Source organism: Virgibacillus sp. W0430 (assembly GCF_051846935.1).
Lineage (GTDB): Bacteria > Bacillota > Bacilli > Bacillales > Amphibacillaceae > JBPYCR01.
Genome location: NZ_JBPYCS010000006.1, coordinates 1 through 57,671 on the forward strand (window position 1 = coordinate 1; position 57,671 = coordinate 57,671).

55 protein-coding genes and 2 riboswitches (1 of these 57 running past the window's edge) are annotated in these 57,671 nt (G+C 38.1%); of the genes, 24 read left to right on the forward strand and 31 right to left on the reverse strand.

Annotation, left to right across the window (positions count from 1 at the left end; genetic code table 11):
• The 20 genes from ACLIBH_RS04660 to ACLIBH_RS04755 all read right to left on the reverse strand — a co-directional run.
• Positions 1-350 (reverse strand): aldehyde dehydrogenase family protein (locus ACLIBH_RS04660; protein ID WP_439315536.1); only part of this gene is annotated, 350 nt, incomplete at its 3' end.
• Positions 351-482: 132 nt separating this feature from the next.
• Entirely contained in the window at positions 483-1,718 is a 1,236-nt protein-coding gene (locus tag ACLIBH_RS04665; RefSeq protein WP_439315537.1) for a CamS family sex pheromone protein, read from the reverse strand.
• Between the two features lie 14 nt (positions 1,719-1,732).
• On the reverse strand, positions 1,733-3,730 hold the full coding sequence (gene ligA, locus ACLIBH_RS04670; RefSeq protein ID WP_439315538.1) for an NAD-dependent DNA ligase LigA: 1,998 nt from the start codon (positions 3,728-3,730) through the stop codon (positions 1,733-1,735).
• A 14-nt stretch (positions 3,731-3,744) separates the two neighbouring features.
• A complete protein-coding gene (gene pcrA / locus ACLIBH_RS04675; protein WP_439315539.1) occupies positions 3,745-5,964 on the reverse strand; it encodes a DNA helicase PcrA in 2,220 nt (739 codons plus the stop codon).
• 13 nt (positions 5,965-5,977) lie between these two features.
• Positions 5,978-6,664: a heptaprenylglyceryl phosphate synthase gene (locus ACLIBH_RS04680; RefSeq protein WP_439315659.1), complete on the reverse strand. Its 687-nt coding sequence runs from the start codon at positions 6,662-6,664 to the stop codon at positions 5,978-5,980.
• 497 nt (positions 6,665-7,161) lie between these two features.
• On the reverse strand, positions 7,162-7,680 hold the full coding sequence (locus tag ACLIBH_RS04685) for a GNAT family N-acetyltransferase (RefSeq protein ID WP_439315540.1): 519 nt from the start codon (positions 7,678-7,680) through the stop codon (positions 7,162-7,164).
• A gap of 313 nt (positions 7,681-7,993) precedes the next feature.
• Complete coding sequence (locus ACLIBH_RS04690) at positions 7,994-8,290, reverse strand: YerC/YecD family TrpR-related protein (protein WP_439315541.1); 297 nt, start codon at positions 8,288-8,290, stop codon at positions 7,994-7,996.
• 19 nt (positions 8,291-8,309) lie between these two features.
• Positions 8,310-9,353: a DUF3048 domain-containing protein gene (locus tag ACLIBH_RS04695; RefSeq protein WP_439315542.1), complete on the reverse strand. Its 1,044-nt coding sequence runs from the start codon at positions 9,351-9,353 to the stop codon at positions 8,310-8,312.
• A gap of 239 nt (positions 9,354-9,592) precedes the next feature.
• Positions 9,593-11,335 carry an adenine deaminase C-terminal domain-containing protein gene (locus tag ACLIBH_RS04700; RefSeq protein ID WP_439315543.1) on the reverse strand — a complete coding sequence of 581 codons (1,743 nt, stop codon included), beginning with the start codon at positions 11,333-11,335 and terminating at the stop codon, positions 9,593-9,595.
• 182 nt (positions 11,336-11,517) lie between these two features.
• Positions 11,518-12,768 (reverse strand): phosphoribosylamine--glycine ligase, encoded by a 1,251-nt coding sequence (gene purD / locus ACLIBH_RS04705; RefSeq protein WP_439315544.1) that lies wholly within the window; start codon positions 12,766-12,768, stop codon positions 11,518-11,520.
• Positions 12,769-12,939: 171 nt separating this feature from the next.
• Positions 12,940-14,472: a bifunctional phosphoribosylaminoimidazolecarboxamide formyltransferase/IMP cyclohydrolase gene (gene purH, locus ACLIBH_RS04710; protein WP_439315660.1), complete on the reverse strand. Its 1,533-nt coding sequence runs from the start codon at positions 14,470-14,472 to the stop codon at positions 12,940-12,942.
• A 260-nt stretch (positions 14,473-14,732) separates the two neighbouring features.
• Entirely contained in the window at positions 14,733-15,302 is a 570-nt protein-coding gene (gene purN / locus ACLIBH_RS04715) for a phosphoribosylglycinamide formyltransferase (RefSeq protein ID WP_439315545.1), read from the reverse strand.
• Entirely contained in the window at positions 15,295-16,314 is a 1,020-nt protein-coding gene (purM, locus tag ACLIBH_RS04720) for a phosphoribosylformylglycinamidine cyclo-ligase (protein ID WP_439315546.1), read from the reverse strand. Before purM ends, purN begins: the two co-directional genes overlap by 8 nt.
• Before the next feature lie 204 nt (positions 16,315-16,518).
• Positions 16,519-17,856 carry an amidophosphoribosyltransferase gene (gene purF / locus ACLIBH_RS04725; RefSeq protein WP_439315547.1) on the reverse strand — a complete coding sequence of 446 codons (1,338 nt, stop codon included), beginning with the start codon at positions 17,854-17,856 and terminating at the stop codon, positions 16,519-16,521.
• 14 nt (positions 17,857-17,870) lie between these two features.
• Positions 17,871-20,090: a phosphoribosylformylglycinamidine synthase subunit PurL gene (gene purL, locus ACLIBH_RS04730; RefSeq protein WP_439315548.1), complete on the reverse strand. Its 2,220-nt coding sequence runs from the start codon at positions 20,088-20,090 to the stop codon at positions 17,871-17,873.
• 107 nt (positions 20,091-20,197) lie between these two features.
• Positions 20,198-21,496, reverse strand: coding sequence for an adenylosuccinate lyase (gene purB, locus ACLIBH_RS04735; RefSeq protein WP_439315549.1), 1,299 nt, complete (start codon positions 21,494-21,496; stop codon positions 20,198-20,200).
• Positions 21,493-22,623: a 5-(carboxyamino)imidazole ribonucleotide synthase gene (gene purK / locus ACLIBH_RS04740; RefSeq protein WP_439315550.1), complete on the reverse strand. Its 1,131-nt coding sequence runs from the start codon at positions 22,621-22,623 to the stop codon at positions 21,493-21,495. The genes purB and purK overlap by 4 nt, the downstream gene beginning before the upstream one ends.
• Complete coding sequence (purE, locus tag ACLIBH_RS04745) at positions 22,610-23,101, reverse strand: 5-(carboxyamino)imidazole ribonucleotide mutase (protein ID WP_439315551.1); 492 nt, start codon at positions 23,099-23,101, stop codon at positions 22,610-22,612. The genes purK and purE overlap by 14 nt, the downstream gene beginning before the upstream one ends.
• A gap of 217 nt (positions 23,102-23,318) precedes the next feature.
• Positions 23,319-23,418, reverse strand: a riboswitch (purine riboswitch).
• A gap of 150 nt (positions 23,419-23,568) precedes the next feature.
• Positions 23,569-24,276 (reverse strand): DUF2179 domain-containing protein, encoded by a 708-nt coding sequence (locus ACLIBH_RS04750; RefSeq protein ID WP_439315552.1) that lies wholly within the window; start codon positions 24,274-24,276, stop codon positions 23,569-23,571.
• 616 nt (positions 24,277-24,892) lie between these two features.
• The gene (locus tag ACLIBH_RS04755; RefSeq protein WP_439315553.1) at positions 24,893-25,603 is read right to left on the reverse strand and encodes an MOSC domain-containing protein; all 711 of its coding nucleotides are present in this window, start codon (positions 25,601-25,603) and stop codon (positions 24,893-24,895) included.
• A 116-nt stretch (positions 25,604-25,719) separates the two neighbouring features.
• On the opposite strand from ACLIBH_RS04755, the gene msrA reads away from it, so the two are divergent.
• Both msrA and ACLIBH_RS04765 read left to right on the forward strand, forming a co-directional pair.
• Positions 25,720-26,247, forward strand: a complete 528-nt coding sequence (gene msrA, locus ACLIBH_RS04760; RefSeq protein ID WP_439315554.1) for a peptide-methionine (S)-S-oxide reductase MsrA — start codon at positions 25,720-25,722, stop codon at positions 26,245-26,247.
• A 106-nt stretch (positions 26,248-26,353) separates the two neighbouring features.
• A complete protein-coding gene (locus ACLIBH_RS04765) occupies positions 26,354-27,517 on the forward strand; it encodes an MFS transporter (protein WP_439315555.1) in 1,164 nt (387 codons plus the stop codon).
• Between the two features lie 149 nt (positions 27,518-27,666).
• Here the strand turns inward: ACLIBH_RS04765 and ACLIBH_RS04770 are convergent, their stop codons facing one another.
• Positions 27,667-29,001: an NCS2 family permease gene (locus ACLIBH_RS04770; protein ID WP_439315556.1), complete on the reverse strand. Its 1,335-nt coding sequence runs from the start codon at positions 28,999-29,001 to the stop codon at positions 27,667-27,669.
• Positions 29,002-29,207: 206 nt separating this feature from the next.
• Positions 29,208-29,308: riboswitch (purine riboswitch) on the reverse strand.
• 177 nt (positions 29,309-29,485) lie between these two features.
• Positions 29,486-29,698 (reverse strand): helix-turn-helix domain-containing protein, encoded by a 213-nt coding sequence (locus ACLIBH_RS04775; RefSeq protein WP_439315557.1) that lies wholly within the window; start codon positions 29,696-29,698, stop codon positions 29,486-29,488.
• A gap of 773 nt (positions 29,699-30,471) precedes the next feature.
• On the opposite strand from ACLIBH_RS04775, the gene ACLIBH_RS04780 reads away from it, so the two are divergent.
• The 13 genes from ACLIBH_RS04780 (at position 30,472) to ACLIBH_RS04840 (ending at position 43,361) form a co-directional block, all read left to right on the forward strand.
• Positions 30,472-31,572, forward strand: a complete 1,101-nt coding sequence (locus tag ACLIBH_RS04780; protein WP_439315558.1) for a DNA cytosine methyltransferase — start codon at positions 30,472-30,474, stop codon at positions 31,570-31,572.
• An 81-nt stretch (positions 31,573-31,653) separates the two neighbouring features.
• On the forward strand, positions 31,654-31,839 hold the full coding sequence (locus ACLIBH_RS04785; protein ID WP_439315559.1) for a hypothetical protein: 186 nt from the start codon (positions 31,654-31,656) through the stop codon (positions 31,837-31,839).
• A 101-nt stretch (positions 31,840-31,940) separates the two neighbouring features.
• Positions 31,941-32,255: a YdcP family protein gene (locus ACLIBH_RS04790; protein ID WP_101813536.1), complete on the forward strand. Its 315-nt coding sequence runs from the start codon at positions 31,941-31,943 to the stop codon at positions 32,253-32,255.
• 13 nt (positions 32,256-32,268) lie between these two features.
• The gene (locus ACLIBH_RS04795) at positions 32,269-32,649 is read left to right on the forward strand and encodes a YdcP family protein (protein WP_439315560.1); all 381 of its coding nucleotides are present in this window, start codon (positions 32,269-32,271) and stop codon (positions 32,647-32,649) included.
• Complete coding sequence (locus ACLIBH_RS04800; protein ID WP_439315561.1) at positions 32,649-33,989, forward strand: FtsK/SpoIIIE domain-containing protein; 1,341 nt, start codon at positions 32,649-32,651, stop codon at positions 33,987-33,989. The genes ACLIBH_RS04795 and ACLIBH_RS04800 overlap by 1 nt, the downstream gene beginning before the upstream one ends.
• A gap of 227 nt (positions 33,990-34,216) precedes the next feature.
• Complete coding sequence (gene mobT / locus ACLIBH_RS04805) at positions 34,217-35,419, forward strand: MobT family relaxase (RefSeq protein WP_439315562.1); 1,203 nt, start codon at positions 34,217-34,219, stop codon at positions 35,417-35,419.
• Positions 35,420-35,444: 25 nt separating this feature from the next.
• On the forward strand, positions 35,445-35,666 hold the full coding sequence (locus ACLIBH_RS04810) for a hypothetical protein (protein WP_017473211.1): 222 nt from the start codon (positions 35,445-35,447) through the stop codon (positions 35,664-35,666).
• A 169-nt stretch (positions 35,667-35,835) separates the two neighbouring features.
• Positions 35,836-36,336: an antirestriction protein ArdA gene (locus ACLIBH_RS04815; protein ID WP_110393707.1), complete on the forward strand. Its 501-nt coding sequence runs from the start codon at positions 35,836-35,838 to the stop codon at positions 36,334-36,336.
• 61 nt (positions 36,337-36,397) lie between these two features.
• Positions 36,398-36,790: a conjugal transfer protein gene (locus ACLIBH_RS04820; protein WP_439315563.1), complete on the forward strand. Its 393-nt coding sequence runs from the start codon at positions 36,398-36,400 to the stop codon at positions 36,788-36,790.
• The gene (locus ACLIBH_RS04825) at positions 36,774-39,230 is read left to right on the forward strand and encodes an ATP-binding protein (RefSeq protein ID WP_439315564.1); all 2,457 of its coding nucleotides are present in this window, start codon (positions 36,774-36,776) and stop codon (positions 39,228-39,230) included. The genes ACLIBH_RS04820 and ACLIBH_RS04825 overlap by 17 nt, the downstream gene beginning before the upstream one ends.
• On the forward strand, positions 39,181-41,418 hold the full coding sequence (locus tag ACLIBH_RS04830) for a CD3337/EF1877 family mobilome membrane protein (RefSeq protein WP_439315565.1): 2,238 nt from the start codon (positions 39,181-39,183) through the stop codon (positions 41,416-41,418). Before ACLIBH_RS04825 ends, ACLIBH_RS04830 begins: the two co-directional genes overlap by 50 nt.
• A 5-nt stretch (positions 41,419-41,423) precedes the next feature.
• Positions 41,424-42,431, forward strand: a complete 1,008-nt coding sequence (locus ACLIBH_RS04835; RefSeq protein WP_439315566.1) for a bifunctional lytic transglycosylase/C40 family peptidase — start codon at positions 41,424-41,426, stop codon at positions 42,429-42,431.
• An 18-nt stretch (positions 42,432-42,449) separates the two neighbouring features.
• Positions 42,450-43,361 (forward strand): conjugal transfer protein, encoded by a 912-nt coding sequence (locus ACLIBH_RS04840; protein WP_439315567.1) that lies wholly within the window; start codon positions 42,450-42,452, stop codon positions 43,359-43,361.
• Positions 43,362-43,495: 134 nt separating this feature from the next.
• Here ACLIBH_RS04840 and ACLIBH_RS04845 read toward each other — a convergent pair whose 3' ends face one another.
• Positions 43,496-43,711 (reverse strand): helix-turn-helix domain-containing protein, encoded by a 216-nt coding sequence (locus tag ACLIBH_RS04845; RefSeq protein ID WP_439315661.1) that lies wholly within the window; start codon positions 43,709-43,711, stop codon positions 43,496-43,498.
• 260 nt (positions 43,712-43,971) lie between these two features.
• Here ACLIBH_RS04845 and ACLIBH_RS04850 point away from each other — a divergent pair, with 260 nt between their 5' ends.
• Positions 43,972-44,166 carry a hypothetical protein gene (locus ACLIBH_RS04850; protein WP_439315568.1) on the forward strand — a complete coding sequence of 65 codons (195 nt, stop codon included), beginning with the start codon at positions 43,972-43,974 and terminating at the stop codon, positions 44,164-44,166.
• Between the two features lie 105 nt (positions 44,167-44,271).
• The gene (locus ACLIBH_RS04855) at positions 44,272-44,766 is read left to right on the forward strand and encodes an MMPL family transporter (RefSeq protein WP_439315569.1); all 495 of its coding nucleotides are present in this window, start codon (positions 44,272-44,274) and stop codon (positions 44,764-44,766) included.
• A 144-nt stretch (positions 44,767-44,910) separates the two neighbouring features.
• Here the strand turns inward: ACLIBH_RS04855 and ACLIBH_RS04860 are convergent, their stop codons facing one another.
• Positions 44,911-45,474: a TetR/AcrR family transcriptional regulator gene (locus ACLIBH_RS04860; protein WP_439315570.1), complete on the reverse strand. Its 564-nt coding sequence runs from the start codon at positions 45,472-45,474 to the stop codon at positions 44,911-44,913.
• A 346-nt stretch (positions 45,475-45,820) separates the two neighbouring features.
• On the reverse strand, positions 45,821-47,983 hold the full coding sequence (locus ACLIBH_RS04865; protein ID WP_439315571.1) for an MMPL family transporter: 2,163 nt from the start codon (positions 47,981-47,983) through the stop codon (positions 45,821-45,823).
• 507 nt (positions 47,984-48,490) lie between these two features.
• Here ACLIBH_RS04865 and resB point away from each other — a divergent pair.
• From resB to ACLIBH_RS04900, 7 genes are all read left to right on the forward strand, one after another.
• On the forward strand, positions 48,491-50,143 hold the full coding sequence (gene resB / locus ACLIBH_RS04870; protein WP_439315572.1) for a cytochrome c biogenesis protein ResB: 1,653 nt from the start codon (positions 48,491-48,493) through the stop codon (positions 50,141-50,143).
• A gap of 21 nt (positions 50,144-50,164) precedes the next feature.
• Positions 50,165-51,361: a c-type cytochrome biogenesis protein CcsB gene (ccsB, locus tag ACLIBH_RS04875; RefSeq protein ID WP_439315573.1), complete on the forward strand. Its 1,197-nt coding sequence runs from the start codon at positions 50,165-50,167 to the stop codon at positions 51,359-51,361.
• A gap of 65 nt (positions 51,362-51,426) precedes the next feature.
• Positions 51,427-51,819, forward strand: coding sequence for a hypothetical protein (locus ACLIBH_RS04880; protein ID WP_439315574.1), 393 nt, complete (start codon positions 51,427-51,429; stop codon positions 51,817-51,819).
• Positions 51,820-52,066: 247 nt separating this feature from the next.
• Positions 52,067-52,504, forward strand: a complete 438-nt coding sequence (locus ACLIBH_RS04885; protein WP_439315575.1) for an RNA polymerase sigma factor — start codon at positions 52,067-52,069, stop codon at positions 52,502-52,504.
• Positions 52,488-52,742: a helix-turn-helix domain-containing protein gene (locus ACLIBH_RS04890; protein ID WP_439315576.1), complete on the forward strand. Its 255-nt coding sequence runs from the start codon at positions 52,488-52,490 to the stop codon at positions 52,740-52,742. The genes ACLIBH_RS04885 and ACLIBH_RS04890 overlap by 17 nt, the downstream gene beginning before the upstream one ends.
• Positions 52,743-53,259: 517 nt before the next feature.
• Complete coding sequence (locus ACLIBH_RS04895) at positions 53,260-53,445, forward strand: DUF3173 domain-containing protein (protein ID WP_018709270.1); 186 nt, start codon at positions 53,260-53,262, stop codon at positions 53,443-53,445.
• Positions 53,446-53,483: 38 nt separating this feature from the next.
• Positions 53,484-54,695, forward strand: coding sequence for a tyrosine-type recombinase/integrase (locus ACLIBH_RS04900; RefSeq protein ID WP_439315577.1), 1,212 nt, complete (start codon positions 53,484-53,486; stop codon positions 54,693-54,695).
• A gap of 56 nt (positions 54,696-54,751) precedes the next feature.
• Here the strand turns inward: ACLIBH_RS04900 and ACLIBH_RS04905 are convergent, their stop codons facing one another.
• The 6 genes from ACLIBH_RS04905 to ACLIBH_RS04930 form a co-directional block, all read right to left on the reverse strand.
• Positions 54,752-54,838: a GMP synthase (glutamine-hydrolyzing) gene (locus tag ACLIBH_RS04905; RefSeq protein WP_439315662.1), complete on the reverse strand. Its 87-nt coding sequence runs from the start codon at positions 54,836-54,838 to the stop codon at positions 54,752-54,754.
• A gap of 331 nt (positions 54,839-55,169) precedes the next feature.
• Positions 55,170-55,808, reverse strand: a complete 639-nt coding sequence (locus tag ACLIBH_RS04910) for a hypothetical protein (RefSeq protein WP_439315578.1) — start codon at positions 55,806-55,808, stop codon at positions 55,170-55,172.
• Between the two features lie 43 nt (positions 55,809-55,851).
• A complete protein-coding gene (locus ACLIBH_RS04915) occupies positions 55,852-56,157 on the reverse strand; it encodes a hypothetical protein (protein ID WP_439315579.1) in 306 nt (101 codons plus the stop codon).
• Between the two features lie 308 nt (positions 56,158-56,465).
• Entirely contained in the window at positions 56,466-56,888 is a 423-nt protein-coding gene (locus tag ACLIBH_RS04920; RefSeq protein WP_439315580.1) for a hypothetical protein, read from the reverse strand.
• Positions 56,881-57,060, reverse strand: a complete 180-nt coding sequence (locus ACLIBH_RS04925; RefSeq protein ID WP_439315581.1) for a hypothetical protein — start codon at positions 57,058-57,060, stop codon at positions 56,881-56,883. Before ACLIBH_RS04925 ends, ACLIBH_RS04920 begins: the two co-directional genes overlap by 8 nt.
• 331 nt (positions 57,061-57,391) lie before the next feature.
• A protein-coding gene (locus ACLIBH_RS04930; protein ID WP_439315582.1) for a hypothetical protein crosses the window boundary here: on the reverse strand, positions 57,392-57,671 show its 3' portion. It continues 83 nt past the right edge of the window; the window shows 280 of its 363 coding nt (coding positions 84-363); its start codon lies off the right edge, out of view; its stop codon occupies positions 57,392-57,394.

Consider the following 57,671-nt stretch of genomic DNA (forward strand, 5'->3'; position numbering starts at 1 on the left):
GCACTGAATTCATGCTTACGACGGCGAACAATCGCAGCCGCACGGAATAAAATATCTGCACGAACAGATGGATCCGTTTTTCGCCACCATTCAAACGTTTCATCCGCTACTTTCATTGCTTTTTCCGCCAAATCCTTATTCGATTTCGAAACATACCCGATAATTTCCTCTTTATTTGCCGGGTTTACAGAAACGAGCTTTTCCTCTGTCGTAATTCGCTCGCCACCTATAATAAGCGGATATTCCTTACCAAAATCAGCCTCCACCTTTTTCAAAGCGTCCAGCATCGCCTGCTTGTTTTCTTCAATCGTATAATCAGTAAATGGTTCATGTTTGTATGGTACGACCATGTATAAAACCTCCTATAAATTGTGAAACAGTTCTATTTTTCCATTACATTTCCATTTTAACGGATGTAAAAAAGCAGTTCAATTAATCGAGTTTATATCCTTTCTTCTCAAGTAATGCGCCCCGCCTTTTCTTTAATGGAATATATGCACCTCAATATCTTCTTCTCCTGCATTTCGGTACAGAAAGCTTTCCATTCGATCCGTTGATTTTATTTTAACTTCTAAATCATAGTAAGTCGGAAATCGTTCTTTTATTAATCCATATACATATTGGGTAAAGCCAATCACTTCACTTTTCCCATAAAACTCAAGTGGTATTTCCAACGTTAGTTTTTTTAATTCTTTGTCCACATAAAATCCTTCGCCGACGACACCAATAAAATTAGGGAAGTAATCAACAATTTCATCGCCAAAATTTTTGACAAGCTGATAATCGTCAAAATATTTATCGCTTCCTCTTTTCGAAGGGAATAAAACATATTCCTCGTCGATGCTCTCCCAATTGTCTATCGTTGTCCCTTTGTCAATGACTGTTTTAGCTACAAAATTTCCTGGTACGGGTGAGGATCGCTCTTCCTCGCGATACAGGGCAATCATAATTGGAACGTCCTTAAGCGTATCTATTTCTCTTACACGTTTTAGGATTGTTTGAGCAAGCTTTTTTCCTTCTTCTAGCATTTCCTTTTTAGAGATTTTCTCATAATAAGGACCTGTCTCTTCTGTTTGAAAACGGTAAACGGATTTTAGTGCTAAGCCAATCGAGACACCAACTAGTTTTACTGTATTATCATCTTGTCTTTCTAAATAATTTTGCTCTAATATATGAGATAAATACCTCGGATTCTCACGATGTTTTTTTACCTTTTCTTTATCGTCCAGCCCTTCTAAATCTTCCATTGCAGGATTTAGTCCTTGTTGTAATTCTTTTCTTATTTTATCTTCATTAACGGTCATGTTCGCCTTTTCTAATCTTGCTATTTTATCTTGAACCGCTTTCTCCAGCTGCTTTTCAGTAGGAGCGCGGCCGAGCCATTCATATACCATTTCTCTCGTCAAATATTGTCCTTCTTCAAAGTAATATTTGCTCGGATCAAAAACCTCTTTGGAGTGGTGTTGCAAGCCTTCTTCAAGTTCATCAATGTCTAGCCGATTAAACACTTGGTTTGTAATTACTCCGCGTGCTTCACTCGTTCGATAGGGAAGGACCATTTTGTAATTATCGCCCGCCAATCGATAGCTTGGAACGATTGATAGCTCTTGCTGAGTTTCTTCCTCACTCTTTTGCAATACTTCATCTTCTTTTCCTTTTGGTGCACAGCTCGACAATATGAGGAGTGCGCATATTAAGCCAACGAATAGTTTTTTCATGATTTTCCCACTCCTTAGGACTCGATCGCTTCTTTAAACTTTTGCTCATCCCAAATAGGAATGTTCAGTTCTTGTGCTTTTTTATATTTCGAACCAGCTGCCTCACCCGCTATGACGATGTCTGTATTCTTACTAACACTACTCGTTACAGAACCGCCATTCGCTTCTACAAGCTTTTTCGCTTCACTTCTGGTAAAGCTCTCCATTTTCCCAGTTAAGACGATCGTTTGATTTGAAAAAATTGCCGTCATTTGCGATTGTGTCGGCCCTAAATACGTCATGTTTACATCCATAGTAGATAAGTGCTGCAGCAATTCAATGACCTTTTCCTCTGAAAAAAATTGGACGATGGAATCAGCCATTTTTTCACCAATTTCATCAATAGCAATAAAATCTTCATACGTCGCTTCACACAGCTCATCCATTGTATGGAAGTGTGCTGCTAACGTCTGTGCTGCTTTTGCGCCGATATGTCGAATTCCTAAGCCAAACAATAATTTTTCAAGCGAATTCGATTTTGAAGCTTCGATTGCGTTTAATATGTTTTGAACCGATTTCTCACCCATTCGATCAAGCTTCAGTAATTCTTCTTTTTTTAACCGGTACAAATCTGCAATAGTTTTTATTAATTTTGCTTGAAACAGCTGCTCAATGACTTTTTCTCCAAGTCCATCAATATTCATCGCATCGCGAGAAACAAAGTGAATAAGGCCTTCTTTTAATTGAGCCGGACAGTTCGGATTTAAACAGCGAAGCGCTACTTCATCTTCTAAATGAGCGAGCTCACTATTGCATGATGGACATTGCTTGGGCATGGAAAATTCAACTTCATCACCGGTTCGTTTTTCCTCGATAACTCGTACAACCTTTGGAATAATGTCGCCTGCTTTCTTCAGCACGACAGTATCCCCAATCCGAATATCCATCTCTTTTATTAAATCTTCATTATGTAGAGATGCCCGTTGGACAGTTGACCCTGCAATTTGTACAGGATCTAGAATTGCTGTTGGCGTAACTACCCCCGTTCGACCTACACTAAGCTCAATAGTACGAAGCTTCGTAACAGCTTCTGTTGCAGGAAATTTATAAGCGATCGCCCAACGCGGATTTTTAGCGGTAAATCCGAGTTTTTCTTGCTGCTGTAAGTCGTCTACCTTAATAACAATCCCATCAATTTCATAAGACAAATTCGGCCGTTCGGTTGACCAATACGAAACATATTCAATCACTTCGTCTATCGTCGTACATCGCTTCCATTCCGGATTTATTTTAAAGCCAAGCGCTGCCAAATACTTCAGTCGTTCACTATGAGATGGAAGACTGTCTGCCTCCCATTTTCCGTACCCGAACAAAAAGATATCTAAATTACGCGAGGCTGCTACTTTTGGATCGAGCTGGCGCAAAGAACCAGCAGCTGCATTACGCGGATTGGCAAAAACCATTTCTCCTTTTTCCTCTCTCCCTTTATTCAAGGCAAGAAAAGAATGATGAGGCATAAACGCCTCACCACGAACTTCAATCGATCGTTTTTCTTGAATAGTTAGTGGTATGCTACGAATCGTACGTAAATTACTCGTAATGTCCTCTCCAACTCGCCCATCTCCGCGCGTAGATCCACGTACGAATGTGCCGTTTTCATACGTAAGTGCAATTGCTAGTCCATCTATTTTCAGTTCACAAATGTACACTACCGGTTCTGCCGCAAGCTGGGTCACCCGCCGGTCAAAGGCACGCAAATCTGCTTCATTAAATGCATTACCTAGACTTAGCATCGGTACATGGTGTTCAACTTTCTGAAATTTATCCAAAGGCTCGCCGCCTACGCGCTGAGTAGGAGAAGCAGTAGATACAAGCGCGGGAAATTTAGCCTCCAGCCTTTGCAGCTCTTGCATTTTTTGATCATACTCTGCATCGGGGACACTCGGTTGATCAAGCACATAGTATTCATGTCCGTATTTATTTAACAGCTGTACGAGCTCAGCAATTCTATTCTTCGCTTCTAATTTATCCACATGCCGTCACCATCCTAAACCTTCGTAATCGGGGCAAATTTTGCCAGTAATCGTTTAATACCCGTAGGAGCTGGAAAAGCTATGTCCAACTCGGTCGATTCTCCTTCATATTGTACGTTTACTACTGTACCGATTCCCCACTTTTTATGTTCTGCCTTATCTCCTGCTTGCCATTCAACACTTTCTGCCCCAGTCGTCGTTTCAATTCTTTTCGCTTTTCGCGGTGCAGAAGACACGTTATCCCTAGATTTCCCAAAAGAGCCGTACATAGTCGTTTTTACTTGCTCGATTCCTTCGATTAACTGTTCCGGTATTTCATGAATAAAGCGGCTAATTGGATTCATATTCGTTCTTCCAAAAAGCGTACGCATCTGGGCATGCGTGACATACAACTCTTTTTCAGCCCGTGTTATACCAACATAAGCTAACCGTCTTTCCTCTTCCATCTCTTCCTCATCCATCATCGAGCGACTGTGCGGAAAAACATTTTCTTCCATACCAATTAAGAAAACAACTGGAAATTCCAATCCTTTAGCGGCATGTAATGTCATCAAAGTAATTTTCTCTTTCGTATCTGGATCTTCTTCATCAACAGCATCAATATCTGCAATCAACGCTAGATCGGTTAAAAACGCAACAAGCGTCTTATCGGATTCACTCGTTTTTTCAAAATTCTTCGTAACGGTCATAAATTCCTCTAAGTTTTCGAGTCTGCTTTGCGCTTCAATCGTTTTTTCATTTTCCAACATTTGTTCATAGCCCGTACGTTCCAGTACCGCCTCAACCATATCCGTAGCCGTTAAAAACTCTTGTTGATTAGTTAAGGATTCAATTAATGCACCAAATTCTGATAAGGCGTTTGCAGCTCGCTTTGAAACACCTGTAAAATCAACTTCCTTCACCGCTTCAAAGAAGGAAATATCGTTCTCCGTGGCATAAACACGTAAACGTTCTACAGTTGTTTGACCAATCCCTCGCTTTGGCACGTTTACAACTCTTTCAAAGCTTAAATCATCATATGGATTTGTAATTAAGCGCAAATAAGCAACCATATCCTTTATTTCTTTTCGATCGTAAAACTTTGTCCCACCGACCATTTGATAGGATATATTTGATTTCACGAGCGCATCCTCTATTGCTCTGGATTGGGCATTTGTCCGATATAAAATCGCAATATCATTTGGTGCATACCGCTTCAAAGTTGTTAACTCTTGAACTTTATCCGTTATAAATAATGCTTCTTCGCGTTCCGTTGCACCTTGAAAATATCGAATTTTACTTCCAGATTCATTTTCAGTCCATAATTTTTTCGGCTTTCGACCCGTATTATGTCCGATTACTTTATTGGCTGCATCCAAAATCGACTTTGTTGAACGATAATTTTGCTCAAGAAAAACAGTTCGTGCATTCGGATAATCCTTTTCAAACGATAATATATTTGCAATATTCGCGCCGCGCCAACGGTATATTGATTGATCCGAATCTCCTACGACACATAAGTTTTTATACCTGCTTGCGAGCTGCTTAACTAAGTAATATTGTGCATGGTTTGTATCTTGGTACTCATCAACATGAATATATTGAAATCTGCGTTGGTAATATTCCAATGCTTCTGGAATTCGTTTAAATAAATGAATCGTTTCCATAATTAAATCATCAAAGTCTAATGCTTGGTTTTTACGGAGCATTTTTTGATACGCATGATAAATTTGTGCAACTTGGCGATCATAAAAATTACCGACTTTTTCTTCAAATTGCTTCGGCGTAATCAACTCGTTTTTAGCATTGCTAATTTGGCCAAGCATCGCTCGTGGATCAAAATTCTTCGGATCAATATTTAAATTTTTTAAGACTTGCTTCATTGCTGATAGCTGATCACTGCTATCAATAATCGTAAAGTTACGATCTAAGCCAATTCGGTCGATATCTCGACGTAAAATACGCACACACATTGAGTGAAATGTTGATACCCAAATAGAATCTCCGTCCGCACCGACAAGACGGCCGACGCGCTCTTTCATTTCACGTGCTGCTTTATTTGTAAACGTAATAGCCAAAATACTACGAGGCGATACGTCTTTTTCTTCTAATAAATAGGCAATTCGATGGGTTAGTACGCGCGTTTTTCCACTTCCTGCGCCTGCCATTATTAACAGGGGACCCTCTGTATGCTTTACGGCTTCTTGCTGTTCTTTATTTAATCCATTTAGTAGATCATCCTTCGTACGACTCATGTGTGCCACCACCTTATAATTTTTCCATATGTTGAATCGTAGTTACGGTATCGAGTGCTTTCTTTATATCCGTATAAATTATATTTCCTACGATAATAACATCTGCATGCTGCTTCATTTCACGTGCCTGTTCTGGCGTTTCAATTCCGCCACCATAAAAAAGCAATGTTTGATTAAGCTCACGCCTCACACGTTGTACGAGCTTTGGGTCACCGTACGTACCACTATATTCCATATAAAAAATAGGTAGCTGAAACATCCGTTCAGCCATATATGCATACGCAACTACATCCTGCTCATCTGGCATTGTGCAATTTGCTTTTTTATATGCCTTTGCCGCTTGATTTAAGATGCAATATCCTTCTACGCTAATCTCGTCCCAATTCATCAAATCTTTATATTGCTTTACCGCTTCGTGCTGAATATCCATCATCCATTTCTTTTCCGTACTATTCATTACCATTGGTATAAAATAATAGTCAAATCCGGGTGTAACAGCGTCCATTGTTGAAACTTCCAAAATACAATCCACAGAATACATGCGGATACTTGCTAATAAATCTAGTACACCATCTAATGTTACATTGTCCGTACCTCCAACAATGATCGCATCGGTTCCAGATTCACATATCCATTCTAAATGTTCATCAGAAATAGGCTTCGCAGGATCAAGTTTAAAAATATGCTTCCATTCTTTCATTATTTTTTTCAATCGATATGTCCTCCATTGTATATAATGCGTTTACTACTCTCAATTTTCAACACGAACTGCTTGCTAATACATTTTTTAACTACCGTCGTTGACATATACTTCGCTTTCTGTGGGCAACACCTCAACTAATTAGATAGTTTTTCAAACTTCCTAAATGGATTTTCGGCTGTTGCTTTTCCCACTAGAACTTTCTCTGAGGGAGTCTTCGTATATGGCAGCGGCTATGAATGTTATTAAAACCTTCAATAGGACTCCTCATAAAGTTTCCTGTATGTTGTGCTATATTATTTCTGGTTGATCCTTTTTCCTGCAACGAAAGATCTGTACCATTTTGTAACGCCACTTTCTCGTTTAATGCAAGTCTATTATATTATAGCAAAGTTAAGGTGATGAATTTAGTCAAATGAAAGGTGATTTATGAAAAAATAATCGAAGCTTTTTACAGTAACAGGGGATTAAAACTTCACTTTACCATTCGATCTCTTCTACTGTGACGGTTCGTGCGATTCATTACAAATTAAAACCATTCGAAGGTTCGTTAAATAATGACCATCCAACTCCTCTTTAAATTGTTGGATTACTTCAAATCCTTTTTTTAAGTAAAAGCTTTTTCCAATATTATTTTGTGCTTCCACATTTAAATATATTTCTTTAATATCTGCACCCAATATCTTTATTCCTTCGTCGAACAAGGCAGAGCCAGTCCCCCTCCCTTGATATGCCGCTAATATATAAATAGCAGATAATTCAACCTTTCCCCCAGCTCGCACAGGTGAAAAGTTAGCGTAGCCGATAATTCGTTCCTGTTCCTTTACTTCTGCTACAAGAAATAAAGAAAGTTCCATGCGTCTTATCATCATTGAATCGTTATAGGCGGATTGTAAGAATTTCTCCTGGATATGTACAGGTATGCTATTTTTATAAGTAGTCGCCCAACTTTCTTTTGCTACGCTTTGCACTGATTTAATATCGGATTTCCTCATTCGCCGAATCGTAATGCCCATAACCACACCTCCCGATAATTTAAAGCTTGCGTTTCAGTCCTAATCTCATTTGCCTTTATAGAAAATAGACTTCCAAGCAATGGAAGTCTATTTTCTTCGTTATTTTTCATATTCTCTATTCAAAGCATCGCACGCTTATAGAAACATACTCGTTCATTTCAATGCAATTTCCCCAAGTACAAGCTATGGATACACTTTATACGATTTAGTTGTAATACATAGGTGTAAACGGACATGGGCCAAATTACAAATTAATTCGATTCCTTTGCAATAGACGCTACATGTATAGCGTCGAGCTTTACTTTTCCAAAGCTCAATCTTCTTTGGCAATACGGTTCAATACTACATCGTAGCCACCGCTTCCGTAATCAATACACCGTCTCACTCGGGATATCGTTGCAGTTGACGCTTTTGTTTCTGTCTCAATTTTAGAGTATGTTTGTCCTTCCATTAACATTTTAGCTACTTGTAATCGCTGTGAAATGGAATGGATTTCATTCATCGTTGCAATATCATCAAAAAATTGATAACATTCTTCTCTCGTTTGCAAGGATAATACAGCATCAAACAACTGATCCAATTGCTTACCGCGTAACTTATCAATTTGCACGACAATCCCTCCTATTTTTCTACTCACTTAAGATTGATACAGACTCGTCAATTCCAGGATTAGAAGGAACGACATTAATCCATGTTTTACCAGGCACAAAACCAACAACGTGCCCCTCTTTTACCGGTACAATGCGTCCATCTTGATTTTCCCACTTTAACCGTTGTGCTTTCCCTTGTTGTAATAAATAGGCATCGCCACCAGATTCCATATCAATTGCCCTGCGCCCTGCACTATCTATTACCTCATGGTAAGCTTCGACAATAAACACATTATCTAATTCAATCGGTTCTTCTGTATGTAACTCAATCGTTTTTTCTTCTCCATTATACCTCGTATACGTTTCATTTGCTGGATTATACTCATATTGAACATTAGAATATGCGCTGTTGGAATACGTTATAGTCGCTTGCGCAGCCGTATCTCCTTCAATTTCAGTACCTTCTTCTAAAAACGTAAGCTCTTCGTATGTGCGTTTCATTTCATACTCCTTTGAATTAGCGACCGATTCTACCGCAGGAAACAGTAAATATGAGTTGTGAGGTGCTTTCCGAAAGCTTTCCCTTTTAAACAAGTTGCCATCATTATCGTAAATCGCACCATTTAAATGTTCAATTCCTCGTTGATCAATCATTTCATCAATAAATCCTGCTGCACCATGGTAAATATATAATGCTCCATACGCATCAGCTAATTCAAAATAATATTCCCGTGCGCTACGAACGGGCCCGACTACTTCTGGCTTCTCACTTTGAAATAAAGCAAGCAACCGAGTTATATTCCCCTCGGATAAAATCTCAAAAACAATGTCTGCTTGAGACAGGCCCGATTGTGGACGTGCTTTTGGATGATTATTTACCATTACACCGACTAAACGATCATCGGTAGTATGATCTGTCTGTATTCCAGTAAATGGATATGTATTCTCCGGTTCAACAATTTCTTTTGGTTCTTCAGCCGTATCATCAATTGTAACATTTTTATCTGCTTTCTTTTCATCCTTAGAACAAGCAGCTAGGAAAAGCACAATGATTGCCAGTAACATTAATAAGACCTTCTTCATTATCCCACACCTTATCTCTTTATTAACTTTCCTATTATTTTACCAAACTTTTCACGAGGATCCTATATTATTTCAAAAACGACGTCTGCCACCTGTTTCCACGAGCGAACTTACAATAGTACTGCTTCCTGTATAAACCGATGACAGACGTGCGTATTTATTATTTATTAATCCAATCGGAAAAGTTACGAACAATATAAGATAGTTCTTCTCATTTAGCTAAACTTCTCTCTTTCTACTTAACGCATGTTTGCCGGAAATATAACTTCTCTGCTTAGGACATCGTAAATCCCTTGCTGTGTAACTCGAATATAAGGCAAATGGGTTGATGATAAAAATAATATTGTATACACAGGGTCAGAAAAGGAATAACCGTAGGATTGTAATAAATGTTTCAGCTTCTTTTCTTCAGCGATGAGCTGCTTCATCGTGCCTCCATACATAACTCCACTAAGCTCTAATTTCATTTCAAATATTATTTGACCGTCATGTGCTAAAACAATTCCGCCGCCTATTTCCTTTAATCGCTTCCATGCAAGCAGTATATCCTTTTTACTTTTACCAATAAATACGAGATCACCTGTAGAAGAATACGAGCTAGCCAATGCACCTAGCTTACGAGTAAATCCATTAATCACCGTGTTGACACGCCACTTTCCATTACGATCAATAAACAAAAGAAATGCATCGTCATTATCACACGGCAGTTCCTCCACCGTAATGTCAATTTCAACTGGATAAGGTTTCATAATTACTTCATTCATAAGCTTTAATCCGATTGGCGTAGAAAATTGTAAATCATAAATTCCTACCTCCCAATCAAAAGCGAGCGGTGTAATCTCAAACGTATTCCAATTGATCGTTTGTTCGATGCTTTGCTCTTTCCCATCCTTTACAATCCATTTGCCTTTTGCCATTACACTTAACGGATGGGGGTCATCTTTTTCATATAAAACATTCAAATGAGCAATTCGGCCAGGTGCAATACTTCCAATTCGTTCATCCAACCCAAAATGTTTCGCTGGATTGTATGTAGCCATTCGATATGCTTCCTCTATTGGTACACCTTTTTTGATTGCAACTTCGATACATAAATTCATCATACCTGCTTCATAAAAGGCTGGTGTAGAGCCATCGGTAGTCATTGTTAGTTGATCATATGCTTGAAATTGCTCTGTCCCAAGCTCATCTAAAATTTTTGGTAAATCAGGTCGTATCGACGAGTACCTTAACCCTACCTGGTATCCAAGCTCAAGTCGCTTTATTACATCTTCTCCCGACATGGATTCATGGTCCGCATTAACACCCAGTAGTTTTAGTTTTGTTAATGTATCCACTGAAGCACCAGGCAAATGCCCCTCTATTGGCTTACCTAATTTTTTAGTCTCTTGAATCCAATATAGTAAACGATCATCTCCATCCAGTAAGCTTGGCCAAGATGATAATTCGCCACCTTGGACAACGGACTCGTTTGATACCCAATCCATTACATCACGTGTATTGAAATAGTGTTCTTCGTGCTGTAAAGCAGTTTGGGAATCGTACCTTGCCCACCAATACATAGAAACAGGCAAGCGATTAAAGTCATCTATCAAAGTAAACGCTTTCTTTTTATTCAAAATCGTTTGCCAACGCATGCTGTCATTGATTAACGTAGTCGTACCGTAGCGCGCTGCATGAAGTGCCAATTGCTCAGGGTTATACAGTTGAAACGGATGTGCATGCGGCTCCACATACCCTGGTACAACATATTGACCGGTTAAATCAATAATTTCCGTCTGTTTATCCCCTTCGATGAGTTGCTTACCGACATAAACGATTCGATCATTGTATATCCAAATATTCGCCTGCAACCATTGTTTCGTAAATATATTTAAATACGTGGCGTTTTTTAAAATTATCGTTGGATTTTTCTTTCCATCCACAACGGCAACATGTTCACGTAGCTCACGGTTTCTCCAATATAAGCCCTGCTCTAACATAATAAAACAACTCTCCAATTTATATAGTCTCTCACTCCTTTTTAGTTTACCATATTTTCGTTCCTGTTTTACGTCGTTTTGTATCGTTAAATTGACTATTTTATGGCAGCGTAATAAAAGGTTCCACTCATTAATCGAAAATGAGTGAAACCTTCTTAATATACGATCCATATTATTACTCGTTATACGTTTGTTCCAATATCCTTTCGGTAAAAGAAAGCATCTGTCGAATCAAATACGTGTAAGTACTCATAGGCAAATTGCGCAGCCGCATCTAGACTGCCTCCAACCGCACCGACTAACAACACTCTACCCCCATTTGATACAACGCCGTTATCTGTCTTTTTTGTACCAGCCTGAACTACAAATGTATTGTTCGCAGGCTCGGAAAAAGGAATAAGCGCATCCTTTTTATAAGTGCCTGGATAACCTGTCGATGCTACTACTACTCCGACACATGCTTCATCTTTCCACTCTAGTTCAGGATCGTTTCCTGCCATTACATCCGTAATCACTTGAACAAGATCGTTTTTCATTAACGGCAATACAACCTGTGTCTCGGGATCACCAAAGCGTGTATTGAATTCAATTACTTTTGGACCATCTGCTGTGTTCATAAGCCCAGCATATAAAATTCCTGTAAATGGACGATCTTCTTCCATTAAGCTATCTGCCGCTTTTTGCAATACAACTTGTTCTGTATATTCCAAAATAGCATCTGTAATGTCTGGTACAGGAGCAAATGCACCCATGCCCCCTGTGTTTGGTCCTTCGTCATTATCATATGCGCGCTTATGATCTCTTGCAGGCATCATCGGATAAACATTGTTCTCATGAACAAAAGCCATTAAAGAAAATTCCTTTCCTTCTAAAAACTCTTCAATGACAATCGTAGTTCCTGCTTCAGCAAACTTTCTTTCAATCATCATATGATCAATCGCTTCAATTGCCTGTTGTTTCGTCTCAGCAACAATTACACCTTTTCCTTCCGCTAATCCATCTGCTTTCACAACAATCGGTGCGCCTTGTTCTTCTATATATTGCTTTGCAGCTTCTGCATCTGTAAATGTTTCATACTTAGCTGTTGGAATATCGTATTTTTTCATAAAATCCTTTGCAAAGCTTTTGCTGCCTTCAAGCAATGCTGCCTTTTCCGTCGGTGCAAAAACAGCTAAATTCTCTGCTTGAAAACGATCGGCAATGCCAGCATTCAATGGTGCTTCTGGCCCGACAATCGTTAAATCAATTGCCGCTTCCTTTGCAAAATGAACTAAACCATCAATGTCGAGCTCGTTAATGTCAACACACGTTGCATGCTGGCCCATACCACCATTTCCTGGTGCAGCATACAGTTTATCGACCTTGTTGCTTTTCTCCAATTGCATAATCAAGCTATGCTCGCGTCCACCGCGTCCTACAACCAATATATTCATTCAATTTCAGTCCTTTTAATTGTTTATAAACGCTTTAATCGACCAGATAAAAACGGGAATAATGCGACAGCAGAATTTATTAGCTCCCTTTATAACTCTGCAACGCTATGATAGAGCTTTTATCCTTTTAAAAACGTGAAATGCTGCTTAATCGTAAATGGCTTTTTAAACCTAATGTTTAAAATGACGCATATTTGTAAACACCATAGCGATATCATGAGCATTACAAGCCTCAATGGAATCCTGATCCCGCTTAGAGCCACCGGGCTGAATTATGGCTGTAATACCAGCTTTAGCTGCAGCTTCTACCGTATCTGGCATTGGGAAAAACGCATCCGAAGCTAAAACAGCTCCATTTGCTTTGGATGCTGCTTGCTCAATTGCAATTGCGGCAGCTCCTACTCTGTTCATCTGACCTGCACCAATACCAATTGTTTGCTTATCTTTAGCTAGTACAATAGCATTTGACTTCACATGCTTAACTGCCTTCCAAGCAAAGAGTAAGTCCGCTCTTTCTTGTTCCGTTGGCTGACGTTTTGTCGGACATGTCAATTGTTCCGCTGTCACATTTCCTTGATCACTATTTTGAACAAGCGCGCCACCTTTTACAGACTTTAGTTGGTTATGAATCTTTCCATCTTTGCTCATCGAAACCGTCAATAGCCGGATATTTTTCTTTTGTGTCAAAGTATGCAATGCATCCTCCGTAAAACTAGGGGCCATAACAATTTCTAAAAACAATTCACTTAGTTGTTCGGCTGTCTGTTTGTCTACCTCACGGTTGCATGCGATAATTCCGCCAAAAATAGAAACTGGATCGGCAGCATACGCTCGTTCAAATGCAGTACTAATCTGATCAGCAAGTCCAATTCCACACGGATTCATATGTTTAACTGCGACTACTGCAGGCGCATCGTATTCAGCTACAATTTCAAGTGCAGCATTTGCATCCTGAATATTATTGTAAGACAATTCCTTTCCATGAAGCTGGTTTGCCGATGCTAAGCTTAATGGAGTTGCTTGCGCTTCCTTATAAAACGCTGCATCCTGATGTGGATTTTCTCCATAGCGTAAGGTTTGAACTTTTTCATATGTAACGGTATACGTTTCAGGATAAGCTTCCTCCGTCTGTTCCGTAAAATATCGTGCGATCATCGCATCGTAATGAGCGGTATGACGAAACACCTTTGCAGCTAACTGATGGCGTTTAGCTAAGCTTAAACGATCTTCTTGTAACGCCTGTAACACGTCGTCATAGTCCGTAGGGTCAACAATGACCGTAACATGTTGGAAGTTCTTAGCGGCAGCGCGTAACATCGTCGGTCCACCAATATCAATGTTTTCAACAATCTCCTCATCCGAAACCCCTGTCTTTGCAAGCGTTTCTTTAAATGGATATAAATTTACGATAACGAGATCTATCGGGTCAATTTTATTTTCTTTTAATTGATTTTCATGGGCTCTATTGTCTCTTTTTGCTAAAAGTCCTCCATGGACGTTTGGATGAAGTGTTTTTACTCGTCCATCTAATATTTCCGGAAAACCGGTAATTTGATCCACATTTATTGCATCCACACCTGCTTCTTGGAGCAATTGTAAAGTCCCGCCTGTGGATATCACTTCATACCCTAAATCTGTTAGCCCTTTTGCAAATGGTACAATGTTTTCCTTGTTAGAAACACTAATTAAAGCTCGCTTATTCATCATTAAACTCCTTGTATAGTAGTTAAGACGTGTTTTCGCCTATTGTCTCTGTCTAACTTTCATTTGAACACATTGAAAAAAGTAATACGTAAGTACGTTCAGGCGAACGCTTTATGTAAAATAGCTTAAACAACTGCCTACTTACAAAAAACGCGCTACCAGCACAAGACGCATGCTCTTATTAAAATGACACCCGTTTGTTATTTACAATTTGGACGATAGCTTCGTCTAAATTTTGGAAAAGTAGTTACGTAATCGCATCACTCATCACGTTTTACTAGTTTCTTTATTACACGCGAATATAACCGATGCTCTATTGCTTGAATCCGCGTTTTTAAAGAATCAATCGTGTCATTTGGTAATATTTCTACCTCTTCTTGTGCGATGATCGGGCCTGTATCCATTCCCTCATCAACATAATGAACTGTCACACCCGTTTTTTTAACACCAGCTTGATATGCTTGTCCGATCGCATCAATGCCAGGAAATGCCGGCAAAAGAGATGGGTGAATATTGATGATTTTACCTTCGTACGAATCTAGCAGCGTCTTGCCAATCATACGCATATAGCCCGCTAAAAACACCCACGTAATTTCTTCCTCTTGTAGACGACGAAGAATACTACTTTCGTATGCTTCTTTAGATGCAAACTTTTTCGGTTCCGCTACATACGTAGGTACGGAAAAAGCAGCCGCCTTTTCAATCACCTGTGCTTCGGGCTGATCACATACGAGTAACTTAATGTCGCAGCCAAGATTTCCTTCACGCATAATTGCTTCAAAGTTACTCCCAGTTCCAGATGCAAACACAGCTGCTCGTATACTACGCATGGAAAAATACTCCTTCTCGATCGACTACTTTGCCAATAATACTCGCTGTTTCTCCTTGTTCTTGTAAAATACCCAATGCTTTGTCTGCATCTTCTTTTGCAACAACAAGCGCCATGCCTATTCCCATGTTAAAAACTCCGTACATTTCCTCAGTAGTAATTTGTCCTTCGTTTTGCAAAAACGCGAAAATCTCTGGTACTTCCCACGTATTTGGGTGTAGCTCAACCCCTAATCCTTTCGGTAACATGCGAGGGAAATTCTCGTAAAACCCACCACCAGTTATATGAGAAATGCCTTTAATTTGCAATGCATCCATAGCTGCTGCTACAGACTTCGCATAAATTTTTGTAGGTGTTAGAAGCACCTCACCTAACGGCTTAGAAAGTCCTTCGTATTTTTCAAAAAGATCCTTTTTTTCAATTAATTTACGTACGAGAGAATACCCGTTTGAATGTACACCACTAGAAGCTATTCCAATTACAAGATCATCCGTTTCGATTGCTTCTCCAGTTATTAATTTTGACTTTTCAGCAATTCCTACGGTAAATCCAGCTAAATCATATTCCTCGGTTTCATACATTCCAGGCATTTCAGCAGTTTCTCCCCCGATAAGTGCAGCACCTGCCTGTACACAGCCTGCGGAAATACCTGCAACAATTTGTTCGATAACTTCCGGATTATTTTCCCCGCATCCAATATAATCAAGGAAAAATAATGGCTTTGCTCCTTGAGCAACAATATCATTTACACACATTGCAACGAGGTCAATTCCGATTGTATCGTGCGTATCCATCTGGAAAGCGAGCTTTAGCTTTGTGCCGACACCATCTGTTCCCGAAACGAGGACAGGCTCTTCGTACTGAAAACCTGTCAGCTCAAACAACCCAGCAAAAGCACCAATACCACCTAACACCTCAGGACGGGAAGTTTTGGCAATATGCTTTTTCATGCGTTCTACAGCTTCATATCCTTTTTCAACGTCGACACCGGCTTTTTTATATACATTTGACATTTATTACGCCCCTACTATAAGTGATGTAAAAAAATTGTTTAATCCTTTACGTACCATCGTACTATGCATTTCTCGCATACTATTTTTTTCAATATAATATCTTAAAGTCCCCTCACATGAACGGTACAGGTCCATGTACGCGCACACGCTCGCTATGAGAAATCAAAGCGTGTACGTTTTATTTGTTTATTTATCGTGTAGTTCCTATAGTTGTACGGGATAATCGCCGGTGAAACAGGCGGTGCAAATCCCTTGGTTTATTGTTTTATCTTTAACAATTGCGTTTTCCAAGCCTTCTTGACTTAAAAAAGCTACACTATCTGCTCCAATAATCTCTCTTATTTCTTCAATTGAGTTATTCGCTGCGATAAGCTCTTCTTTCGTCTTCATATCAATTCCGTAATAGCACGGATTCTCAATATGTGGGGAGGCGATTCGGACATGCACTTCCGTCGCTCCCGCTTCTTTGATCATTCGAACAATTCGTTTACACGTTGTTCCCCGGACTATCGAGTCATCAATCATAACGACACGCTTCCCGTGCACGATGCCTCGTACAGGCGTAAGCTTCATTTTAACACCTTGGTCACGCAGCTCTTGCGTCGGCTGGATAAACGTACGACCAATATAGCGATTTTTTATAACGCCCATTTCATATGGCAACCCACTTTCTTCGGCATACCCGATCGCTGCTGAAATACTTGAATCAGGCACTCCTGTTACAACATCCGCTTCAACTGGAGCTTCTTTCGCCAGTTCTATTCCCATTTTTTTACGGGAGGCGTGAACATTAACATGGTTTAAATCACTATCTGGTCTGGACAAGTAGACATATTCCATCCCACAAATTTGACGCGCTTCACGGAAAGCAAACCGATTTGCTTTTATTCCTTCATCGCTAATTGTCAGTAATTCACCTGGGAGCACTTCGCGTTCAAAGGTTGCCCCTACGATGTCAAATGCACACGTTTCTGCAGCGACGACATAAGCATCTCCTAATCGTCCAATAGATAATGGCCGTATGCCTCGCGGGTCAAGCGCAACAAACATTCGATCTTCTTTCAGCATTATAAAAGCGTACGCACCAACAATTTCTTGTAACGCTTCAATAATCGCTTCTTCCGTTATGTCCGTTCCTGTACGTTTAATTAAATGGGCTAAAATTTCTGGATCTGACGTCGTTTGTAAAATACTTCCTTTTGCTTCAAGCTTGCCTCGTAATGTGTGCGCGTTCATAATATTTCCATTATGAGCAATAGCAAAGCTGCCCTTTTGTGATCGGAAAATGAGTGGCTGAACTGCATCGACTTCACTATCTCCTTTTCCTGCATAACGCACATGACCTATTGCTGCACGTCCGCTAAGCTTAGAAAAATCGACCCTTTTAAAAACATCATTTACTAATCCAAGTCCACGATGAAGCTTTAAATTCTCTCCATCACTAATGACTAGTCCTGCACTTTCCTGCCCGCGGTGCTGAAGAGCATGAAGGCCATAATACGTGATTGCTGCTGCCTGTTCGTGTCCCCAAATTCCAAACATCACACATTCCTCTTTTATTTATTTAATTTCAACGCACGTGGAATTGCTTTTCTCCAAGTATCGTTGAGTTGCTGTACATCTTCTTCAATAATTGTTGAATGACGAGCTTTAACAACATATCGACCATCTGAAGTTACACTTCCAATCGCTGTCGCTGCTTCCACCATTTTTTCAAACTGTTCCTGTTTTTCTTCCTTCACTGTAACAATTATTCTAGACTGTGATTCACTAAACAATGCAACCGTTGCATCTCCATCAACATATACTTCCAAGCCGAGTTCATTGGATTCGAATACACTCTCAGCGAGCGCCACAGCTAAGCCACCCTCTGCAATGTCGTGAGCCGACTGTACGATACCTTCTTGAATCGCTTGTAAAAGCTGTTGCAATCTTTTCGCTTCAACCTGTAAGTCAATCTCAGGTGCTTTGCCAGTATACGTACCATCAATTATATTTTGTAATTCACTGCCACCAAATTCTGGTTTCGTCTCTCCAATTAAATAAATAACATCCCCAGGCGCTTGAAAATGATTTGGTGTAATATGTGCAACCGTTTCATGAACACCTACCATACCAATAATCGGTGTAGGGAAAATAGCTTCTCCTTTTGATTGGTTGTACATCGAAACATTTCCACTTATTACTGGCGTTTCAAGAACCTTTGCTGCTTCACTAATTCCATCGATGCTTTTATCCATTTGCCAAAATACTTCGGGATCAGTAGGATTTCCATAATTCAAGCCATCCGTAAGTGCCAAAGGCTTTGCGCCTGAGCAAACGATATTACGTGCAGCTTCCGCAACGGCAATTTTACCGCCTGTTTCCGGATCTAAGTAAATATATCGAGCGTTACAGTCCGTCGTAATAGCAATTGACGTATCCGTGCCTTCTATTTTCACAACAGCCGCATCTGAGCCCGGTGCAACGATCGTATTCCCCTGTGCCTTTGCATCGTATTGCTCATATACCCACTCTTTACTAGCTATTGTCGGCTGCTGTAATAATTGCTTTAGCATCTGTGCATAATCAGCAACTTGCGGAACATTACTTTCCATTTGTTGATAGCTCGCAAAGTAAGCAGCTTCTTTTGTTGGCAAATGATATACAGGAGAATCTTCTGCTAATGCATCGACTGGAATTTCAGCCTGAATTTCGCCATGCTGTTTAATTCGGAACTGTTTTTCTTCGATTACACGCCCAATCGCTGCCGCTTCGATATCATGCTTTTTAAATACAGCGATGATCTCTTCCTCACGCCCCTGTTCAGCAACAAGAAGCATCCGCTCTTGAGATTCTGACAGCATTAATTCATACGCGCTCATATTCTTTTCCCTTTGTGGTACAAGATCTAAATTCATCTCAATACCTGTACCAGCTGCACTCGCCATTTCACTGGCAGAGGATGTTAAACCGGCTGCACCCATATCTTGCATTCCGATCAATGCGTCCGAATGGATAACTTCAAGACAAGCGTCAATTAGTCTTTTTTCAATATGTGGATCACCTATTGCAACGGCTGAAGTGTTCGCTTTTGCGTCTCCTTCTACGACATCAGATGAGAAGGTTGCACCGTGAATGCCATCCTTACCCGTATCTCTTCCCGCATAGATAACTACATTTCCTACACCTGAAGCAATTCCTTTTTGCATGTCTTCATGCTCTAAAAGACCGATGCACATCGCATTAACGAGCGGGTTCTCTTCATAGCAATCGTCAAATTGAATTTCGCCTCCGACCGTTGGTACTTCTAATGTATTTCCGTAATGAGCAATCCCGCGAGCTACTTCCGTTAATAAATGACGGGATCGCTCCGTATTTAAATTGCCGAATCGTAACGAATTCATCAGTGCAATTGGCTTTGCACCCATAGAAAACACATCACGCACAATGCCGCCTACACCCGTTGCAGCCCCTTCAAACGGTTCAACTGCAGATGGACTATTATGACTTTCTAATTTAAAAACGACCGCTTTATTATTACCAATATCGATAACACCAGCACCTTCTCCAGGCCCTTGTAAAACGTGTGGTGCTTTTGTTGGGAACTTCTTCAATAATGGCTTAGACGTCTTATAGCTACAATGCTCCGACCACATGACAGAGAAAATGCCTGTTTCTGTATAATTTGGCAACCGATTTAACACGCGCTTAGCCATTTCGTATTCTTCTGTTGTTAAACCCATTTCCTTGTACAGCTGGTCTCGTTCAATTTGTTCAGGTGTAATGTTCATCATTAAGTAATCGTCCCTTCGTATTTTTGCATCTTTATTCAGCAAGCTACATTTCATTTTCTTTATGCAGACGAAGTCATCTTTATAAAGAATGCGCTAAATGGATTCCACTACTTGTCCAGACCAATCTTAGTAAATATGTGATCAACGTTTTTCAAGTGGTACGTATAGTCAAAACAGTCATCGATCTCGTTTTGTACTAAAGCTTTTTTAATTTCTGCGTTTTCTTCAAGGAGCTGTTTAAAATGCGTCCCTGTCTCCCACGCTTGCATAGCTAACGGCTGTACAATTCCATAAGCAGTCTCCCGTGCCATCCCTTTGTCAATAAGGGCAAGCAGTACACGTTGAGAAAATATTACACCATAGGTTTTGTCGATATTTTTTCTCATGTTTTCTGGAAACACAGTTAACTTTTTCACTACATTCGAAAAGCGATTAAGCATATAATTTAAAGCGATTGTTGCATCTGGTAGAATAATTCGTTCCGCTGATGAATGGGAAATATCTCGCTCATGCCATAACGAAACATTTTCATATGCTGTAACCATATACCCACGAATTACTCGAGCCATACCGCTCATGTTCTCAGATGCAATTGGATTCCGTTTATGCGGCATCGCTGAGGATCCGGTTTGACCTGCAGCAAAAAACTCCTCTACTTCACGTGTCTCTGTCTTTTGCAATCCACGAATTTCCGTTGAAAACTTTTCAATCGATGTTGCGATTAAAGCAAGCACAGACACATAAGCAGCGTGGCGGTCCCGTTGCAATGTTTGGGTAGATACTGGAGCTGGCTTCAGCCCTAAATTTTTGCAAACATATTGTTCTACAAATGGGTCAATGTTTGCATATGTACCAACTGCTCCGGATAATTTCCCGAATTCGACACGATCCGCAGCCTCGTTAAACCGTTCCAAATTACGTTTCATTTCTTCATACCAAAGTGCCATTTTTAAACCGAATGTTGTCGGTTCAGCATGTACACCATGAGTACGGCCCATCATTACCGTATGTTTATGTTCAATTGCTTTTTCTTTTAATATAGTAATAAATCCAGTTAGATCTTTACGAATTATTTCATTTGCTTGCTTTAGCAAATAAGATAAAGCTGTGTCAACTACGTCCGTAGAGGTGAGTCCATAATGTACCCATTTCCGCTCTTCTCCGAGTGATTCAGAAACCGCCCGGGTAAATGCTACTACATCATGTCTCGTTTCTTGCTCTATTTCGTAAATTCGATTTACGTCAAAAGAAGCCTTTTTGCGGAGCGCTTGAACGTCGCTATGTGGAATAACCCCTAGCTCTGACCAAGCTTCACATGCTAAAAGCTCTACTTCAAGCCAAGCGTTATACTTATTTTCTTCCGTCCAAATCGCACCCATTTCCTCACGAGTATATCGACCTATCATCGCATTTCCTCCTTAAATCGGTTTGCTTGTTGCAACACCGCTTTCTCACTATGTCCAATAAATGTTACATGTCCCATTTTTCTTTTGACCTTTGCTTCGTCTTTGCCATATAAATGTACAAACCCTTCCGAACTTCTTTGCAATGCATGTAATACTTGATTCATATTTTCACCAAGAATATTTGTCATTATGGCTGGCTGCAGCAAAGCGATTTGTACTAATGGTAGTCCACAAATCGCACGGATATGCTGTGTGAATTGCGATACATTGCACGCTTCAATCGTGTAGTGACCAGAGTTATGCGGACGTGGAGCCATTTCATTAATATAAATTTGCTCATCCTTCACAAACATTTCAATCGCAAACGTGCCGACCACGTTTATTTTTTTAGCGAGGACGGTTGCTGCTTCCAATGCTTTATCATGTACTGCTTTACTAATTGAAGCAGGAACTGTTGTTTCAAATAAAATATGATCCTTATGTTCATTTTGGGCAATTGGGAAAAATGTAATCTCACCTGTTTGCGCTCTACTAAAGACTACCGATATTTCCTTATCAAATGAAATCCAATGCTCAACGATACATGGGTGTTTTTCTTCGGCAAACAAAATTGCTGCTTGCACATCTTCCGCTGTCGAAATTTTTAATTGACCCTTCCCATCATAACCGCCTCGACACGTTTTAATGACTGCAGGAAAAGGAATGCTTTCCAGTGCATTTTCACACTCTTTTCCACTATGTACAATGCTAAATGGGGGAACAGGTAGATTATTTTCTTTAATTACTCTTTTTTCTTCTGCACGATTTTGCGTAATCTGAAGAGCATACGCTCCCTGTGGAAGCTTCCCTTGCTGTTCAATATAAGCAGCGGCCTCCAAATCAACATTTTCAAATTCATACGTCACAACATCCGCTTTAGCAGTTAGTTGTTTTATCGCTTGCATATCATCATATGCAGCAACAATATGCTCATCCGCAACTTGAGCGGTTGGGCAATTTTTCGCCGGATCTAACACAACGACCGTATACCCCATATATTTCGCAGATATAGTCATCATCCGCCCTAATTGCCCTCCGCCGATTATTCCAATAGTTTTAGGAGGTAATATAACATTACTTTTTTGCAAGCTCGTCCCTCATTTCTGTTACTTTCTGTTTCATTTCATATCGATAGGTTTCCAATTTTTCTGCAATATACCCATCTGTTGCACCTAGTAGTTGAGCAGCATATAATCCTGCATTCGTTGCACCTGCTTTTCCAATCGCCATCGTTGCTACGGGTACACCACCAGGCATTTGGACGATCGATAGAAGTGAATCCATGCCATCAAGTGCTTTGGATTGTACGGGGACACCAATAACCGGCAGCGTCGTTTTCGAAGCGATCATACCTGGCAAATGAGCTGCTCCACCTGCACCAGCAACAATTACTTTTAACCCACGCTCACGAGCCGTTGTCGCATATGCGAACATATCATCCGGTGTGCGGTGAGCTGAAACAACTTCCTTTTCATAGCTTATCCCAAGCTCATCAAGTACTGCACACGTATGCCGCATCGTTTCCCAATCTGAAATACTTCCCATAATAACGCCAACCTGTACCATGTAATCCCTCTTTCCAAATGATCTTTATAAAGATATTTCGAATAAAATAAACGTCTAAAAAAGCCTATTCTCCTCCCTCATAAATGAGAGAAGACGAATAGACTTCTACGTCTGTACGCATGTAAACAATAAAACATAACTTAGAAAACAGAAAAAAGCCAGCATTAGATAATTTATCCATAGTGTAGCTTTTTTCATTTCAATAAATCACATGTTCACAGCGTTCATCTTCCCTCATAGTCCAATATTTACGGTACTGGGTAGAAACTTTCGGGCCATATTCCCAAAAATATATGAGGAGCTTATTCTTTTTTATTTATATTGAAATCTTTGCTAATGTTCATATATCCAACAACCCTATGACTCAACAAGATCGTTTAAAGCATTTATTTCTCATTCCATCTCCTATTGAAGTATACCAAACGAAAGGATTTTTCGTCAATAAAAAATCGAACATTAATTGGGATTCAAGTTTTATTGTTCGGTTTTTCCGCATGATCCTTCGTGCTATCCGACGCACCTGTTGGATCACTATCCTGTATTCCTTTTGTATCCTGTACGTTTTCGGCTGATTCATTCTCTATTTTTTCTGCTGGTTCTATCGATTTATTCTCTTTTTTCTTACGATCGTTCTTCGTAAATAATTTCCCTTTTCGAACTTGCTTTACCCAGAACCCACCATGAATCCGCTTAGGCTCATAAGAAATAATAAATGCTTTTGGGTCAATTTGATTAATTGCTTCGTATAATTTAAGCTCATATTTCCGTGGTGTCAAAATTTGCATCGATAAACGATCTCCTTCCCTTCCATAGGAGGACCAACTCGTCACTCCATATCCTTTCTCTCTTAATATTCTCGTAAAAGCGATATCTGGATTTGAGGAGACCACATTAACAGTTATGTAGCCTAATGCTAACTTTTCTTCAATCTTCGTTCCAACGATTACACCGATACCAAACCCAACTGCATACGCAATAATGTTTTGGATTTGATTCAAATTGTCCAATACTAAGCTTAAGCCGAGTACGTAAATTGTAATTTCGAACATACTTACAATTGCGGCTAAATATCGTTGACCTTTCAGCGTTAAAATCATTCGCATTGTAGAAAAAGAAACGTAAACAATATTAATTATAAGGATAATAGCCACCATAACGAAGGCATTATTCAGCAAATAGCTTCACTCCTAACCGATCATTTTTACTTTCAAGAAAACTAATTTAATTATTTGCACCCTTTCTTAAATATTTCTCCTTGAATAATCGTCTGGAAGTATCGTGTTGATTTTTTAATACATAGGATATTCGCAGTCCAATTGCCGATTAACAAACTGTTGCTTGTCGGAAAAATAATTGGGTTTTCGATTAGCCCATGTAAAATTAAGTCCCCGACACGAGCTAATAGAATATATGAAAATCCAACTGGATAAAAAGGTCGGTGCGACTCCACAGTGCGTAGCATGAAGGTTTCACCATTCGCCCGCGGAAAGCGAGTAGGTTACATGAGCGGAAGTGATAGAAAATCGCTCTTTCTACACTATTTCCCGAATGCCCAAATAATTAACGTTTCACTATATGCTTACCCGAGAATAGGAAGCGCTGATGTGTTCAGTCTACCCAAAATCATCTTCATTTCCCAATCGGAACGATCGCTTCAACGACCCTTTTTCTTCTTTTAAAAATGCTGCTTTTTACGATTAATCAGCTTCTTCCTCGTCATCCTTTTCCTCCGCATCCTCCTCTTCATTTTCGCAAAATAGTAAAGCATGCTAATTCAGATATTCGCTTATTTTATTCTTCATTCGGGCCGAATACACGTTTTTCAATAGAAGAAGACTGGCCACGTAACCTTTTATTTAATGTTCGCTTCCAATTTTCTGCAAGAAGCTCACAGGCTGCAAGCTGTTGTGCTAACCGTAGATCGTCTTTATAAATATGCATAACTTCGTTACAAGCTGCAATTGTCCATTGTGGATATGGTCGATCCAACAGTTCAATATCAATTCGAGAGATAACATGCCCTTCTTCTAATACACGGAAATACCAACCCGTTTTTCCACTGTTTTGAATTCGTAATGCAAAATCTTTAACACGAAAACGACGGGCAGGCTTCCAGCAAGGTTGTCTCGGCTGAGAAACTTGAATGATTGCATCGCCAAATTGATACGTATCCCCAATACATACAGTATACTCATCCATTTCAAGTACGGAAATGTTCTCTCCCATTGCACCGGCATCAATCATCGGTTGTTCTAAATCTTGCTTCCAATACGTATAATGCTTAATTGGATAGGCAAATACAGCCTTTTCTGGACCGCCATGATTTTTCTTGTCAGCCACCTCATCCCCAGAAAAACCATTTTTCCCTAACCAAATTTGCGCTTCTACTTCTGATTTAAACATTCCGCTTTCCCACGGTTTATCCATTGGGTTCCTGGCATTGGGATTGCCCATTTGCTTTACTTTTCCCGTAAAAATTTTATGAACAAACGGTTCTTCCATCGTGCTACCTTCTTTCGCTTTGTGTTATAGTTGAGAAAATGTCTATTTTCATTTTATCTGATATTTTTACTTATTGTAAGCAATGAATCGTTATTAAATAAAAGGAGTGCGAGAATTTGAACAAGAATTTTGAAAAGGCTACTTTTGCAGGAGGGTGCTTTTGGTGCATGGTAAAGCCTTTTGACCAATGGGATGGAATTAAGGAAGTCGTTTCGGGCTATACAGGAGGCACCCTAGAAAACCCAACCTATGAAGATGTGAAGGCTGGTAATTCCGGACACTATGAAGCAGTGCAAATTACATATCAGCCTGAAATTATTTCCTATAAAGAAATTGTCGACATTTTCTGGAAGCAAATTGACCCTACAGATGCCGGTGGCCAATTCCATGATCGAGGTGACTCTTACCGTACAGCCATTTTTTACCATACAGCAGAACAAAAGAAAATCGCTGAAAGTACTAAGAAAGAACTGGAAGAAAGCGGGCGTTTCAATCGACCTATAGTAACGGAAATTTTGCCGGCAGATGTATTTTATCCTGCTGAGGATTATCATCAAGACTATTACAAAAAGGAAAAAGCTGCGTATGAAAAAGACCGAGCAATTTCTGGCAGAGATGATTTTCTACAACAAGTATGGGAATAAGACTTGAATCGACTAGTTATTTTTTAAGAGGCGTTGTGATCTGAACAGCTTCCTGTTAGCTATTTCCAAGCATTTACGTACGGTTTGTCAGTGAGGAGCGAGACGATTGACCAAAAACGAATCATTAATACCATTAAAGATGTTGCTTTTCAGCTTTCATGCAACAAATACAATTATTATTAGCTTTTTGCCATTATATTTAAAATTTAAAGGGCTAACTGGAACAGAAATTGGCTGGGTATTGGCAATTGGACCGCTTGCCTCTATTTTCTCTCAGCCGTTTTGGGGATATATGAGCGATAAATATAAAACGATTAAACGGATGTTGTTCATTTGTGTCATAGGTTTATTAATAAGTAGTATAATTTTTTTCAAAATGAACGGGTTTATTGCCATTTTATGTGTTGGCGCGATTTTTTACTTTTTTTCCTCTCCAGTTGGAGCATTAAGTGATAGCTTGGCGCAACGTAGAGCGTTCGATTTACGCGTTTCATTCGGAACAATCCGAACATGGGGATCTATTGGCTTCGCTTTCTCCTCTCTAGTAGTCGGCTGGGTATTAACATCAATCGGTATTGAACATATGATTTGGCCCTACCTCATTTTTGGGATTGCAATATTATTTATTGTCGTACGATTGACCGATGTAGAGACTGATTCTGACCCAATTCAATTAAAAGACGTCAGTCAACTCGTTAAAAACAAACCTTTCATTCTCTTTTTACTATTTATGATGCTCATTACTATATCACACCGTGCAAATGATAGTTTTATAGGCCTGTATATAACACAGCTTGGCGGAGCAGAGGGGCTCGTCGGTATCGCGTGGTTTGTTGGGGTAGCTAGCGAAGCAGCAGTGTTCGCAACAGCTGGTTTCTGGTTTCGTAAATATCATCCGTTTGTATTTATCGTTCTTGCCGGTGTACTCTATACACTTCGCTGGTTTTTATACGCGGCTGTCGATGCACCGTTTTATATTATTCTGTTACAAGTAACACACGGACTTACATTCGGTATCTTTTACGTGGCATCCTTTGATTACATCACAAGAATTACGCCAAAGCTTCTGCAATCTACTGGGCACCTCGTCTATTATTCTGTATTTTTTGGAATATCGGGAATTATCGGTTCATTAATTGGTGGGGCGTTGATTGATTCCTTTGGAGGGTCGACTTTATATGCTGTCATGGGGGGAATTGCCTTAATTGGTACACTCTGTTTAGCTATATATCACTTTACTTCTTTTAGAAAGAAAAGTGTTCAATTTTAATGAAACAAACGTAATTTTCCTCCTACTTACATGCAAACAGGGCGGTCAAAAATGGTTAAGACGCTTAAAAGAAACTAGCTTTACTCATTTGCACAACAAAAAACGTGCCTATATAAACATGGCACGTTTTTTATTTTCCTTAAAAGATTTTAGCTTAAAAATATAAAGTACAATACAAATATTGCAAACAAGCCGTACATCACGGGATGAATTTCTTTTGCGCGACCTTTTAATATCATCGTAATCGGGTAGAAAATAAAACCGATTGCGATTCCAGTTGCAATGCTATACGTAAGGGGCATTGTTACAATTGTTAGAAATGCAGGAACGGCAATCTCAAATTGATCCCAGTCAATGTCTTTTAAGGTTGTTGACATTAATACTCCAACAATAATTAATGCTGGCGCGGTTACTTCTGCGGTTACAACACTTAGTAAAGGTGAGAAAAATAATGCTAATAAGAAAAAGCAAGCCGTAACGACAGCAGTAAACCCAGAACGCCCTCCAACACCTACACCTGCCGTAGATTCTACGTAGGAAGTTGTAGTGGAAGTACCTACGACCGATCCAACAACGGTAGCCGTGGAATCAGCAAATAATGCCTTCCCTGCGCGCGGAAGTTTGTTATCCTTCATTAATCCAGCTTGCGTAGCTACTGCTACAAGCGTTCCCGCAGTATCAAAAAAGTCCACAAATAAAAATGTTAATATAACGACAAACATTTGCATCGTAAAAATATCGCCAAAATGGGCAAAGGCTTGTCCAAACGTAGGAGCTAAGCTTGGAACTTCCCCAACAATCCCACCAATACCTTGCGGTGGATCAATTAATCCAAAAACCATCCCAGCTATCGAGGTAAGAATCATACCATAAAATATACCACCACGAATATTCAAGCTTAACAGTGACACCGATACTATGATACCGAAAATTGCTAATAAAACGGTCGGCGCCGTTAAGTCCCCAATACCGACCAACGTTGCTTCATTGCCAACGATTATCCCCGCATTTTGAAAACCAATAAATGCAATAAATAGCCCTATACCGGCACCTACTGCCAATTTTAAATTTGGTGGAATCAAATTAATAATTTTTTCCCGTAGACCAGTTAGTGTTAAAACGATAAAAATAAGTCCAGAAGCTAATACACCGGCCAAAGCTGTTTCCCAAGGTATCCCATATCCTAAAACGACAGTATACGCAAAAAATGCATTTAAACCCATTCCAGGTGCAAGCGCAATTGGATACCGAGCGATGATTCCCATGAATAAAGTACCTACTGCAGCAGCAATAGCTGTTGCTGTAAATACTGCACCTTGATCCATTCGTGTTACACCTTCCGGCAGCTCTTCAATACCAACTAGTGACAACGTTGCTGGGTTAACAAAAAGAATATAAGCCATTGCTAAGAAGGTCGTTAATCCTGCCAGAAACTCCGTCTTATAATTTGTTCCTAATTCTTCAAACCGAAAATACTTTTTCAATCGTTGTGTCCTCCTCAAATGATAAATACTATAATTGCAAAATAATTTCGTGGAACTTTAGATGTTCCGTTGCATTTGCTTAAGCTTCCCTATTTGATAGGCTTATTAAACAACAAAAAGCCCCGTAACGATACGGAGCTCTACATACAGAACGCAAAAATAGAAAGATAAAAGCAAAAGGAAAGATTGTCGAAATCTCCTTTTCCCTTGAATCCTCTAATCTGCGTAGTCAGACTATTTACGGTAGTCTGGTAGAAACTCCAGGCCATATTTCCCAGATTATACGCGATCACCTATTACGTTTTCACTTAAGCATAAAACTATCATACATTTTTTTAGCCAACTCGTCAATCACAAATACGAACGTTAATTTATTTCCTGAGTGAATCGTTCGGATTTTACCAATTGTACACGGGACGACCTTTTCCTCGCTAAATTCTTGGCGTCCTTTTTATTCATTTTCATTTTTTGCTAAGAAATGAATTTAGTCCTGATATTTATTTAAACTATTATTACTCTCATGAAACGTGCGGAATTGACTCGGTGAGAAGCTTGTATTTCGCTTAAATGCATTGTAAAAACTAGAGATGCTTTGATACCCAATCTGTGTACTATTAAGTTTCGTAGTTATTAGTAATTTTTCCGCTTTATTTACTCTAACCTTTTCTAAATACATTCGAGGCGTGCACGGCCTCAACTTCTGTAGCCCCTCTATCCGAGTCGCTACAATGATCTTCGGACGCTTGCTATTTCCGCAGGAGTCCGTCGATTTTTCGTTCCAGTCAGCTTAAAGAGGGATAGTATCCTCTTTGCACACACTTCCATGCTGTTTCATTTGCATTGGAGTGTGTTTTTTTATATTTTGTATTGTATTTTGTTTCTACAGATTTTCGCTTGAAATAAAGAGCGTGTTTCGATTCTTATAATTCGTGAAGTTTCTGTACCCATAAGCGAATCGACAAGTGATTTTTTCATCAACGTCATATTTCGTACAACCACAATTATAAAAACGCCATTTGACAGCGAAACCGTTCAAATGGCGTTAACTGTAATTACTTTAATCCTTTACTAAAAGTAAGGAAAGGGACCCTATCTTTATTCATCTAAAAAGTTGCGTGCTAATACGATGTATGTTGATCATTCCCACTCTACTTTCACCATGCATGGTATAGAGCAATATCATTGATTTTAAAGGGTTTTGAAGAAGTATCAATCCATATAAATTGATATAAAAAATTAAAACAATGCAATTTTAATGCAATAAATGCAAATCACTGCTTAGGGTTATCACTAAAATATTTGATATCTTAAACAAGAGACGTTTCATATTGAAGCGTCTTTTTTCATGAGAAAAATTAGTGATAAAAACTTAAAATCTCGTCTTACACTTTTATCATTTCAATAAATATATTTAAAGTCATTTGAATGGTTTTCACCTACAGATGACTTTTTTAGTTTTTGAGATTCGAGGTGAAATATTTGATAGATAACATTTCTAAAAATAATTATAACACAAATTTAAAATTAGGTAGTCTTTTTGATGGAATCGGTGTCTTCCCCCTCTCCGCTTCTCGTTATGGAATTACACCAACATGGGCAAGTGAAATTGAAAAAGTACCTGTATCTATTACAAAACACCACTTTCCTAACATACTCCATCTCGGAGATATTACAAAAATAGATGGTAAAAAAATACCGCCTGTTCATATCATTACCTTTGGTTCACCTTGTCAAAACTTATCAAATATCGGTAAACGAGAAGGATTAGCAGGTAGTCAGTCCAGCTTGTTCTACCATGCAATCCGAATTATCGAGGAAATGAGGTGTGCAACGAATGGAACATATCCAGTTATCGCTGTTTGGGAAAACGTCATGGGAGCTTTTTCATCAAATAACAGGTTGGATTTTAAAGCCGTGTTGGAGTCGTTCACAAATACCGAAATTCCAATGCCTACTTCTGGAGTCTGGGCAAAAGCAGGAATGGTCCGAGGGAATGAAATTGATGTGTGCTGGCGCGTGTTGGATGCCCGATATTGGGGAAAGCCCACACTTCCTCAAAGAAGAAGACGTATCTTCCTCGTGGCAGATTTTGGAGGAACACGTTCCAGAGAAATATTATTTAAAACCCGCAAACTGCAATCATTTTCTGCGTCTTGCGGGGAAGGCAGGACATCCTCCACCGCAGCCAGTCGAAGATCTTTTGAAAAAGCAAGGAGGAAAATACCCGTTGTCCGTCCCTTTCAAGAAAGACGTATGCGAAGTACCGCAAAAGATAAAAACAAATCAGGATTCATTGGAAGTTTCGGACGGACAAATGACCCTTTCCCAACTTTGCTAGCTGGTTCAGTCAATATTTTTTCTTTTTGGTATGAAGGGAAAGAAGATGAAGGTTATATCCGACAACTAACACCATTGGAATGTGAACGTTTAATGGGATTACCAGAGGGCTGGACAGCTTTTGGAATTAATAGTGAAGTCATTAGTGATTATGCGAGATATAAAGCGATTGGAAATGCGATTGCTGTACCATGTGTGGAATATATTATGGCTGGTATTGCAGAAGTTTTATAGATAAATCAACTAACGTGTGTGTGACAAATTCCATCTGTCATGCTTTTTTATTGGCCATATCAATAAGGGAGTGTGGTTCTATTGGAAGAAAATGAAGCAAAGGTGATGGAATGGATTGATGATCATTTTGTTATGAATGAAATTGAGATTGAAGACTTTCCTTTTTTTCCTTATGGGAAATTGATACGTGATGAAAATGGAGAAACAATGGTTGTATTTTGGTGTGTCATTTATGGACGTGTTGATTATCGTCTACAAGAAACATAAGGAGTGATTTGTAAATGTATATGTCTCGTTCTCCTCCCTTCTCTTAGCTTCTGACATTTATGGATAAATAAAAATATAAATTAGAAAAGAGGTAATGAAAGATGGAATTGAAACATGTTATTCCAAACATGGAAAAAACATTTGGAAATTTAGAATACGCTGGAGAAGGCAAAGTTGAACAGCGACGGATTAATGGACGCATGACCACTCTTTCTAGGAGCTATAATCTGTATTCCGATATTCAACGTGCAGATGATGTTGAGGTGATTCTCCCGCAAGAAGCAGGAGAAAAGTTCTTTGAACATGAGGAAAAAGTAAAACTAGTCAATGCAAGGATTACCGCAGAGGGATATAAAATTGGAGAACGGGGTTTCACAAATTACATTTTACATGCAGATGACATGGTAAAAGCATAAGGAGGAAAAAGATATGAGGTTAGCACAAGGTATTGTCATTGATAAAGAAAAGACTTTTGGATTATTAAAATTTTCGGCATTACGACGTGAAGTTTTCCTTCAAAACGAAGATGGCACGGTATCAACCGAGGTAAAAGAACGCACCTATGACTTAAAGTCTCGTGAACAAGGTCGCATGATTCAAGTGAGTCTTCCTGCTTCCGTTCCACTAAAAGAATTTGATTATAATGCTGAAGTAGAACTTATGAATCCTGTCGCAGATACAGTCGCAAATGCAACATTTCGTGGCGCAGATGTTGATTGGTATATAAAGGCAGATGACTTAGTCTTAAAGGGAAAAGCGGCAACATCAACTAGTAACGTTCCAAAGTCTATCCCTAGTAAGGAAAAATAATGAAAGCTTTTAGAAGACGAGGGAAACGAATTCGAGAGAGTGATGTATCCCTCGTTTTTCAATTTGTATTCTTTAGACTGGTTGGTATATGGATCGCTTCTTTTATCCCTTTTCATCTGTCATTTTTACTTTCTACAATGTGGCAGCTTGATCAATTTCAAGCACATTTTATGAGTACGTATGGATTGATTTCACTGGTGATTAGTTTAGTGATGGTAGCTGGCTGTATTTTTGTTTATTATCGGTATCGATATGATCGTATCAGACAGATTATTCACCGCCAAAAACTTGCTAAAATGATCCTGGAAAATGGTTGGTATGAAACGAAACAGGTACAATCAAGTAGCTTCTTTAAAGACATACCAAATGGAAAAGCAAAAGATAAAATTAGTCACTTTCCTAAAATGTATTATCGGCTGGAAAAAGGATTGCTTCATATTCAAACAGAAATCACATTGGGAAAATATCAAGAGCAATTATTAAACCTCGAAAACAAACTGGAAAGTGGTTTGTACTGTGAGTTGGTATCGAAAGAATTACATGATTCTTTTGTAGAATACATCTTGCTCTATGACACAATTAATAGTCGTATTTCCATTGATGAAGTAATCGCAGATAATGGCAGTTTAAAGCTTATGGACTCAATGTATTGGGATTATGATAAACTCCCCCATATGTTAATCGCTGGTGGAACAGGTGGTGGGAAAACGTACTTTATTCTCACACTGATTGAAGCGCTGTTAAAAACAGATGCAAAGCTGTATATCTTAGATCCCAAAAATGCAGATTTAGCGGATTTAGCCACTGTTATGCCTGATGTGTACTACAAAAAAGAAGATATGAAGGCATGTATTGATCAATTCTATGATGACATGATGGCCCGCAGTGAGGATATGAAACAGATGAAGGGCTATAAAACAGGGGAAAACTATGCTTATTTAGGCTTATCTCCTCACTTTTTAGTCTTTGATGAATATGTCGCATTCATGGAAATGCTTGTTTCCAAGGAAAATACCGCTGTGTTAACCAAACTAAAACAAATTGTTATGTTAGGTAGACAAGCAGGGTTTTTCCTTATTCTCGCCTGTCAACGTCCAGACGCAAAATATCTTGGCGATGGGATTCGTGATCAGTTTAATTTTCGGGTTGCTTTAGGTCGTATGAGTAAACTTGGATATGGCATGATGTTCGGTAGTGACGTACAAAAGCAATTTTTCTTAAAACAGATCAAAGGACGAGGGTATGTTGATAAAGGGGATAATGTCATTTCTGAATTTTATACACCACTTGTCCCTAAAGAACATGATTTTTTAAATGAGATTGCTAAACTAGCCCAATAAAGGCTGCCAAGTGCGGCGGCGTGCGAAGCGAAAGCCGACGTGCTGGGCTAAGCCTGCGTGGCGATAGCCACGCCTTAACCCCCCATTTCTAACAGGGGGGTAGAAAAACAATAAGAAACTGTTCCAAAGACCAATAATACCTGATGGCACAACGGTTTGGAGCATATGAAGAAGATGTCAGCTTTTAACCTTTAGTTGACATCTCTTTTGTGTTGGGAGGAATGTATATGAATCAAATACCTTGGTATCAACGATTAAAAGAAAAACGATTGAAATACGGTGTGTCGCAAAATAAACTGGCTGTTCATATTGGAATCTCAAGACAGTATATTAGTGAAATTGAAAGAGGAAAAGTAACTCCGACCCAAACATTACAAAATGCTCTGTTCGATATTTTAGAACAATTTAATCCAGATGCTCCACTCGAAATTTTGTTTGACTATGTGCGGATTCGATTTTTAACGACAAACCCGAAGCCTGTCATTGAAGATATTTTGAAACTCAAAATGGAGTACATGTTGCATGAGGATTTTGCTTTTTACTCTTATATGGAACAATACGTTTTTGGTGATATCGTTGTCATGGTTTCACCCGATGAAGATAAAGGTTGTTTACTCGAACTTAAAGGAAAAGGATGTAGACAATTTGAGAATTTCCTACTAGCCCAGCAACGAACATGGTTCGACTTTTTTATGGAAGTGTTTCGGACTGGTGGTGTTTTTAAACGGATTGATCTTGCGATAAACGATAAGACAGGCATATTGGATATTCCGTTTCTAACTAACAAATGTCGTAATGAAGAATGTATTTCCGTTTTTCGTAGTTTTAAAAGCTACCGTTCTGGTGAACTTGTACAGAATGAAGAAAAGCCTGACATGGGAAATACGTTATATATCGGTTCGTTAAAAAGTGACGTGTACTTTTGTGCGTATGAGAAAGATTACGAGCAATACATGAAACATGGAACATCACTCGAAGATACAGATGTGAAAAACCGTTTTGAAATTCGTTTAAAGAATGATCGTGCTTATCACGCGATTGTAGATTTAATGACGTATGAAGATGCTGGACGAACCGCCTTTTCGATTATTAATCGGTATATTCGTTTTGTCGATAAAGACGAAGAAAAACGGCGAAGCAGTTGGAAAATGAATAAAGCATGGCAACGATTTATTGATCTAGGCGTGAATAGAAAAATTTCTTTAACGACAAAACCTGAACCCTATACGTTTGAAAAGTCACTAAGGTGGCTTGCTCGACAAGTTGCACCTACTTGGAAATTAGCAACAAAGATAGATGAACTCAATCAAACGAATGTAATTGAGGACATGTTGGAGCAAGTAAAGTTATCCGACCGTCACCAAAAGATACTCATGCAACAAACCATTCCTATCGAGAAAGTGATTCAACCGCTATCAGATAATGAATGATTAACTATTGAAGGGAGAAATTCAAATGAACTTTGGGCAGAACCTATACAACTGGTTTTTAAGTAATGCGCAATCTTTAGTATTAATGGCGATTGTCGTGATTGGAATATATTTAGGCTTTAAACGAGAGTTTTCCAAACTGATTGGATTTTTGATTATTGCTTTAGTTGCGGTGGGATTAGTCTTTAATGCAAGTGGAGTGAAAGATGTATTGTTAAACTTATTTAATCGAATCATAGGGGCCTAAATTGTACCGTTTTTTTGTGGAAGATAAGTGTTCTTCTTATGTTCTGCAAACAAATGGTGAACCAAACGGTAGTGCGGTAGGGATTAACAAGTCTTATTTTGTGTATCAGCAGAAAAAACACTGCTGCTTTTTTTATGGCTATTTTTAATAAAAAAGGATGTGAGCTTCTATGGAAATGCAAGTTTTTATAACGAATCTCGGTAAGTATAATGAAGGGGAAGTTAATGGTGCTTGGTTTACACCACCTATTGATTTTGAGGAAGTAAAAGAACGTATCGGTTTGAATGGAGAGTATGAAGAATATGCCATCTTTGATTACGAACTCCCTTTTGAAATTGGTGAATATACACCTATTTCAGAAGTGAACCGTTTATGTGCGATGGTGGAAGAGATTGCGGGGACACCGCTTTATGATTCTCTTTCTGAAGTTCAAAGCTATTGGTTTAACAGCATAGAAGAATTACTGGAACACCAAGATGATATTATGTACTATCCTGATTGTGAGAATATGGCAGATGTCGCAAGAGTGTTGGTAGAAGAAACAGGAATGTTAGGAGAAGTCCCTGCTAATCTACAAAACTATTTTGATTATGAAGCCTTTGGACGTGATTTAGAAATTGAGGGTAGTTTTCTAATTACGTCAAATGGTGTATTTGAATATACGCAGTAAGTGAACAAGCAGCTTGTTATCGTACAGGCTGCTTTTTCTATGTATGAGAGGATGATTTCATGTGAAAAAGTTAAAAAGTTATACGCGTATTTGGTCAGTTGAAAAAGTGATTTATGCCATTAATGATTTTCGTTTACCTTTTCCCGTCACATTCAATCAAATGTCATGGTTTGTACTTTCGCTTTTAATTGTCATGTTGTTAGGGAATCTTCCCCCACTTTCTTTGATCAATGGAGCGTTATTAAAATATGTCGGAATTCCAGTTGGTTTGACATGGTTTATGAGTCAGAAAACATTTGATGGCAAAAAACCATATAGTTTTCTCAAGTCTGCATTGACTTATTGGTTTCGATCTAAGGTTACGTATGCAGGAAAATCCGTCAAACTACAACGTATGAAAGTAAATGAATCCATTACTGCCGTTAGGAGTGAAGTACATGCGTTATCCGATTAAATATCTCGAGAATAATCTTGTTTTTAACCATGACGGAGAATGTTTTGCCTATTATGAACTATTGCCATATAATTATTCTTTTTTGTCGGAGGATGAAAAAATACAGGTGCATGATCACTTTCGTCAATTAATTGCACAAAATCAAGATGGGAAAATTCACGCATTACAGATCAGTACCGCAAGCAGTATACGCTCGGTCCAGGAACGAAGTAAAAAGTTAGTCACAGGACGATTACAAGAGGTTGCTTATGATCGAATCGATGACCAAACAGAAGCCCTTGTTTCCATGATTGGTGAACATCAGATAGACTATCGTTTTTTTATTGGTTTTAAACTGTTGCTGAATGAAGAAGAATTCAGTATGAAGTCGATGGGAAAGTCAGTGACTACTTCCCTATCTTCTTTTATCCGTGACGTGAACCATCATTTAATGGGAGATTTTGTTTCCATGCCCCATGATGAAATTAGACGTTTCTCTAAAATGGAATCGTTATTACAGAACAAAATATCAAGGCGTTTTAAGATACGCCCTTTAGATAAAAATGATTTTGGCTATCTGATTGAACACCTTCACGGACAAACTGGAATGGCTTATGACGATTATAATTATGCTCTACCTCTAAAGAAATTTAAAAGGCAAACTTTAGTGAAGCGTTATGATCTGATTAAACCGACTCGTTGTCTGATTGAGGAAAATCAACGTTATTTAAAAATCGAACAGGAAGAAAACACATTGTATGTCGCTTATTTTACCATTAATTCGATTGTCGGTGATCTTGAGTTTCCATCGGATGAAATCTTTTATTATCAACAACAACAATTCGATTTTCCAATCGATACCTCCATGAATGTGGAAATTGTCACCAACAAAAAAGCCTTGTCCACGGTGCGGAATAAGAAAAGGGAACTAAAGGATTTAGATAACCATGCCTGGGAATCCGATAACGAAACGGGCAGCAATGTCATTGATGCATTGGAACAGGTAAATGAACTAGAAGATGTGCTCGACCAAAGTAAAGAATCAATGTATAAGTTAAGCTATGTCATTCGAGTATCTGCCCCTAACTTGGATGAACTCAAACAGCGTTGTAATGAGGTCAAAGATTTTTATGATGATTTGAACGTAAAACTTGTTCGTCCATTTGGAGATATGATCGGTTTACACAGTGAATTTATCCCCGCCAGTAAACGGTATATGAATGACTATATCCAATATGTCACGTCAGATTTTCTTGCAGGACTTGGGTTTGGAGCAACACAAATGCTTGGAGAAACAGAAGGTATATATTTTGGCTACAACTTGGACACGGGAAGAAATGTATATCTCAACCCTAGCCTTGCTAGTCAAGGCGTCAAAGGTTCGGTCACGAACGCCTTAGCTTCTTCTTTCTTAGGCTCACTTGGTGGAGGTAAATCTTTTTCTAATAACCTGCTTGTTTATTATGCCGTTCTCTTTGGTGGTCAAGCACTTATTGTTGATCCAAAGGCAGAACGAGGAAAATGGAAAGAAACATTGCCCGAAATTGCTCATGAAATAAATATTGTTAATTTAACGAGTGAGGAAAGCAATAAAGGACTACTTGACCCTTTTGTCATTATGAAAAAGAAAAAGGATTCGGAAAGTCTTGCCATTGATATTCTTACCTTTCTCACGGGTATATCGAGTCGAGATGGAGATAAGTTCCCTGTATTACGACGAGCGATTCGAGCTGTCGGTCAACAGGAAGAACGTGGGTTACTTCTCGTGATTCATGAATTAAGAAGTGATCCTAATCCATTAGCTGGTCCCATCGCTGACCATATCGAAAGTTTTACGGATTATGACTTTGCCCACCTTCTGTTTTCGGATGGTACTGTGGAACATTCGATTAGTTTAGAAAAACAATTGAATATCATTCAAGTGGCAGATTTAGTATTACCAGACGCAGAAACAAGTTTTGAAGAATATACAACGATGGAATTATTAAGTGTTGCCATGTTGATTGTCATTTCCACTTTTGCACTAGACTTTATTCATTCCGACCGAAGTGTATTTAAAATTGTGGACTTAGATGAAGCTTGGAGTTTCCTACAAGTCACACAAGGAAAAACACTTTCTAATAAGCTAGTACGAGCAGGACGTGCCATGAATGCGGGTGTCTACTTTGTTACGCAAAATGCGGATGATCTAACCGATGAAAAACTCAAAAATAATATCGGTGTGAAGTTTGCTTTCCGTTCCAGGGATATGACAGAAATTAAGAAAACTCTTCAATTCTTTGGTGTGGATGCGGAAGATGAATCGAATCAAAGACGATTACGGGAACTGGAAAATGGACAATGTCTAATTCAAGACTTATATGGGCGTGTGGGTATTATTCAAGTCCATCCTGTCTTTGAAGATTTATTTCATGCTTTTGACACGCGTCCACCGACACAGGAGAAGAAAGGTGGCGATTAATTTGAAAAAACAAAAATGGAAAAAGATTGTCTTGACGGTGGTACTCATTGGTGCTGCCGTTTTTCTATGTCTTCTCTTACTTGGTACATTTGCTCAAGCAGCTGGATTAGTTGATGATACGGTGTCAGAAAATAATCTGTATTCTAAATATGCTCTTGACCATTACCAACTCGATTTTTATGTGGACACAGGTTGGGATTGGTTGCCATGGAATTGGAACGATGGCATCGGAAAACAAGTCATGTATGGGCTCTATACGATTACAAATTTCATCTGGATTATTAGCTTGTATTTGTCTAATGCAACAGGCTACTTAATCCAACAAGCCTATTCTCTCGATTTTATTTCACAGACGGCAGATGCCATTGGAAAGAATATGCAAACATTAGCTGGGATTACCGCAAGTGGTTTCAGCAGTTCTGGATTTTATGTGGGTTTCTTGCTTTTTTTCATTTTAGTGATAGGCATTTATGTGGCCTATACGGGCTTAATGAAACGAGAAACCACAAAAGCCATTCGGGCGATTCTAAACTTTTTAGTCGTGTTTATTTTGTCAGCTTCTTTTATCGCTTATGCACCAACCTATATTACTAAAATTAATGATTTTTCTGCTGACATTAGTCAAGCAAGTTTAGATTTGGGAACAAAAATCTTAATGCCTAGCTCTACTAGTCAGGGAAAAGATAGTGTTGATTTGATACGGAATAACCTCTTTTCGATTCAAGTGGAACAGCCTTGGATGTTGTTGCAGTTTGATGATTCAGATAAAGAAACGATTGGTGAAGAACGTGTTGAAAGCTTGGTTTCTATCAATCCCGATACGAATAATGGAAAAGATCGGGAAGATGCTGTAAAAGCAGAAATTGAAGATCATGACAATAAAAACTTAACCATTACGAAGACCACCACACGTTTAGGAATGGTCTTCTTTTTATTTCTGTTTAATATCGGTATATCCATTTTTGTTTTTTTATTATCGGGAACTATGATTTTCTCGCAAATTCTGTTTATTATTTATGCGATGTTTTTACCGATTAGCTTCCTACTATCCATGATACCAACTTTTGAAAACATGGGAAAACAAGCGATTATGAAATTGTTTAATGTGATTATGCTTCGGGCTGGAATTACATTGATTATTACAATTGCCTTTAGCATTTCATCTATGCTTTACAGCTTAACAACGAGTTATCCGTTTTTCTTGATTGCTTTTTTGCAGATTGTGACGTTTGCAGGTATTTACATGAAACTCGGCGACATTATGAGCATGTTTAAACTGCAAAGTAATGATTCGCAACAAGTCGGACGTCAAGTCATGCGTCGTCCTTACCGAATGTTCAATCGTGGCAGCCGGCGATTACAGCGAACAATTGGACGGAGCCTTGCGGGTGCAACAGCAGGAGCAACTGTTGGGGCAATGGTTGGAAAATCTAAGCAAACAAAAAAGGGTTTGTCCTCTCCCCTACGTCCATTACAACGATTGACATCGACTACAAAAGATAACAAAGAACGTCCAACTGATCGTACGAAACCACCATCTTTAAGCCAGAAAATGGGTCAAGTCACAGGGAAAATGGTTGGTGCGAAAAATCAGTTCCGTGCGAATATAGATCACCGCAAAGAACAACTGCATGATTTGCCTACTACTGCTGAATATGCAGTGATGCAAGGAAAAGAACAGCTTACAAAACCTGCCCGTGATTTTAAAGAAGGCATGAAACAAGCAAAAGAAAAGAGACAAAAAACACATGCAGAACGTCAAGCAAAACATCGTCAAACGATTGCGGATAGGCGACAAGCATTAGATAAAAAGCGCCCGCCTTCTCGTGATACTGCCATTCATGAAAGACCAGTCACACATGAAGGCAATGAATCGTTACATCAGGATAGATTAAAGAAATCAGCTGTTGAACAAAAACAAAAGACAAGACCTGCCACAAAAAATGAACACATGAAGCAAACCAAATTACAACAACAGTTCTCAAGTCCAAACAAAAAAGAACATCTGATTTCTGCCGATAATTCCAACCAACCTATCAAAAAAGAAACTCGAACTCTCAATGAAGAACATTCTAGACCAAAAAATAGTCGAAAAATCATCAAACGTCCAACTAAACCTTTGAAACGTACAAATCAGAAACGAATTAGTGAGCGTCCAATCCATGCAACTAGGGAGAAACGCCGATGAAAGTTATGAGATTAAAGATCATGCTAATTGCTGGAGGAATAGGTTTTCTTGGCTTTTTAGGGCTGTTGGCATTTGTGGCTATTTTTATATCTAATGAAGAAGATTCATCAGATGGTGGTGACTTCATTAGTGATATAGGTGGTATATCGGTATCTGCTGATGTGTTAAGACATCAGCCAATGGTGGAGAAATATGCACAAGAATACGGAATTAGTGAGTATGTGCCTACCCTACTTGCCATTATTGAAGTAGAAAGTGGTGGTAAATTGCCAGACGTAATGCAGTCGAGTGAATCGCTGGGATTACCACCTAATTCCTTAGATACCGAAGCCTCTATTCAACAAGGAACAAAATACTTTTCAGATTTGTTGCGTTCCGCAGAAGCAAGCCATGTCGATGGACATACAGTCATCCAAGCCTATAATTATGGCGGTGCTTTTATTGATTACGTTGCAAAAAGAGACGCACAATATAGCTTTGGATTAGCCGAAAGTTTTGCGAAAGATCGATCAGGTGGTAATAAAGTTACCTATACAAATCCTATTGCAGTAAAGAAAAATGGTGGCTGGCGTTATGGTTATGGCAATATGTTTTATGTCGATTTAGTAAGTCAATATTTCATTTCGCCTCAATTTGATGATGAAATGATTCAGATCGTTATGGATGAAGCTCTAAAGTATGAGGGATATCCCTATGTCTTTGGTGGAGACAATCCGAGTACCTCTTTTGATTGTAGTGGACTGACACAGTGGAGTTACCAGAAAGCAGGGATTAATTTACCCAGAACAGCACAGCAGCAATATGACGCGACCGAGTCGATTCCTTTATCGGAAGCAAAGCCTGGTGATTTAGTGTTTTTTCATTCCACATATAATGCGGGAACGTATGTCACACATGTAGGAATCTACCTTGGAAATAATCAAATGTACCAAGCTGGCGACCCGATTGGTTATGCAGATTTAACTACTGCTTACTGGCAAAAGCATCTTATTGGAGCTGGACGTATTAAATAATAGAAAGGATTGAACCAAATGAAAGGTATTTTTAAGAAAAAAGAAAAACAAATGCTAGAAACAAAACCTAAAAAAACGAAAGTACGGACTGTTGGTACACGCAAAAAAATAGTAACTATTTTATGGGTGCTACTCATTGGCAGTCTTGCCTTTGCCATTTATAAAAACTTTACAGCGATTGATCAGCATACTGTTCATGAAAGAGAAATCATTGAAACAAAAATTATGGATACGAGTGCCATAGAAAGTTTTACGAAAAACTTTGTCAAAGACTACTACACATGGCAAAATGAAAAAGATTCTATTGAAGAACGAGCGGAAAAGATTAATGACTACTTGACTGAGCATTTACAATCTTTAAATACCGATACCGTAAGAGATGATATTCCTACCAGTTCCAGTGTGAGTAATATTGATATCTGGTCAATATCACCAGAAAGTGATAATACCTATGCGGTTGTATATTCAGTAGATCAAAAAATTACAGAAGATAAAGATAGCCAAAAGAATCGTTCTACCTATCGAATTTTGCTTCATCAAGATAATGTAGGAAACTTAGTAATTACACAAAACCCTACCTTATGGAGCATACCCAATAAATCAGATTATGAGCCACAACAACCTGAAAGTAACGGAACAGTCGATTCCGATACGGTGCAAGAAGTGACCGAGTTTTTGGAGACATTCTTTACGTTTTATCCGACTGCCACGGATAAAGAACTTGCCTATTATGTGAAAAATAGTGCCTTACCATCAATTGGTAAGGATTATCTGTTTTCAGAGCTAGTCCATCCAGTTTTTCAAATAAAAGATAGTCAAATAAAAGTATGGGTTACTGTTAAATATATTGACGAAACAACACAAGCAACACAGTTTTCACAATATATACTCACACTAGAAAAAGATACAAATTGGACGGTTGTAGAATAAAAATTTCTTATTGAAAAAACCACGACTTGTACTTACTGCCTGATCAAGTCGTGGTAATTAGTAATCATTTAGTAATTCAATAAATTTATTACTCCATTAAAATTCATGTATTAATTGTCAAGTCTTGAAGTAAATTATTTTATATCTTCTTTTATCATTTTTTTTAACAATAAAAAAACTTCATTCATATCTTCAACATCAAGTGCCTGAACAATTTTTTCTAAATGTTCAAACTGAATTCGCTGCCTTTTTCCATTTGCGAGTTCGCTCAATGCAGCTACTCGAATACCTGTTTTAATATAGAGTTGAGTAAGAGAAATATCTCGATCAGATAATAGTTGATTAATTATAACTTAACTTTTTTCATTGAAATTGCTCCTCATATATTAACTTTACTTTTAAACGTACATTACCATGAGGTTAATTTATTTTGTATATACGTTATGCGCATACGTATAGGAAGTGCTCAGTATCAAACAGTAAAAAATGTAGAATTATAATGTTTAACAGGATAATCGTTATAATTCTAGCAAACAAGGAAAGTAGTTATATCAATATTACAAGCTTAACAGTAGATACCTGAAAAGACTTCCGTATAACAAAGGAGTAAATGAATGAACTGAATGATAAGATTGCGGACCAAAAGGGTATTTCTTTTGTCAGTTCGAAAATTACAGGAGGTATGGTAACAGGGGAAGAAGATTTCCCACGTAACTTTTTGGCGGAAGAGGAAAGGGCAGTAAAATTATCTGTCATACTGGATGATAATCCATATGATAAAACTTCTCTTGATACTGTTGAATAATTAAGAGATGAAGCAGATAAATTTCTTAAGGACAGTGAATTTTCCACGAAGGAATTCCAACTACAATATGCCGGACAGACAGCGGAACAAGTAGATGTACAAGAAATGAATGTATTGTTTTCCGTAGTCATCATCTTGTTGATCATTATTCTTGGAGTTCAGACACGATCTATTGTACTACCAGTATTAATGATGTTCACTATTCTTCTATCATATACCGCTTCACTAGGGTTTGGTTGGTTCATATTTAAAAAAGTCATGGGGTATGACGCGATTAGTTACCGATTGCCAGTATATACTTTTGTATTCATGGTTGCCTTAGGGATTGATTACAACATCATTCTCGTTTCGCGGATAAGGGAATTAGCAAAGGAGATGCCATGGAGAGAAGCCGTTGGTAAAGCTGTGGCTAAAACTGGGGGAGTCATAGCATCAGCAGGTTTGATTCTAGCAGCAACCTTTGCTGTCTTAATGACACAACCTTTAGAAGAACTCTTCTTGTTTGGATTTACAATGGCGCTCGGAATTTTACTGACGACATTCGTAATTGCTGCCGTGTTTCTACCATCAGTTTTAATTTTGACGCGCAAAAAACAATAAGAAAGAATCACTAAAATCTTCTTAAAATTGAAAAGATGTGATTGGGATGGTCATTATTCCAATCACATCTTTATTATTATCGGTTATGTTTACCGAATAATGATTTAGTATATTCTCCATTCAATTCCATACATTCTGTTCACATTACACTTTCATACCAGTATATATAATTTCCCAAATCCATTTCGCCCATGCTTTATTATCCACTTTTAAGGAAGTTGGTTTATTAATTGTATTAAATAGAAGGTTAGTCAACACATCTGTTGGAATTTCTTCTCTAACCACTTTCTCCTGTTTACAGTGATCAATAATAGTTTGAATTTCCTTAATAATGTGGATATGATCAGTGATGAATTTTTTTTTCATCTCTACAACTACTTCTGAATCACTTTGCAATAAAGGTATTATTTTTAGTATGCTGTGAATGTGTGCATATTTTATCATTAATTCAATCAGCTGAAACAATTGAGACTTCGCATTCTTGACAGATACAATTGTTGCTAGTTCATCTGTATAGTGCACCATTAATTCATTCATGTAGGCGACAATCATATCATCTTTTGATGAATAATACTCATATAATGTACTCCTGCCAATGCCGAGCAATTTTGATAATGCTGTGAAATTAAAGCCTCCATACCCTTGTTCAAGCAATAGTTTCTCGGTTGCCTGCATGAGTTCAATCGATTGTACCTTTTTCCGTGTCATATTTCATCACCTAAATTATATTTATATTAACAATATAACATATAACCTACATATCTAGAGTACAATGTGTTTTGTCAATTACATATTAGTTTGGACGTATGGTGAGAAAGCTAATTTATGCAAAATATGAAGCTATATTTCTGGAATTAAATTTTAAAAAGAGACTCGGATTTGACTAACTCCTTCGTATTAAATCGACCGCATGGAATCAAGGTTTCTACATTTGACTTCGTACGTTATGACCTTTCCTTTGATCCTTACTCTAATTTTCAATTTATGATATAGGCCCTTTCAATCTTTCTTAGGGAACGCCATATAAATGCTGTTATTTTGATGAAGGAGTTAGTCAAATCCAAAGCGCCCATTTATCTAATTTCACCATTATTGCTGGTACTAAAATAGTTCGCACTAAAAATGTATCGATTAACACCCCAACAGCAACTGTAAATCCAAACATAAATAATTCAAGAATTGGTTGTGTCATTAAAACTGCAAATGTTGCTGCTAAAATAATACCTGCGGAAGAAATGACTCCTCCCGTACGTGCTAACCCTAACTCAATTGCTTTTTTGATTGGATGTTTTCTTGATTCTTCCTTTATACGGGAAATAAGCATAATATTATAATCAACACCTAACGCAACTAGGAAGATAAACGAATATACTGGAATGCGATAACTCATCGCATCATATTGAAACACATTTTCAAAAATAAAAATACTAAATCCTAACGCAGCAAAATAAGATAAAATAATTGTCGCCATCATATACAATGGAGCAATGAATGATCTAGATTGGAATCCAAGTAAAATCGTGATTAATATCGTTATTAAAGTAACGATTAGAATTGTATCTTGATCATTGACAGCCCTAGTATCAGCATGTTTTGCTGTCTCTCCAGCAAAATGTAAAGTCGCTTCATGGAGCTCTGAATTCGACAATAGTTTTTCATTATTGTTGCGCAATATATTTAAATGGTCCATCGTATTTAAATCATAAGGGTTGCCAGAAAAGACAATATTTAATTTCGCTACTTTTTCGTCTTCTGTTGACCAAGATGATTTGCCAAACTCTATAATTGCAGGATCAGATAAATCAGGTGTGACGTTTTCCACTCCTTGATTTGCTAAGATTTCTTGTCTAAGTTTCTCTAGACTCTCAACAGGTAGCTTATGTGCACCTTCAATGATAACAGTTGTCATCGCTAATTCGCCTGGAGAAAAATTCTCTTCAAGTAATTCGTATCCTTCCCTTGATTCCATGTCTTCTGGAAATGATTTGATAAGATTAAAAGAATACTCATTTGTTAAGACATTAAATGATATGGCAATTAATAGAATGGCAATAATAGAACCACTTGCTATGGGACGTTTCGTGACGATAGATGCTAGTCTATTCCAGAAATTTGGCTTCATGTTTTCAAAAGAACCAACTTTAGGAATATACGGCCAAAATGACTTACGACCGAAAATTACAAACAATGCAGGGAGTAATGTTAATCCCCCTAGTAGGATAAAAAACAAAGCAATTGTGAACACAGGTGCAAAATTACGATACGGCTCAAATGTTGCCGCAAAAAGTACAATCATTGCAGCAATAATAGTTGTTCCACTAAAGAAAATAGGCTCACTTACTCTTTTAACTGCTAATGCCATTGCTTTATACTTATCTTGATGTTTCCGTAATTCTTCTCTAAATCTAAATACAATAAATAATGCATAATCTGTAATAACCGCTAAGAGTAGAATGGACATAATGGATGTGGATTGACTCTCAATTGCCAAACCATTTTTACCAAAGAATCCAATTATTCGATCAACAACCTGATAAATAATACCCGCACCTATTAAAGGAACGAGAGCAATAATTGGTGAACGGTAAATAACAATTAAAATGATAAAAATTAAGCCAATTGTTCCAAGTAATAAAACAAGATCTGCACTAGCAAAAATCGCAATCATATCGGAAACAATCCCAGCTGGTCCAGTCACTTTTAATATAAGGTTTTCATTATTATGTATTTCTTTATCGGCAATACTATTAATCTCTTTAATCGTTGTATTAATGACACTTCGTTCAAGTCCGTCCTTTAAATTAACAGGTAAAATGAACGTTGTATCATTTTCTGATATAAAAGTCGATTTAATTTCCTCGGTAAATGTATAGACAGGAATGACTTCTTTTACATCCTTTAAGGATGCATTCTCTAAGTTCTCATTAATGGTATCAATCTGTTCAAAATCTTGATCTGTTAATCCGTCTTCATTATGAAAAACTAAAATCGCTGGAACACCTGCATCACCTTTGAAGTGACTTTGTAATTTTTCTTCAGCTATAAGCGACTGCGCATCATTAGGAAGCCCAGTATCATTAATACTTGTCGCATACTCACTTGCTCCTGATGAAAGGCCACTCACTGCAATAGCTAAAATAATCCAAATTACAACAGTCCATTTCGCCCCTTTCTTACTACTCGCAGCTTTAGTTACTTTATTAATTAATGTAAACACTAGTTTCATCTCCTTTGTCGACAATTGTGTCGGAATAGATTAAAAAAATAATGGACACACGAGTAAGTTTAAATGAACTCGACACAAGTGTCAACGTTATTATGTCAAAGATCATGGCAAATTAATGACAATTATTCAAAATAATTACTCAAAGTGATACTCGTATGAAACTAATATTAAAATTAGCCAGTAAACTAGCCTATTAACCATTTCTTATGATGATATAAACATCAATTGTCATAAGACTGCGGGCCTTTGTTACTGGTAAAACTATATTAGAATCAATTGTCATTAATTAGACAATTAAAATTAGCTAATAGGTGTTGACACAAGTGTCGGGTTGGTTTAGTATCAAGGTAAGTTTTTTGCGCAAGTCCGACAAATATGTCGGTTGGAGATTTTGAGTTATTTATTAATAAAATAATAGGAGCTATAAAGAAATGAATAAATAATTATGATAGTTTTAGAAAAGGAACTACAATCTAATAAATTTAGAGAGGGATTTAGATGGACAAACTAAAATGCGAATGTGGACACGTAAATCCTGAAGGGACTATACTTTGCGAATCATGTGGTAAGCCTGTAGAGGAAAACGAACATAAAGATGGAAATGACAAAAACAAATTATTGAATATGCGTTATGACGGAATAGCTAGAAGATCACAAACTTATAATAGAACCATTGTTGATAAAATATGGAACTTTTTCTCTTCCGTTAAGAACGGTGTGATACTCATCGTGATTGCACTTATTGCTTCTGGGCTGGGCACAATTTTTCCGCAAGAAATGTTTATCCCAGCAGAGGCGGAAAATAGGGATCCAGCTGTTTTTTATGAAGCTTGGTATGGTCTACCAGGAAAAATTTATTATCAGTTAGGGTTTCATGAACTTTACAGCTCATGGTGGTACATGATATTAATCGCGTTAATTGGAATTTCCCTAGTCATTTGTAGTCTCGATCGATTTGTACCGTTATATCGAGCATTAAAAATACAGCAACCAAAACGTCATAATACATTTTTAAGCAGACAACGCCTCTTTAGTCAAACTGCAGTTGTGTCAGACCAAGATAAGAAAAGTGTTATCGATAAACTTAAAAAGAATCGTTATAATATTGTCGAAACAGATGGAAGTGTATTGGCTGAAAAAAACCGTTTTTCACGATGGGGTCCATATGTCAACCATATTGGACTTATTATAATTTTAATCGCTGCAATACTGCGCACAACCCCTTTATTTTTTTTAGATGATTATGTATGGGTAAGGGAAGGAGAACAGAAAGTAATTCCAGGTACAGATGGCGAATATTACATAGAAAACAAGCAATTTTTATTAGAATTGTATGATAAAGATGATGAACGATTTAAAGACGCGATGGAAAAAACAGGTGAACAAGTACATAAAAACTATCAAACCGATGTCATCATTTACAAAGATAAAGAGGCAAATATCGTTGGCGCTGACCCCGAATTGGAAAAAATAACAGAGAGTTCTATTCGGATGAACCAGCCGTTAAAATTTGGTGGACTTAGTGGTTATACGCTCTATCAATCTGGATTTCAAGAAAATGAGTTTTCAAACATGACGTTTAAAGTGTATGAAACGGCAGACGTCGAGCAATCATCCTTAGGGGAGGTTACGATTGATTTAACATCTCCTGAAAAATTTTATGAATTAGATAGTGGAATGAAAGTAGAAGTTTCACAGTATTATCCAGATTATGAATTGCAGGATGGAGAACCACGATCCATCTCGAAATTTCCAAGAAATCCAGCTTTCGTGTTTACAATTTATCCACTAGAGTCGAAAGATAGTGAAATTAGTTTTATAGGAATCGGTAAAAACATCGATGCTACAGGTAAAAATAAATATAAACTAGGAATAACAAACTTTGAGAATCATTATGTAAGTGGTATTACAATTCGTAGAGATTACACATTACCCTTATTTATTGTCGGTGCTGCAATCTTCATGATTGGTGTTATTCAAGGGATGTATTGGCAACATAGAAGGATTTGGGTTAATCCAGAAGGTGACGGAATATTACTCGCTGCACATACAAATAAAAATTGGTTTGGTCTGAAAAAAGATATTGAAGAAGCGATAAAAGGTACGAATATACAGATGGTCATCGATCAAGAAGAAAAAGAACTTAAATAGAAAGCATAGGAGGATTTGTTTATGAGTGATTTAATTAGTGTAAGTAGTACCGCACTATATACTGCGTTTATCGTTTATCTAGTAGCAACATTATTTTTCGGAGCAACAATCAAAGATAAAAGGACATCTGATACATCCAAAAAGGGAATTGCTGGTACCATCGCGATTTCGTTAACAATTATTGGATTTATTGCTCAACTAATTTATTTTGTAACACGATGGATAGCAGGTGGGCATGCACCAGTTACCAATATGTTTGAATTTGTTACATTTTTGGGCATGAGTATCGTGTTAGCATTTATCATCATTTACTTTATTTATAGATTAAGTATATTAGGATTGTTTGCTTTACCTATTGCGCTGCTTATTATTGCATATGCCAGTATGTTTCCATCTGACATTTCACCATTAGTTCCATCATTACAAAGCCATTGGTTATTTATTCATGTGATGACGGTTTCTTTATCTCAAGGAGTATTAGCAGTCAGTTTTGTGGCGGGATTAATATACCTAATAAAGGAGATTAATCAATCGAAAACTACAAAGAAAACAACATTTTTGGAAATAGTACTGTATTTGTTAATAGTGGCCTTAGGATTTGTAGTATCAACTACAACATTTAACTTAATGCAGTATAATGCAGAATTTGAAATACAAAAGGATAGTAATACTGTGCTTATGGATTATCAATTACCAGCCATCGCCGGACCTAAAGGTGGAGAATTAATTACCGCTGATAAAATGACTCCAATTTTTAATACGCCAGAATGGTTTCAAGGAAAAGACGCACCAAAGAAATTTAATTCACTTATATGGTCATTTTTAACAGGAACAATTTTTTATGGTCTTATCCGTTTATTATTCAGAAAAAGAATTGGGGCGGGAATTCAACCATTACTTAAAAATATTAGCCCAAATTTAATAGACGAGATTATGTACCGTTCAGTTGCAATTGGTTTTCCCCTATTTACACTAGGTGGCTTGATTTTTGCAGCGATTTGGGCACAAATTGCTTGGGATAGATTTTGGGCATGGGATCCGAAGGAAGTTTGGGCACTCATTACGTGGTTTTTTTATGCAGCTTTTTTACATTTGCGTCTATCACGTGGATGGCATGGAGAAAAGTCAGCATGGCTTGCTGTAATTGGATTCGCTATTATTATGTTCAACATCATAGTCGTTAATCTCGTATTAGCAGGAATCCATTCTTATGCTTAAAGAATAGATACAAAATAATTACATAAATGATTTTATTTACATAAAAAGTTATTTAGGAGGATTTCATGAATAATTATAGTAGGACGCTACTCAGATTTTCTGCATTATTTGCAGTTATTGGTTCATTTTTAGGTGCACATATGGCAGGTGCAGGATCTTTTGCTTTTCGACCAATTCATGCACATGTTTTAGTTGTAGGTTGGTTAAGTTTATTCGCTTGGGCAGTATATTATAAAGTGTTTTATTCAAAAGATAGTATGTTAGCGAGATTTCATGTATGGTCAGCAATTATTGGTTCTATTGGGTTGTCAGTTGGAATGTGGCTTCACTATTTGAATATATTTAATCTCCCTAAAACAGTCACACTTATTTTTTATATTGTTGGAGGAACAGTTTTGTTATTTAGTTTTATTTTGTTTCTCCTTTTAACACTGATTCATAAAGAAGAAAACAGTTAGATTTATCCTTGCAGTTATCATACTTGGCACCACAAAAGGTATCGTCATGGAACCCCATTTGCAACTAATCAAGCCATAAGCCCAAAAATAATAATCGATATGTATGTTTAAGTTCAACTGGCTTATATTCAGTTGAACTTTTTTATATTTTTTAAAAATACTTTGGCATTTTATAAAAAAAATTGTTGAAGGTTATGAAAGGGGAAATCATCACCCACCTTTGCAGTTGCGAAGGGAGAGGAAATGCATGATAGAACCAGATCGTACCGATTGGCAAGTTCGCTGTGCATTTAATGCCTTTTGTAAACGAGTTTTGGAGAATGAAGCAATTAATATTTATAACGAAAGGCAGCAGCGACTTACAAAAGAGATGACATTTTCTGATCTCACCCCACAAGAAGAAAATCAACTCTTTACCTTGGATAAGCAATATGAAGGAGATGAAGGGCGAGATTTCCAAGTCGCTGGAAAGAAAATCACTCCGAAATTACTTGCTGAAGCAATGCGTACTTTGCCAAAAGAAAAGCGTAAGACCGTCCTACTATACTACTTTTTCAACAAGTCTGATGTGGAAATTGGTCAATTGCTCGATATTCCACGTAGTACAGTTCAGTATAGGCGGACAAGCTCTTTTGAACGGTTAAAACGATTTTTGGAAGAACATGCAGATGACTGGGATGATTAATTCTAATACCGAAAACAACGAGCGTGGCTTATTGCCATATCCAATTATTCTAGCTGCAAATAAGGGTGAGCCAGAAGCAATGAAAGTAGTTGTTCTACATTATGGAGGCTATATGACAAGCCTGTCCATGCGTAAGCTTCGTGATGAACACGGAAACACTTATTGGGGCATTGATGAAGATACACGTGATCGTTTACGTTCAAAGCTTATGCAATCTGTTTTAGCTTTCAAGATTTAACTAGATAATGGTTAGTTTTCCCTTTCAATAATCATATATTTGTTCTTTGACAAAGAAAGCATGGAAGATAACACCGTGCAGTATAAAACGAAAAAAATCAGATACGTTCTACTGATGATGAGCCACTTGATTCATACGCCATGACTTTCGTAAGAAGCGAGCGATTATCTATGAATCTAATGCAATTGTGGTGGATTGCGGCAATAACCCATCAGTTAGGATAATTATACTCCCCTACCGTCATGGTTCGAGCGTTCAAAGCGTCGCAAGCTATGAGTAGGGCTGGAAGAAATACTTGCAGGGGTGGAATTCCCGTGGAGCTGCACCAACAGCCGTCTGATTTTTGATTTTTAGTTAGCAAGATAAATTACAGTAACCATCAAGTTATGACAATAAGACCTTTATATTTTAGTGCAAGAGCCAAATTCACGCAACGTATTAGAAATAGTTTTATAGACGCGATATAATAATAGACAGATATCAAATAGTATATCCTAGTCTATGGAAAGGAGTTCGTATGGTCACAGTCACAAAAAAAGACTTGATAGCACTAGGTTATGGTCCCTCTTTTTCAGCTGATATCATTAGAGAATGTAAAAAACTAATGATTTCAAAAGGGCACACGTATTATCAATCTAAAAAGTTGGATCGTGTTCCTAAAGAAGCTGTAGAGGAAGTATTAGGGATAACTTTAGATGTGTGATTTGTACTTCTTGCACTAATTGCGTAAGGAGTGAAATCATGACTAAAGATATCGTCAAAAAGGCAAAGAACGGAACATATTATTTTCGTGCTAATTTAGGCTATCACCCGATCACTGGTAAGCAAATTCAGAAGTACCGTAGTGGTTTTAAAACTAAAAAAGAAGCAAGGGAAGAATATTCAAGATTACTACTTACAAAATCAGATGAATTAGAAGAAAAGCAAGATGACATTCTGTTCCAACAGTTTATTGAAGATATTTTCTTACCTTGGTATAAAACACAAGTAAAAAAAAGAACGTACGAAAATCGATTACCGACCGTAAGAAAACATTTCACTTTTTTTAATAGTTTAATCACTACCGAAATTACCCCGATTCATGTTCAAAAATGGCAATTAGCATTATCTAAAAAGAAGTATCGTTCTTCTTATATTAGAAATGTTCAAGGTTTATTTTCCATGGCGATGGGTCGAGCGGTTGTTTTAGGCTTAGCTGAAAGTAATCCATCTAAAATTGTTGGAAATGTGAAAAAGACAAAGACAAAAATAGATTTTTGGACCAAAGAAGAATTTGAAAAGGTCATCTCCCTTTTTTATAAGAAAGACTACTATCAACACTTTTTATTTATCTCGTTATGGTTTTTATTTATGACAGGTATGCGGATTGGAGAAGCCACTGCAATTCAATGGGAAGATATTGACTTTGATTCTGGCGTGTTATCTATTGATAAAACACTTTACTATAAGAATTTAGATAATTACTCTTTTGTGGAACCAAAAACAAAGGCTAGTGTGCGCCAAATTGCATTAGACGGGGATACTTTAACTTTACTCCGTGAATGGCAGAACGTGCAGCAATCTGTAATTCAAACCAATTATGTGATGAGCTATAATGGTATTCCTACACAAAAACATACGTTGGCGAATGCCATTACACGTTTTTCAAAAAAAGCTGGGGTTCATCGCATTAGATTACATGCTTTAAGACACTCTCACGCTTCTTTGCTTATTAGTATGGGAGAAAACCCATTAATCATTAAAGACCGCCTTGGGCATGAAGATATTGAAACGACACTAGGCACTTACGGACATTTGTATCCTAACAGTAACTTTGAAGTAGCCCATAAATTAGAAGGTATTATGTCTTACCAAACAGCAACAGAAAATGAAGATACTTCACCTAAGAATCAATTCACTGCTCGTTACCTTCGTAAAGGTATAAAAACAAATAATGCAATAACAATGCAATGAAAATAGAGTAAAGAGCCGAAAGCCTTATAAACAAAGGGCTTTCAGCTCTCCTACAACTACTCCCACTCAATCGTAGCAGGCGGCTTGCTCGTAATGTCATACACGACACGGTTGACGGCAACGCTTGCGATATAAAATACGATACTCTTTCACTTTATATTGTTGATGGTTTCCGTTAGCTTAAACGGAATATCTGACGTTGATTATGAGTATACCCTATCGTATATAAGTCGTCAATATTAATAAGCATAAAAAAAGCGAGGAAGCCGCGCGCTCCCCCGCCTTAATATTATCTTCGTCTAATCGCTACACGCGCAATTCCCGCGGCAACCTCTTTAACGACCTTCTTCGCCTCTACTTCGTCCGAGATTCCGCGCTTGTTTAATACGCTCTCGACTAGAGGCGCTAATCTGTTGGGCGCGTCATTGTAAATTCCCAGCGCTATTAATTCTGCTTTAACCTGCTCGATTGTCATTATAGCCCCGCCAAGTTTGATCGCGCGCTTACTTGATGATCTGCATAAAGCTGATGCGTTAGTCGCAAATGGTTATAGCTGATTGCTCCGCCCGCGCTCGTTTTGTCTTTTAATCGTTCCAGCTCCAATTGTTCGGGCGTCTTTAGTTCTTCTGCAAGCACGCTATTAATATGACGCAATTCTTTAAGCGTAGCTTCATCACTCACTTGCGCTACTATCGACGGCAATTTACGTCTGACGTGCGCCATTTCGTTCGCCGTCATATTTACGATAGCGTTCGTTAGTTTTTCCCGCGCTTGTTGCTTGTCTGCATCGCTATAAGCTAGCGATATATCTGCTGTAAAATCGTCGAGAATCGTATCAATAGCCGCTGTATTGGCCGGCGAGGCAAACGAAGAACGCGCTGCTTTTTGCGAAGCGTCTGCGATTAAGTTATCCGAAACTTGTTCATATTCCTTTTTTAGTGCGCCAACTTCTTTGTCGAGGTTCTTGCGTAGTGCTTTCAATTCGTAGTCGCGGACGTCTCTGTCTTTGTATTTCGGATTGTCGCTTTTTTTGATTGCTTTTACGTCTTTATTAAACTGTTCTACCGCATTATTAATTTCTAATTCTATATTATCCAATCTGATCTCGTTCATTTTTACATTTCCCCTTTAAATTTTATAGTTTCGTATTAATCTCTTACCAACGTCTCCCGCGCTTAACTGTTCGAACAATCGGCAACTTACCGCCGGTCGATGAAATATCCGGTATTAAGTCATGCGCGTTACAATATTCGTTAATAATATTCGTAGCTATTGTATACGCTGATATCCCCGCTGTTTTATCCGTAGAATATTCCGCTTTAAATAGTGTTTTCTCCGTTTCGGCGCATACAATAACGATTTTAATAACTGTTTCTTGTCGTGATTTCTTTTTCATGTCGATATTTGCGCTAACTTTTCCCGTCGGATCTTCTCGGTCGATATAGATTTCTCCTTTTTTCATTTGCTTGACCCCCTCACTTTTTAAGCTGGAATAGTATTTGATAAAGCGTATCGCTCTGCATAAGTGCAAGCATATCGCTTTTGCTTAAATCTTTTGGAAGCGTTAAAGTGGTGCATTTCGAACCATCGTCGATATAAAGTACACTTTTTTTACTGTCGTAATAAATCTGCTTTTTTTAATCTTCTTTTTCATCTCGTCGTTTATAGCGCGGTAATCTATCCGTTTGTATTAAAATTCCGTTTTTATTGTATTGTTTTTTAACTGGCTTGCGTGTTTTATTTCGCCTATTATTTCGCTTTCTTTTTCTATTAATCGTTAATCTTCCTTTCTTCTTTTTCTTGCTGAACAACGCTAAACTTAAAAGACTCGTCGAATACCTCGACAATATCGCTCTTACGCTCGATAGCGTCCTTTGCTAATAAATTCGCTTGAAGCACACGACCGCGAATTGTTTCGATATGATGAACCGCTAATCTGTTGCGATAAGGCTTGTCATATCCTTTTCGATAGCTGTATTTATTCATCTGCAAAACTGCGCCTTCGTCCTCAGCTAATTCGTTATATATACGCTGGAATATTACTATCGAAGCGTCGCGATTGCTGAGGCGTTTATCGACGTAAATCGAATGTATTGCGATCGTTTCGTTATCCCAATGCGCGCCCATTTCGACAATGCCGATGCCCGTCTCGCTGTCTCCGCGAATATAATCGGCTCTAAATCGTCTAATCATCGGCTTTACTCGCTTTGTAGCGCTCGTATACGCTAGTCAAGCAATAACGTGCGATAGCTTCGTCGCTCATATCGTCAAGCTTGTAAAGGTACGTATCTGCGTTTTTTATGCCTTGGTTATTTGTGTAGCCTTTTATCAGCTGAACACCTTGCTCGATTTCCACTTTTTGCATTTTGTCATATATCGCTTTTTGCTTTAATGCTACATTTTCGCGCTTGCTTTTTCGGATTTCGATAACCTCCTTGTGTTAAATTACCGATATTCCGGCGGAAATAAAAACAACGATAAGCATTAACAGAAAAATTACTGCTGCGAGTGCTATCGTTGACAACAATGCTATTGCGATTATTATTAACGCTTTTTTCAAAGTTTCACCTCTCCATCTAATCCACATAAGAACCGTCACATTTACGCTTTTAATACAATTGCATAGCCCTGCAAGGCAAACCGCTGTAATCGCTTATATTTAACGAATAGGTCTATATTTAAGCGAAGAAACGTCACTATTCAGCTTGCTTATTACGTCTGTATTTGCGCATACGCTTGTTACGGTTTTCTCTTGCCTGTTCATTGCGGCATCTATCGCAATATTGACGCTTTGGACTTTTGCCATAATCGAAGTTGTTTCCGCATTTATTACAAGGCTTATACGTGTCGCCATCATTCCAATAAGCAGCGCCAAACCTCGCCCAATACTTCGCGGTCAAATTATCATCCGAAGGTATTACGTTATTTTCGAAGTATGAACAACGGGCGCCTTCGTTCTCCGCATCAAAAAACGGG

Bases quoted from the DNA above. Each gene is read 5' to 3' on its own strand.
- ACLIBH_RS04665 (WP_439315537.1), bottom strand. From the start codon at position 1,718: ATGAAAAAACTATTCGTTGGCTTAATATGCGCACTCCTCATATTGTCG.
- pcrA (WP_439315539.1), bottom strand. From the start codon at position 5,964: ATGAGTCGTACGAAGGATGATCTACTAAATGGATTAAATAAAGAACAG.
- ACLIBH_RS04680 (WP_439315659.1), bottom strand. From the start codon at position 6,664: ATGAAAGAATGGAAGCATATTTTTAAACTTGATCCTGCGAAGCCTATT.
- ACLIBH_RS04685 (WP_439315540.1), bottom strand. From the start codon at position 7,680: ATGGGCATTACGATTCGGCGAATGAGGAAATCCGATATTAAATCAGTG.
- ACLIBH_RS04695 (WP_439315542.1), bottom strand. From the start codon at position 9,353: ATGAAGAAGGTCTTATTAATGTTACTGGCAATCATTGTGCTTTTCCTA.
- ACLIBH_RS04700 (WP_439315543.1), bottom strand. From the start codon at position 11,335: ATGTTAGAGCAGGGCTTATATTGGAGAAACCGTGAGCTACGTGAACAT.
- purD (WP_439315544.1), bottom strand. From the start codon at position 12,768: ATGAATATATTGGTTGTAGGACGCGGTGGACGCGAGCATAGCTTGATT.
- purH (WP_439315660.1), bottom strand. From the start codon at position 14,472: ATGAATAAGCGAGCTTTAATTAGTGTTTCTAACAAGGAAAACATTGTA.
- purN (WP_439315545.1), bottom strand. From the start codon at position 15,302: ATGCGTAGTATACGAGCAGCTGTGTTTGCATCTGGAACTGGGAGTAAC.
- purM (WP_439315546.1), bottom strand. From the start codon at position 16,314: ATGTCAAATGTATATAAAAAAGCCGGTGTCGACGTTGAAAAAGGATAT.
- purF (WP_439315547.1), bottom strand. From the start codon at position 17,856: ATGTTTGGAATTTGGGGACACGAACAGGCAGCAGCAATCACGTATTAT.
- purL (WP_439315548.1), bottom strand. From the start codon at position 20,090: ATGATGAACATTACACCTGAACAAATTGAACGAGACCAGCTGTACAAG.
- purB (WP_439315549.1), bottom strand. From the start codon at position 21,496: ATGATAGGTCGATATACTCGTGAGGAAATGGGTGCGATTTGGACGGAA.
- purE (WP_439315551.1), bottom strand. From the start codon at position 23,101: ATGGTACAGGTTGGCGTTATTATGGGAAGTATTTCAGATTGGGAAACG.
- ACLIBH_RS04755 (WP_439315553.1), bottom strand. From the start codon at position 25,603: ATGGAAGAACCGTTTGTTCATAAAATTTTTACGGGAAAAGTAAAGCAA.
- ACLIBH_RS04790 (WP_101813536.1), top strand. From the start codon at position 31,941: ATGGAATTGAAACATGTTATTCCAAACATGGAAAAAACATTTGGAAAT.
- ACLIBH_RS04795 (WP_439315560.1), top strand. From the start codon at position 32,269: ATGAGGTTAGCACAAGGTATTGTCATTGATAAAGAAAAGACTTTTGGA.
- ACLIBH_RS04800 (WP_439315561.1), top strand. From the start codon at position 32,649: ATGAAAGCTTTTAGAAGACGAGGGAAACGAATTCGAGAGAGTGATGTA.
- mobT (WP_439315562.1), top strand. From the start codon at position 34,217: ATGAATCAAATACCTTGGTATCAACGATTAAAAGAAAAACGATTGAAA.
- ACLIBH_RS04810 (WP_017473211.1), top strand. From the start codon at position 35,445: ATGAACTTTGGGCAGAACCTATACAACTGGTTTTTAAGTAATGCGCAA.
- ACLIBH_RS04815 (WP_110393707.1), top strand. From the start codon at position 35,836: ATGGAAATGCAAGTTTTTATAACGAATCTCGGTAAGTATAATGAAGGG.
- ACLIBH_RS04825 (WP_439315564.1), top strand. From the start codon at position 36,774: ATGCGTTATCCGATTAAATATCTCGAGAATAATCTTGTTTTTAACCAT.
- ACLIBH_RS04830 (WP_439315565.1), top strand. From the start codon at position 39,181: ATGCTTTTGACACGCGTCCACCGACACAGGAGAAGAAAGGTGGCGATT.
- ACLIBH_RS04835 (WP_439315566.1), top strand. From the start codon at position 41,424: ATGAGATTAAAGATCATGCTAATTGCTGGAGGAATAGGTTTTCTTGGC.
- ACLIBH_RS04840 (WP_439315567.1), top strand. From the start codon at position 42,450: ATGAAAGGTATTTTTAAGAAAAAAGAAAAACAAATGCTAGAAACAAAA.
- ACLIBH_RS04850 (WP_439315568.1), top strand. From the start codon at position 43,972: ATGAATGAACTGAATGATAAGATTGCGGACCAAAAGGGTATTTCTTTT.
- ACLIBH_RS04855 (WP_439315569.1), top strand. From the start codon at position 44,272: ATGAATGTATTGTTTTCCGTAGTCATCATCTTGTTGATCATTATTCTT.
- ACLIBH_RS04860 (WP_439315570.1), bottom strand. From the start codon at position 45,474: ATGACACGGAAAAAGGTACAATCGATTGAACTCATGCAGGCAACCGAG.
- resB (WP_439315572.1), top strand. From the start codon at position 48,491: ATGGACAAACTAAAATGCGAATGTGGACACGTAAATCCTGAAGGGACT.
- ccsB (WP_439315573.1), top strand. From the start codon at position 50,165: ATGAGTGATTTAATTAGTGTAAGTAGTACCGCACTATATACTGCGTTT.
- ACLIBH_RS04880 (WP_439315574.1), top strand. From the start codon at position 51,427: ATGAATAATTATAGTAGGACGCTACTCAGATTTTCTGCATTATTTGCA.
- ACLIBH_RS04885 (WP_439315575.1), top strand. From the start codon at position 52,067: ATGATAGAACCAGATCGTACCGATTGGCAAGTTCGCTGTGCATTTAAT.
- ACLIBH_RS04890 (WP_439315576.1), top strand. From the start codon at position 52,488: ATGACTGGGATGATTAATTCTAATACCGAAAACAACGAGCGTGGCTTA.
- ACLIBH_RS04895 (WP_018709270.1), top strand. From the start codon at position 53,260: ATGGTCACAGTCACAAAAAAAGACTTGATAGCACTAGGTTATGGTCCC.
- ACLIBH_RS04900 (WP_439315577.1), top strand. From the start codon at position 53,484: ATGACTAAAGATATCGTCAAAAAGGCAAAGAACGGAACATATTATTTT.
- ACLIBH_RS04910 (WP_439315578.1), bottom strand. From the start codon at position 55,808: ATGAACGAGATCAGATTGGATAATATAGAATTAGAAATTAATAATGCG.
- ACLIBH_RS04915 (WP_439315579.1), bottom strand. From the start codon at position 56,157: ATGAAAAAAGGAGAAATCTATATCGACCGAGAAGATCCGACGGGAAAA.
- ACLIBH_RS04920 (WP_439315580.1), bottom strand. From the start codon at position 56,888: ATGATTAGACGATTTAGAGCCGATTATATTCGCGGAGACAGCGAGACG.
- ACLIBH_RS04925 (WP_439315581.1), bottom strand. From the start codon at position 57,060: ATGCAAAAAGTGGAAATCGAGCAAGGTGTTCAGCTGATAAAAGGCTAC.